Origin of the sequence: Luteimonas yindakuii (assembly GCF_004803715.2) — a bacterium.
GTDB classification, from domain to species: Bacteria; Pseudomonadota; Gammaproteobacteria; order Xanthomonadales; family Xanthomonadaceae; genus Luteimonas; species Luteimonas yindakuii.
Genome location: NZ_CP039383.2, coordinates 628,068 through 683,442 on the forward strand (window position 1 = coordinate 628,068; position 55,375 = coordinate 683,442).

56 protein-coding genes and 1 tRNA gene (2 of these 57 only partly in view) are annotated in these 55,375 nt (G+C 67.8%); 41 read left to right on the forward strand and 16 right to left on the reverse strand.

Annotation, left to right across the window (positions count from 1 at the left end; genetic code table 11):
* Positions 1–355 carry the final stretch of an MFS transporter gene (locus tag E5843_RS02800; protein ID WP_134674972.1) on the forward strand. 989 nt of this gene lie to the left of the window's left edge, so the window shows 355 of its 1,344 coding nt (coding positions 990–1,344); its start codon lies off the left edge, out of view; the stop codon is at positions 353–355.
* Between the two features lie 4 nt (positions 356–359).
* Here the strand turns inward: E5843_RS02800 and E5843_RS02805 are convergent, their stop codons facing one another.
* The gene (locus E5843_RS02805; protein WP_136411760.1) at positions 360–869 is read right to left on the reverse strand and encodes a MarR family winged helix-turn-helix transcriptional regulator; all 510 of its coding nucleotides are present in this window, start codon (positions 867–869) and stop codon (positions 360–362) included.
* 100 nt (positions 870–969) lie between these two features.
* Between E5843_RS02805 and hppD the strand changes: the two genes are divergently transcribed.
* The gene (gene hppD, locus E5843_RS02810; protein ID WP_166815862.1) at positions 970–2,073 is read left to right on the forward strand and encodes a 4-hydroxyphenylpyruvate dioxygenase; all 1,104 of its coding nucleotides are present in this window, start codon (positions 970–972) and stop codon (positions 2,071–2,073) included.
* Between the two features lie 183 nt (positions 2,074–2,256).
* A complete protein-coding gene (gene hmgA / locus E5843_RS02815; RefSeq protein ID WP_141066122.1) occupies positions 2,257–3,555 on the forward strand; it encodes a homogentisate 1,2-dioxygenase in 1,299 nt (432 codons plus the stop codon).
* 67 nt (positions 3,556–3,622) lie between these two features.
* Here the strand turns inward: hmgA and mnhG are convergent, their stop codons facing one another.
* Genes mnhG through E5843_RS02845 form a run of 6 tightly spaced genes read right to left on the reverse strand, consistent with a single transcriptional unit; the run spans position 3,623 to position 9,469 of the window.
* Complete coding sequence (gene mnhG, locus E5843_RS02820) at positions 3,623–4,030, reverse strand: monovalent cation/H(+) antiporter subunit G (RefSeq protein ID WP_134674969.1); 408 nt, start codon at positions 4,028–4,030, stop codon at positions 3,623–3,625.
* Positions 4,027–4,296: a K+/H+ antiporter subunit F gene (locus E5843_RS02825; RefSeq protein ID WP_134674968.1), complete on the reverse strand. Its 270-nt coding sequence runs from the start codon at positions 4,294–4,296 to the stop codon at positions 4,027–4,029. Before E5843_RS02825 ends, mnhG begins: the two co-directional genes overlap by 4 nt.
* Positions 4,293–4,781, reverse strand: a complete 489-nt coding sequence (locus E5843_RS02830) for a Na+/H+ antiporter subunit E (RefSeq protein WP_134674967.1) — start codon at positions 4,779–4,781, stop codon at positions 4,293–4,295. Before E5843_RS02830 ends, E5843_RS02825 begins: the two co-directional genes overlap by 4 nt.
* 1 nt (position 4,782) lies before the next feature.
* Positions 4,783–6,309: a monovalent cation/H+ antiporter subunit D gene (locus E5843_RS02835; protein ID WP_136411762.1), complete on the reverse strand. Its 1,527-nt coding sequence runs from the start codon at positions 6,307–6,309 to the stop codon at positions 4,783–4,785.
* Positions 6,306–6,668, reverse strand: a complete 363-nt coding sequence (locus tag E5843_RS02840) for a Na+/H+ antiporter subunit C (protein ID WP_134674965.1) — start codon at positions 6,666–6,668, stop codon at positions 6,306–6,308. Before E5843_RS02840 ends, E5843_RS02835 begins: the two co-directional genes overlap by 4 nt.
* Positions 6,668–9,469 carry a monovalent cation/H+ antiporter subunit A gene (locus E5843_RS02845; RefSeq protein WP_141065650.1) on the reverse strand — a complete coding sequence of 934 codons (2,802 nt, stop codon included), beginning with the start codon at positions 9,467–9,469 and terminating at the stop codon, positions 6,668–6,670. Before E5843_RS02845 ends, E5843_RS02840 begins: the two co-directional genes overlap by 1 nt.
* 327 nt (positions 9,470–9,796) lie before the next feature.
* Here E5843_RS02845 and E5843_RS02850 point away from each other — a divergent pair, with 327 nt between their 5' ends.
* The gene (locus E5843_RS02850; protein WP_136411763.1) at positions 9,797–10,675 is read left to right on the forward strand and encodes an NAD-dependent epimerase/dehydratase family protein; all 879 of its coding nucleotides are present in this window, start codon (positions 9,797–9,799) and stop codon (positions 10,673–10,675) included.
* A 51-nt stretch (positions 10,676–10,726) separates the two neighbouring features.
* Here the strand turns inward: E5843_RS02850 and E5843_RS02855 are convergent, their stop codons facing one another.
* The 3 genes from E5843_RS02855 to E5843_RS02865 form a co-directional block, all read right to left on the reverse strand.
* Positions 10,727–11,227: an Mpo1 family 2-hydroxy fatty acid dioxygenase gene (locus E5843_RS02855; protein ID WP_136411764.1), complete on the reverse strand. Its 501-nt coding sequence runs from the start codon at positions 11,225–11,227 to the stop codon at positions 10,727–10,729.
* 16 nt (positions 11,228–11,243) lie between these two features.
* On the reverse strand, positions 11,244–11,579 hold the full coding sequence (locus tag E5843_RS02860; RefSeq protein ID WP_136411765.1) for an SMR family transporter: 336 nt from the start codon (positions 11,577–11,579) through the stop codon (positions 11,244–11,246).
* Positions 11,580–11,648: 69 nt separating this feature from the next.
* The gene (locus E5843_RS02865; protein ID WP_141065651.1) at positions 11,649–12,578 is read right to left on the reverse strand and encodes a phosphoribosylaminoimidazolesuccinocarboxamide synthase; all 930 of its coding nucleotides are present in this window, start codon (positions 12,576–12,578) and stop codon (positions 11,649–11,651) included.
* Between the two features lie 144 nt (positions 12,579–12,722).
* Here E5843_RS02865 and E5843_RS02870 point away from each other — a divergent pair, with 144 nt between their 5' ends.
* From E5843_RS02870 to trpE, 4 genes are all read left to right on the forward strand, one after another.
* Positions 12,723–13,052, forward strand: coding sequence for a J domain-containing protein (locus E5843_RS02870; RefSeq protein ID WP_134674960.1), 330 nt, complete (start codon positions 12,723–12,725; stop codon positions 13,050–13,052).
* Positions 13,053–13,078: 26 nt separating this feature from the next.
* The gene (gene rpe, locus E5843_RS02875; RefSeq protein WP_136411767.1) at positions 13,079–13,765 is read left to right on the forward strand and encodes a ribulose-phosphate 3-epimerase; all 687 of its coding nucleotides are present in this window, start codon (positions 13,079–13,081) and stop codon (positions 13,763–13,765) included.
* 222 nt (positions 13,766–13,987) lie between these two features.
* Positions 13,988–14,926, forward strand: coding sequence for a lipid kinase YegS (yegS, locus tag E5843_RS02880; protein ID WP_136411768.1), 939 nt, complete (start codon positions 13,988–13,990; stop codon positions 14,924–14,926).
* Between the two features lie 136 nt (positions 14,927–15,062).
* Positions 15,063–16,550, forward strand: a complete 1,488-nt coding sequence (gene trpE / locus E5843_RS02885; protein WP_136411769.1) for an anthranilate synthase component I — start codon at positions 15,063–15,065, stop codon at positions 16,548–16,550.
* Between the two features lie 8 nt (positions 16,551–16,558).
* Here the strand turns inward: trpE and E5843_RS02890 are convergent, their stop codons facing one another.
* Complete coding sequence (locus E5843_RS02890; RefSeq protein ID WP_134674956.1) at positions 16,559–17,917, reverse strand: NTP/NDP exchange transporter; 1,359 nt, start codon at positions 17,915–17,917, stop codon at positions 16,559–16,561.
* Between the two features lie 220 nt (positions 17,918–18,137).
* Between E5843_RS02890 and E5843_RS02895 the strand changes: the two genes are divergently transcribed.
* The 4 genes from E5843_RS02895 to E5843_RS02910 all read left to right on the forward strand — a co-directional run bounded on the left by E5843_RS02895 (position 18,138) and on the right by E5843_RS02910 (position 21,454).
* Complete coding sequence (locus E5843_RS02895; protein ID WP_134674955.1) at positions 18,138–18,716, forward strand: aminodeoxychorismate/anthranilate synthase component II; 579 nt, start codon at positions 18,138–18,140, stop codon at positions 18,714–18,716.
* Between the two features lie 103 nt (positions 18,717–18,819).
* Positions 18,820–19,911 carry an anthranilate phosphoribosyltransferase gene (gene trpD, locus E5843_RS02900; RefSeq protein ID WP_141065652.1) on the forward strand — a complete coding sequence of 364 codons (1,092 nt, stop codon included), beginning with the start codon at positions 18,820–18,822 and terminating at the stop codon, positions 19,909–19,911.
* Positions 19,908–20,726, forward strand: a complete 819-nt coding sequence (gene trpC, locus E5843_RS02905) for an indole-3-glycerol phosphate synthase TrpC (RefSeq protein WP_141065653.1) — start codon at positions 19,908–19,910, stop codon at positions 20,724–20,726. The genes trpD and trpC overlap by 4 nt, the downstream gene beginning before the upstream one ends.
* The gene (locus E5843_RS02910; RefSeq protein ID WP_134674952.1) at positions 20,723–21,454 is read left to right on the forward strand and encodes a haloacid dehalogenase-like hydrolase; all 732 of its coding nucleotides are present in this window, start codon (positions 20,723–20,725) and stop codon (positions 21,452–21,454) included. The genes trpC and E5843_RS02910 overlap by 4 nt, the downstream gene beginning before the upstream one ends.
* A gap of 149 nt (positions 21,455–21,603) precedes the next feature.
* On the opposite strand, the gene E5843_RS02915 is transcribed toward E5843_RS02910, so the two are convergent.
* The 3 genes from E5843_RS02915 to crp form a co-directional block, all read right to left on the reverse strand.
* Positions 21,604–22,359 (reverse strand): sulfite exporter TauE/SafE family protein, encoded by a 756-nt coding sequence (locus E5843_RS02915; protein ID WP_134674951.1) that lies wholly within the window; start codon positions 22,357–22,359, stop codon positions 21,604–21,606.
* A 133-nt stretch (positions 22,360–22,492) separates the two neighbouring features.
* Positions 22,493–22,957 carry a GNAT family N-acetyltransferase gene (locus tag E5843_RS02920; protein ID WP_134674950.1) on the reverse strand — a complete coding sequence of 155 codons (465 nt, stop codon included), beginning with the start codon at positions 22,955–22,957 and terminating at the stop codon, positions 22,493–22,495.
* 5 nt (positions 22,958–22,962) lie between these two features.
* Positions 22,963–23,595 carry a cAMP-activated global transcriptional regulator CRP gene (gene crp, locus E5843_RS02925; RefSeq protein ID WP_136413010.1) on the reverse strand — a complete coding sequence of 211 codons (633 nt, stop codon included), beginning with the start codon at positions 23,593–23,595 and terminating at the stop codon, positions 22,963–22,965.
* Between the two features lie 184 nt (positions 23,596–23,779).
* Here crp and speD point away from each other — a divergent pair, with 184 nt between their 5' ends.
* The gene (gene speD, locus E5843_RS02930; RefSeq protein WP_134674948.1) at positions 23,780–24,571 is read left to right on the forward strand and encodes an adenosylmethionine decarboxylase; all 792 of its coding nucleotides are present in this window, start codon (positions 23,780–23,782) and stop codon (positions 24,569–24,571) included.
* Positions 24,572–24,679: 108 nt separating this feature from the next.
* Here speD and coq7 read toward each other — a convergent pair whose 3' ends face one another.
* Positions 24,680–25,321, reverse strand: coding sequence for a 2-polyprenyl-3-methyl-6-methoxy-1,4-benzoquinone monooxygenase (gene coq7, locus E5843_RS02935; RefSeq protein ID WP_136411771.1), 642 nt, complete (start codon positions 25,319–25,321; stop codon positions 24,680–24,682).
* A 218-nt stretch (positions 25,322–25,539) separates the two neighbouring features.
* On the opposite strand from coq7, the gene rplM reads away from it, so the two are divergent.
* The 6 genes from rplM to maiA all read left to right on the forward strand — a co-directional run bounded on the left by rplM (position 25,540) and on the right by maiA (position 29,419).
* Entirely contained in the window at positions 25,540–25,968 is a 429-nt protein-coding gene (gene rplM / locus E5843_RS02940; RefSeq protein WP_134674946.1) for a 50S ribosomal protein L13, read from the forward strand.
* Positions 25,969–25,971: 3 nt separating this feature from the next.
* The gene (gene rpsI / locus E5843_RS02945; RefSeq protein ID WP_134674945.1) at positions 25,972–26,364 is read left to right on the forward strand and encodes a 30S ribosomal protein S9; all 393 of its coding nucleotides are present in this window, start codon (positions 25,972–25,974) and stop codon (positions 26,362–26,364) included.
* Positions 26,365–26,433: 69 nt separating this feature from the next.
* Positions 26,434–26,508: transfer RNA gene (locus E5843_RS02950), tRNA-Gln, on the forward strand.
* A 199-nt stretch (positions 26,509–26,707) separates the two neighbouring features.
* Positions 26,708–27,451, forward strand: coding sequence for a 2OG-Fe dioxygenase family protein (locus tag E5843_RS02955; protein ID WP_136411773.1), 744 nt, complete (start codon positions 26,708–26,710; stop codon positions 27,449–27,451).
* Between the two features lie 238 nt (positions 27,452–27,689).
* The gene (locus tag E5843_RS02960) at positions 27,690–28,676 is read left to right on the forward strand and encodes a fumarylacetoacetate hydrolase family protein (protein ID WP_134674943.1); all 987 of its coding nucleotides are present in this window, start codon (positions 27,690–27,692) and stop codon (positions 28,674–28,676) included.
* An 86-nt stretch (positions 28,677–28,762) separates the two neighbouring features.
* On the forward strand, positions 28,763–29,419 hold the full coding sequence (maiA, locus tag E5843_RS02965) for a maleylacetoacetate isomerase (protein WP_134674942.1): 657 nt from the start codon (positions 28,763–28,765) through the stop codon (positions 29,417–29,419).
* A gap of 91 nt (positions 29,420–29,510) precedes the next feature.
* Here the strand turns inward: maiA and E5843_RS02970 are convergent, their stop codons facing one another.
* On the reverse strand, positions 29,511–30,629 hold the full coding sequence (locus E5843_RS02970; RefSeq protein WP_134674941.1) for a PilT/PilU family type 4a pilus ATPase: 1,119 nt from the start codon (positions 30,627–30,629) through the stop codon (positions 29,511–29,513).
* Positions 30,630–30,720: 91 nt separating this feature from the next.
* On the opposite strand from E5843_RS02970, the gene E5843_RS02975 reads away from it, so the two are divergent.
* The 22 genes from E5843_RS02975 to E5843_RS14215 form a co-directional block, all read left to right on the forward strand.
* Positions 30,721–31,101 carry a DUF4398 domain-containing protein gene (locus E5843_RS02975; protein WP_134674940.1) on the forward strand — a complete coding sequence of 127 codons (381 nt, stop codon included), beginning with the start codon at positions 30,721–30,723 and terminating at the stop codon, positions 31,099–31,101.
* Between the two features lie 2 nt (positions 31,102–31,103).
* Entirely contained in the window at positions 31,104–31,688 is a 585-nt protein-coding gene (locus E5843_RS02980; protein ID WP_141065654.1) for a hypothetical protein, read from the forward strand.
* Between the two features lie 384 nt (positions 31,689–32,072).
* Positions 32,073–32,294, forward strand: a complete 222-nt coding sequence (locus E5843_RS02985; protein WP_134674938.1) for an HP1242/YdcH family protein — start codon at positions 32,073–32,075, stop codon at positions 32,292–32,294.
* Positions 32,295–32,406: 112 nt separating this feature from the next.
* Positions 32,407–33,783 carry a pyridoxal-phosphate dependent enzyme gene (locus E5843_RS02990; RefSeq protein ID WP_136411777.1) on the forward strand — a complete coding sequence of 459 codons (1,377 nt, stop codon included), beginning with the start codon at positions 32,407–32,409 and terminating at the stop codon, positions 33,781–33,783.
* Positions 33,784–33,841: 58 nt separating this feature from the next.
* Positions 33,842–35,566 (forward strand): GspE/PulE family protein, encoded by a 1,725-nt coding sequence (locus E5843_RS02995; RefSeq protein WP_136411778.1) that lies wholly within the window; start codon positions 33,842–33,844, stop codon positions 35,564–35,566.
* A gap of 1 nt (position 35,567) precedes the next feature.
* Positions 35,568–36,767, forward strand: coding sequence for a type II secretion system F family protein (locus tag E5843_RS03000; RefSeq protein ID WP_141065655.1), 1,200 nt, complete (start codon positions 35,568–35,570; stop codon positions 36,765–36,767).
* A 22-nt stretch (positions 36,768–36,789) separates the two neighbouring features.
* On the forward strand, positions 36,790–37,227 hold the full coding sequence (gene gspG, locus E5843_RS03005; RefSeq protein ID WP_136411780.1) for a type II secretion system major pseudopilin GspG: 438 nt from the start codon (positions 36,790–36,792) through the stop codon (positions 37,225–37,227).
* Entirely contained in the window at positions 37,196–37,627 is a 432-nt protein-coding gene (locus tag E5843_RS03010) for a prepilin-type N-terminal cleavage/methylation domain-containing protein (protein ID WP_279631941.1), read from the forward strand. The genes gspG and E5843_RS03010 overlap by 32 nt, the downstream gene beginning before the upstream one ends.
* Positions 37,617–38,033, forward strand: coding sequence for a prepilin-type N-terminal cleavage/methylation domain-containing protein (locus E5843_RS03015; RefSeq protein WP_136411782.1), 417 nt, complete (start codon positions 37,617–37,619; stop codon positions 38,031–38,033). Before E5843_RS03010 ends, E5843_RS03015 begins: the two co-directional genes overlap by 11 nt.
* Positions 38,034–38,035: 2 nt before the next feature.
* Complete coding sequence (locus E5843_RS03020; RefSeq protein ID WP_136411783.1) at positions 38,036–38,662, forward strand: PulJ/GspJ family protein; 627 nt, start codon at positions 38,036–38,038, stop codon at positions 38,660–38,662.
* Positions 38,652–39,710 (forward strand): type II secretion system minor pseudopilin, encoded by a 1,059-nt coding sequence (locus E5843_RS03025; RefSeq protein ID WP_166815866.1) that lies wholly within the window; start codon positions 38,652–38,654, stop codon positions 39,708–39,710. The genes E5843_RS03020 and E5843_RS03025 overlap by 11 nt, the downstream gene beginning before the upstream one ends.
* The gene (locus E5843_RS03030; RefSeq protein ID WP_136411786.1) at positions 39,649–40,713 is read left to right on the forward strand and encodes a hypothetical protein; all 1,065 of its coding nucleotides are present in this window, start codon (positions 39,649–39,651) and stop codon (positions 40,711–40,713) included. The genes E5843_RS03025 and E5843_RS03030 overlap by 62 nt, the downstream gene beginning before the upstream one ends.
* Entirely contained in the window at positions 40,710–41,354 is a 645-nt protein-coding gene (locus E5843_RS03035) for a hypothetical protein (RefSeq protein WP_136411787.1), read from the forward strand. The genes E5843_RS03030 and E5843_RS03035 overlap by 4 nt, the downstream gene beginning before the upstream one ends.
* On the forward strand, positions 41,351–41,863 hold the full coding sequence (locus tag E5843_RS03040) for a hypothetical protein (protein WP_136411788.1): 513 nt from the start codon (positions 41,351–41,353) through the stop codon (positions 41,861–41,863). Before E5843_RS03035 ends, E5843_RS03040 begins: the two co-directional genes overlap by 4 nt.
* Before the next feature lie 61 nt (positions 41,864–41,924).
* Positions 41,925–44,087 (forward strand): secretin N-terminal domain-containing protein, encoded by a 2,163-nt coding sequence (locus tag E5843_RS03045; RefSeq protein WP_166815868.1) that lies wholly within the window; start codon positions 41,925–41,927, stop codon positions 44,085–44,087.
* Positions 44,088–44,372: 285 nt separating this feature from the next.
* Positions 44,373–45,794, forward strand: a complete 1,422-nt coding sequence (locus tag E5843_RS03050; RefSeq protein ID WP_136411790.1) for a hypothetical protein — start codon at positions 44,373–44,375, stop codon at positions 45,792–45,794.
* A gap of 120 nt (positions 45,795–45,914) precedes the next feature.
* The gene (locus E5843_RS03055) at positions 45,915–47,075 is read left to right on the forward strand and encodes an acyltransferase family protein (protein ID WP_136411791.1); all 1,161 of its coding nucleotides are present in this window, start codon (positions 45,915–45,917) and stop codon (positions 47,073–47,075) included.
* Between the two features lie 85 nt (positions 47,076–47,160).
* Complete coding sequence (locus E5843_RS03060) at positions 47,161–48,312, forward strand: cystathionine gamma-synthase (RefSeq protein WP_244240822.1); 1,152 nt, start codon at positions 47,161–47,163, stop codon at positions 48,310–48,312.
* A gap of 23 nt (positions 48,313–48,335) precedes the next feature.
* Positions 48,336–49,151 carry an ABC transporter permease gene (locus tag E5843_RS03065; protein ID WP_141065658.1) on the forward strand — a complete coding sequence of 272 codons (816 nt, stop codon included), beginning with the start codon at positions 48,336–48,338 and terminating at the stop codon, positions 49,149–49,151.
* Positions 49,141–50,463, forward strand: a complete 1,323-nt coding sequence (locus E5843_RS03070) for an ABC transporter ATP-binding protein (protein ID WP_141065659.1) — start codon at positions 49,141–49,143, stop codon at positions 50,461–50,463. The genes E5843_RS03065 and E5843_RS03070 overlap by 11 nt, the downstream gene beginning before the upstream one ends.
* Before the next feature lie 17 nt (positions 50,464–50,480).
* On the forward strand, positions 50,481–51,158 hold the full coding sequence (locus E5843_RS03075) for a class I SAM-dependent methyltransferase (RefSeq protein WP_141065660.1): 678 nt from the start codon (positions 50,481–50,483) through the stop codon (positions 51,156–51,158).
* Between the two features lie 104 nt (positions 51,159–51,262).
* Positions 51,263–55,375, forward strand: partial view of a glycosyltransferase gene (locus E5843_RS14215; RefSeq protein WP_208542768.1) — the 5' portion only. 225 nt of this gene lie beyond the right edge of the window; 4,113 of the gene's 4,338 nt are visible here — the first part of the coding sequence; its start codon is at positions 51,263–51,265; the stop codon falls past the right edge of the window.

Genomic DNA, 55,375 nt, shown 5'->3' on the forward strand with positions numbered 1-55,375 from the left:
GGTGCCGCTCACCCTGTTGCTGGTGATGCTGATGCTGGGCGGCGTGTTCTCGCTGATCCCGGCGGTGATGTGGCCGTCGGTGGCCTATATCGTGCGCGAGAGCCGGCTCGGCGCCGCGTATTCGATGATGACGCTGTGCCAGCAGGTCGGCGTCGCGCTGGTGCCGCTGGCGGTGGGGCGCTTCAACACCGCGTTCGCCGCCGGGCCGGAAAATCCTGCCGGCTACGCGCCGGGCATGTGGTTCTACACCGCGCTCGCCGCGCTCGGCCTGCTGTTCTCGTGGCTGCTGTGGCGCGCGGAATCCGGCCCGGGTGCACACGGGCTCGAATACAGCTCGGGGCGCAAGCCGGACTGACCGCCTAGCCCGTGGGCGACCCGCCCGCGGCATCGAGTTCCGCCTCCACCTCCAGCGCATCCAGGCGGTCGAGCAGGCCGAACAGCAGGTCGCGCTCGCCGTCGGACATGCCGCGCAGCAGCCGCTGCTCGAAGGCGAGCGCCAGGGGCGCGACCTCGCGATGGATGCGCTGGCCCTCCGCCGACAGCCGCAGCACCGAACGTCGGCGATCGTCATCGTGGATCTCGCGCTCGAGCCGGCCGGCCTCGAACAGTCGCGACACCGCGCGGCTGACCGCCACCTTGTCCATCGCGGTGCGCTGCGCGACCTCGTTGGCCGACAACCCGGGGAAACGTTCGAGCACCGCGATCACCCGCCACTCGGTGATCGCCAGGCCGAAGCGCTGCGAGTACACCTGGGCGATGGCGGTGCTGAGACGGTTCGACAGCACGCTCAGGCGGTAGGGCAGGAAGCGTTCCAGCTGCAGCGCGTCTGCGGCCGGGGTGGCGGAGGGGGTGGGGATGCTGGCTGCCATGCTGCGACGCACCTTGCATATGGTTACACGTGAAACTATAACGGCAATAACGTCCCCCACAAGGCCGCCTCGCGGCCGGCCACCGATCAAGGAGCCGCATATGAGCGCGCAACCGCAGACCTCCCAGGCACCCAACCTCGGCATGCAGGTCACCACCTTCGAAAACCCGATGGGCATCAACGGGTTCGAGTTCGTCGAGTTCGCGGCGCCGGCCGGGCGTGCCGAGTCGATGCGCACCTATCTCCAGCAGCTGGGCTTCACCGCGATCGCGAAGCACCGCACGCGCGCGATCACCCTGTTCCGCCAGGGCACGATCAACTTCCTGCTCAACGAGGAGCCGGGTTCGTTCGCCTCCGATTTCGCCGCCACGCACGGCCCATCGGCCTGCGGCTTCGCGATCCGCTTCCAGCGTCCGCCCGCCGAGGTGCTCGAGCACGTGCTCGCCCAGGGCGGCGAGAAGGCCGACCACAAACCGGAAACCGGCGCCGTCGACTTCCCGGCGATCAAGGGCATCGGCGACTGCATGCTGTACCTGATCGACGACAACAGCAGCGACGTCTATGCCGATTACGAGCCGCTGCCGGGCGTGGACCAGCATCCGCGCGGCTTCGGCCTGACCTTCATCGACCACCTCACCCACAACCTGTTCCTCGGGAACATGCAGAAGTGGTCGGACTACTACGAGAAGCTGTTCAACTTCCGCGAGATCCGCTACTTCGACATCAAGGGCTCGAAGACCGGCCTGCTGTCAAAGGCGATGACCGCGCCGGACGGCGTGGTGCGTATCCCGCTCAACGAGTCGTCGGACGAGAAGAGCCAGATCAACGAATACCTGCGCGACTACAAGGGCGAGGGCATCCAGCACATCGCGCTGTTCACCGACGACATCTACGAGTCGGTGGAGAAGATGCGCGAGGCCGGCATCGCCTTCCTCGACACGCCGGAGAGCTACTTCGACGTCATCGACCAGCGCATCCCCAACCATGGCGAGGACGTCGAGCGACTGCGCCGCAACGCGATCCTGATCGACGCCGATCCGGAGACCAAGCAACGCAAGCTGCTGCAGATCTTCGGCCAGAACGCGTTCGGTCCGATCTTCTTCGAGATCATCCAGCGCAAGGGCAACGAGGGCTTCGGCGAAGGCAACTTCCAGGCACTGTTCGAATCCATCGAGCGCGACCAGATGAAGCGCGGCGTGCTGTAAGCGCCCGTGTCCTTCTCCCGCAAGCGGGAGAAGGTGCCCCGACGGGGCGGCTGAGGGCGCGCACGCGTGTCCTGACCCCTGCCGCTCTCCCGCATGCGGGAGAGGGATCCAACACCAGGCGACGCCATGAACGCATCCACCGACGACAACGTGATCCCGATGCCGCACGCCGACGCCCGGGGCATGCAGCCGCGCGGCTACATGAGCGGGTTCGGCAACCATTTCGCGACCGAGGCCGAGGCCGGCACCCTGCCGGAAGGGCAGAACTCGCCGCAGCGGGTCGCCCATGGCCTGTATGCCGAGCAGCTGTCGGGCTCGGCCTTCACCGCGCCGCGCGCGGAGAACCGCCGCAGCTGGCTCTATCGCATCCGCCCGGCCGCCATGCACGGCCCGTTCGAGCGCTGCGTGCAGCCGCGCCTGCATGACGATTTCGGCGACGGCCCGGTGTCGCCCGACCAGATGCGCTGGAGCCCGATGCCGCTGCCGGAGACGCCGGTGGATTTCGTCGATGGCCTCTACACCGTGGCCGGCAACGGTTCGGCCGCGGCGCAGACCGGCATCGCCGTGCGCGTGTACGCGGCCAACACCTCGATGCAGGGGCGCTGGTACTACAGCGCCGACGGCGAGCAGCTGATCGTGCCGCAGCAGGGCCGGTTGCGCATCGCCACCGAAATGGGCGTGCTGGACGTGGAGCCGCAGGAGATCGCGGTGATCCCGCGTGGCGTGCGCTTCCGCGTGGAGCTGCCCGACGGGCCCGCGCGCGGCTACCTGTGCGAGAACTTCGGTGCCCACCTGCGGCTGCCCGACCTCGGGCCGATCGGCTCAAACGGACTGGCGAATCCGCGCGACTTCCTCAGCCCGCAGGCGGCCTACGAGGACCTCGAAGGCGATTTCGAACTTGTCGCCAAGTTCCAGGGCCACCTGTGGCGTGCCGACATCGGCCACTCACCGCTCGACGTGGTCGGCTGGCACGGCAACTACGCGCCGTACAAGTACGACCTGCGCCGCTTCAACACCATCGGCTCGATCAGCTTCGACCATCCCGACCCGAGCATCTTCCTGGTGCTGACCTCGCCCAGCGACACCGCCGGCGTGGGCAACCTCGATTTCGCGATCTTCCCGCCGCGCTGGCTGGTGCAGCAGCACACGTTCCGGCCGCCGTGGTTCCACCGCAACGTGGCCAGCGAGTTCATGGGCCTGGTGCACGGCGAATACGACGCCAAGGCCGAAGGGTTCGCGCCCGGTGGCTGCTCGTTGCACAACTGCATGACCGGCCACGGACCCGATGCGGCGACATTCGAGAAGGCGTCCAACGCCGACCTGTCGAAGCCCGACGTGATCCGCGACACCATGGCCTTCATGTTCGAGTCGCGGGCGGTGATCCGCCCGACGCAGCAGGCCGTGGATGCCGGTCATCGCCAGCGCGACTACCAGGCCTGCTGGGCCGGCCTGAAGCGCAACTTCAGCACACCGCGCGGCTGACCAACCGCGACCCCGTCGTACGCGGGGTCCGTTCAGCACGCCCCGGGGCCATGCCGGCCCCCCGCACTCATTCGACGTGCGGACGCTCGTGGTCGCGCGCGCGCTGTTCGGCGATCTCGTCGGCGTCGTCGCGGATATGGGCTTCCGGATCCGGCGTCACCGACGGGTCGTCGGGCCGCCCGTCCATCAGCGACAGTGCCGCGCGCGACATCAGGTGCGCCGACACCGGTGCGGTCATGAACAGGAACAGGGTGATCAGCAGCTCGCGCGGGTGCAGGCCGCTGCCGTAGGTGGTGTGGTAGATCACCGAGGCGAACAGGATGCTGCCCACGCCGAGCGTGCTGGCCTTGGTCGGGCCGTGGATGCGATGGAAGAAGCTCGACAGCTTCACCAGCGAGAAGCCGCCGAGGAACACGAAGAAGGCGCCGACCAGCAGCATGAAGATGATCAGGGCCGCGAGCAGGGTGGCGATCATTCGACGATGTCCCGGCGGATGACGTACTTCGACAGCACCACCGTGCCGAAGAAACCGAGCATAGCGATGACCAGCGCGATCTCGAAGTACAGCGACGAGTCGAGGAACATGCCGAACAGGATGAGTTCGGCGATCGTGCTCACGTACAGCGTGTCCAGCGCGAGGATGCGGTCCGGGGCGGAGGGGCCCTTGATCAGTCGCGTCAGCGAAAACAGCATGGCGGAACCGACCACGACCATCGCGAACAGGATGGCGGCGTTGATCATGGGAACACCCTGCGCAGCGGCGCTTCGTAGCGGGTCTTGATCTCGGCGATCGCGGCGTCCGGATCCTCGACGTCGAGGAAGTGCACCAGCAGGTGCTTGCGGTCTGCGGAGAGTTCGGTCGACACCGTGCCCGGCGTCAGCGTGATCACGCTGGTGAGCGCGGAGATGCCATGGATGTTGGTGAGCTCGAGCGGGATCCAGATGAAGGCCGAGCGCAGTTCCTTTTCCGGGCCCAGCACCTGGCGGGCGACGGTGATGTTGGCGACCACCACGTCCCATGCGAGCTTGGCCGCCAGCGGGATCAGCGCGCCGGCATTGCCGATCTGGGCGAACTCGCGCTCCAGGCGCGCGGAAAGCTGCGGCATCAGCAGCGCCAGCAGCAGGCCCATCAGCAGGGTCGCGGCGCTGTAGTTCTCCGCCATCAGCACCCAGAAGATGAAGACGGTGATGCTCTGCGGGATCGAGGGAAAGAGCTGGAATTTCATGTCAGGGCGCCCTCAGCTGGGGACCGGTCGAGCGCACCGATTCGATGTAGTCGTCGGGCGACAGCAGCTGGGTGGCGGTGGCCTGCGTGTAGCGCAGCACCGGCTCGGCGGCAACGCTCAGCGCGATGCCGTACGCCAGCAGCAGGGTGGTGGCGGCAAGCTCGAAGCCCGGGATCGTCGGCGGTGGCGGGCCGGGCAGGTCACTTTCCTCCACCCGCCAGAACAGCCGCGTGCCGGTGCGGGTCAGGCCGATGATGCCCAGCAGGCTGCTGCCGAGCACTGCCGTGTAGACCCAGCCGACGGCCGTGTCCGGGGTGGCGTCGAGCAGCACGAACTTGCCGATGAAGCCGGACAGCGGCGGCAGGCCGACGATCGACACCGCCGCGATGAGGTAGAGCGAGCCGGTCAGCTTCGGCAGCGGCGGCGCAGTCGGCAGCACGCGGTCGCCGAGCAGGCCGCGCTCGCGCTGCACGATGTGGGCGACCATGAACATCGCCGCGGCGGCAAAGCAGCTGTGTGGCAGGTAGTACAGGCCTGCGGAGATGGTGCCCGGCTCGGCCAGTGCGAACGCGACGAACAGCGTGCCCGCCGACAGCAGCACCAGATAGGCCGCGCCGATGCGCAGGCGCTGCGAACCGACCACGCCGACGCCGGCCAGCACCAGGGTCACCAGGCCGAACGCGAGCAGGGTGTCACGGCCGAAACCGGCGAGCAGGCCGGCCTCGTCGCCGAACATCAGCGTCGACACCCGCAGCAGCGCGTACAGGCCGACCTTGGTCATGATGGTGAACAGCGCCGCCACCGCCGCCGGCGCGCGCGAGTATGTTTCCGGCAGCCACAGGTACAGCGGCAGCAGCGCGGCCTTGGAACAGAACACCACCAGCAACAGGCCGCATGCCGCGCGCACGATCGCCAGGTCCTCGGGGGCGACCTCGCGCAGGCGCACCGCGAGTTCGGCCATGTTGAGCGTGCCGAGCAGTCCGTACAGCAGGCCCAGCGCGACCAGGAACAGGGTGGACGCGGCGATGTTGAACACCACGTAGTGCATGCCCGCCTTCATGCGGTCGCCGCGCCCGCCCGACAGCAGCAGCCCGAACGACGAGATCAACAGCACCTCGAAGAACACGAACAGGTTGAAGATGTCGCCGGTGAGGAAGGCGCCGTTGAGGCCGGCGAGCTGGATCTGGAACAGCGAATGGAAATGCAGCGCGCGCTTGTCCCAACCGGCACATGCGTACAGCAGGCAGGGAATGGCCAGCAGCGTGGTGGTCACCACCATCATCGCGCTGAGCCGGTCGACCATCAGCACGATGCCCAGGCGCGCCGGCCAGTCGCCCATCAGGTAGACGTCGATGCCGCCCTGCGAGGCACGCACCAGCAGCGCCAGCGCCGAGGCCAGCAGCAGCGCCATGCCGATCCATGCGCCGGTGCGCAGGACCTGGCTGTCGTGACGGCGTTCGAGCAGCAGCAGTGCCGCGCCGGTGATCAGCGGCACCAGGATCGGTGCGAGGACCAGGTGCTGCGTCATCGGTCACCCTTGCGCGCGCGGGCGGGCTCGCGGCCATCCACGTGATCGCTCTGCAGGTCGGCGTGGTTGCGCATCGCCACCACCACCACCACCGCGGTCATCGCGAAGGCGATCACGATCGCGGTCAGCACCAGGGCCTGCGGCAACGGGTCGGCGTAGTTGGCCAGCGTCGGCGCCACGTCGGCGGCGAGCACAGGCGGCTTGCCGATCACCAGCCGGCCGGACGAGAAGATCAGCAGGTTGGTCGCGTACGACAGCAGGGTCAGGCCCAGGATCACGTCGAACGTACGGGCGCGCAGCAGCAGGTACACACCCGAGGCGGTGAGCACGCCGATGGCGCTGGCAAGCGCGAATTCCATCAGTAATCCTCCTCTGCGGCACGCTGGCGGTGCTTGACCGTGCCCATCGTCGACAGCATGAGCAGCGCACCCGCGAACACCACCACGTACACGCCGGTATCGAACACCAGCGCACTGGCCAGCGGCAGCGTGCCCACGATGGGCAGCTCCAGGTCGTAATGCCCGCTGGTCAGGAACGGCAACCCGAACAGCAGCGAGCCCAGACCGCCGACGCAGGCGATCAGCAGGCCGATGCCGACACCGCGCAGGTAGTCGAAGCCGAACGTGGCCTCCACCGCGCGCGCGCCCTGCAGCACGTACTTGATCAGCACCGGCACGGCGATCGCCAGGCCGGCGATGAAGCCGCCACCGGGCGCGTTGTGGCCGCGCAGGAACAGGTAGATCGACACCGTCAGCGTCAGCGGGAAAAGCAACTGGGTGAGGTCGGCGGGGATCGGCAGCTGCACCGGTGGGCCCGGCATCACCTCGTCGGGCTTGAGCCGCGCCCAGCGCAGCAGCGCGTGCACGGTGAGCGCGGCGACCGCGAACACGGTGATCTCGCCGAACGTATCGAAGCCGCGGAAGTCCACCAGGATCACGTTGACCACGTTGGCGCCATAGGCCTCGGGCAGCGAGCGCGCGAGGAGTTCGGGGGCGATCGTCTGCGACGGCCGCAGCAGCATCCCGTAGACCAGCGCGAACACGCCCAGGCCCGCGGCCAGCGAAATGCCGGCATCGCGCCAGCGGCGGAACGGCGTACGCGACTGCTTCGACTGCTTGGGCAGGTAGTTGAGCGCCATCATCATCATCGCGATGGTGACCATCTCCACCAGCAGCTGGGTCAGGGCGAGGTCGGGCGCCGACAGCAGGGCGAAGATCGCACACAGCATCAGGCCCACCGCACCGATCACGATCAGCGCGGTCAGGCGGCGTCCGTGCGCGGCAACCGTGGCCACCGAGCTCACCACCAACACCGTCCAGATGATCCATCCCAGCACCGGCATCGGCTGCGAGCCCGGCAGCGAGGCGAGGCCGATCGCCTCGCCCACCGCGTCGCCCATGAACGGCACCGCGCCCACCACCAGCACCACCACGATCATCCAGAACAGGCTGCGGCGGATGCCGCCGGCGGCGACGCGTTCGGTGAACCTGCCGGCCGCGGCGAACAGCTTCTCGATGTTGACCTGGAACAGGTGGCGGCCCCAGGAACGCAGGATCGCGTCGTGCAGGGCGAACAGCCGGCGCAGGGTGAAGTACAGCACCACGCCGCCGACCAGGCCGATGATGCTCATCGCCAGCGGCAGGTTCCAGCCGTGCCAGACCGCGAGGCTGAACTCCGGTGCGGCATCGCCGAGCGTGCCCGCCACCGCGGTTTCGAGGATGCCGCTGACGGTCAGTGCCGGCAGGATGCCGACCGCCAGGCACATCACCACCAGCACCGCCACCGGCACGCGCATCCAGCGCACCGGCTCGTGCGGGTCGGTGTCGAGGTCGCGCGGGCCATCGCCGAAGAAGGTGTCGTGGACGAAGCGCAGGCTGTAGGCAACGCCCAGCACGCCGGCCAGGCCCGCGGCAACGGTGACGAACAGCTGCATCGCGCCCTGGGCCTCGACCTGCAGCGCCTCGGCGAAGAACATTTCCTTGGACAGGAAGCCGTTGAGCAGCGGTACGCCGGCCATCGCCAGCGAGGCGATGATCGCCAGGGCGGCGGTGTAGGGCATGAAGCGCCGCAGGTTGCCGAGCCGGCGCATGTCGCGGGTGCCGGTCTCGTGGTCGATGATGCCCGCGGCCATGAACAGCGAGGCCTTGAAGGTAGCGTGGTTGAGGATGTGGAACACGCCGGCCACCACCGCCATCGGCGTGGACAGCCCGAACAGCATGGTGATCAGGCCCAGATGGGAGATGGTCGAGTAGGCCAGCAGCCCTTTGATGTCGTGCTGGAAGATCGCATACCAGGCGCCGATCACCAGGGTGATCGCGCCGACGGTGGTGACCACGTAGAAGAACAGGTCGGTGCCGGCGAGCGCCGGATGCAGCCGGGCCAGCAGGAACACGCCGGCTTTCACCATCGTTGCCGAGTGCAGGTAGGCCGACACCGGCGTCGGCGCGGCCATCGCCTGCGGCAGCCAGAACTGGAACGGGAACTGCGCGCTCTTGGTGAAGACGCCGGCCAGCACCAGGCCGAGGATCGCCGGGTACCAGCTGCTGGCGCGGATCACGTCGCCGGCAGCGAGGACCGCGTCGAGTTCGAAGCTGCCCACCACGCGGCCGATCAGCAGCACGCCGCCGAGCAGCGCCAGGCCGCCAAGGCCGGTCACGGTGAGCGCCATGCGCGCGCCCTGGCGGGCGTCCTCGCGGTGGGTCCAGAAGCCGATCAGCAGGAACGAGCTGATCGAGGTGAGTTCCCAGAACACCACCAGCAGCAGCAGGTTGCCGGCCAGCACCATGCCGAGCATCGCGCCCATGAACAGCAGCAGGAACGAGTAGAAGCGCGGCGCGTTGTCGCGGCTGCTGAGGTAGTAGTGGGCGTACATCACGATCAGCACGCCGATGCCCAGCACCAGCCCGGTGAACATCCAGGCGAGGCCGTCGAGCCGCAGTGACAGGTCCAGCCCGGCCGAGGGAATCCAGGGCAGGCTCGCACGCAGGATCTCGCCGCCCATCACCGCGGGCGACATCAGCCCGAGCAGGACCAGGCCTGCCAGCGGCGCGGCCGCCGCGGCCCACGACACGGCGCCACGCGAGAGCGTGCGCGGCAGCGCAGCCACGACTGCCGCTGCCAGGAACGGAAGCGACAGCAGGATATGCAGGGTCAGGGGCATGCAGGGAATGCGTGATTCACGAGCGGCGCCCGATTCTAGCAGTGCCCTGCGACGGTCCTGTCCATAATCGCGCGCACGTGTAACTGGAATGGTGCGTCGCAGGAACCCCGTGCAACCGCATCGCGCGCGGTGCGGACACCACCATCCGCAGCGACGCTGCAGCGTGTTGTCAGTCGCGTCGGCGAACGGGACACTGGCGATCCCTGTCGGCCTGGCCAGACCTCTGCGCACGATCCTCGTCCACGCCAATGCGAACGCACCCGGGCCGCTGCCTGTCGGGGTGTCGGCAGTGCGCGGGGGTTCTGCAGTGCGCGGGGCGATGCAGCGATGACGCCCGCCGGGCCGCGCCGGGCCCTGGTGTTCGGTGCAAGCGGACAGATCGGCGACGCACTGCTGGGCCGGCTGGCCGCGACGGACTGGCGGGTGGACGCGGTGTCGCGCCGGCCCCCGGCTACCGAGCGCGCGATGCTGCGCTGGCATGCAGGCGGATTTCCCGACTTCGTCGCCCCCGACGAATGCTTCGATGCGGTGTTCAGCTGTGGCCCGCTGGATGCATTTTCGGAGTGGTACGCAAACGCGTCGCTGCAGGCTCCGCGGGTGATCGCGTTCGGTTCGACCAGCCTCGAGACCAAGCGGTCAGCGGGCGATCCGGGTGAGCGCGCGTTGGCGGCCACGCTGGCGGCGTCGGAGGCGCGGGTGTTCGCGACGGCGCACGCGCGTGGCGCGGCGGCCACGCTGCTGCGGCCGACCCTTGTCTATGGCGCCGCGCGCGACGCCAGCCTGAGCCGGGTCGCGGCACTGGCGCGGCGCACCGGCCTGTTCGTGCTTCCACGCGATGCGCGCGGCCTGCGCCAGCCGGTGCATGTCGACGATCTGGCCGCCGCAGCCATTGCCGCGCTGGATTCGCCCAGCGCCGCGGGACAGGCCTACGCGCTGCCGGGCGGTGAATCGCTGCCCTACGACGCGATGGTCGAGCGGGTACTGGCGGCGTTGCCGGAACGGCCGCGGCTGTTGCGCGTGCCCTCGCCACTGTTCCGCTTGGCACTCGCCGCCGCGCATGCGGGTGGGCGGCTGCACGGACTGCCGGCCGGTGCGGTGGCGCGGATGCGCGAGGATCTGGTGTTCGATGCCAGCCCGGCGATCCGCGACCTGGGTTACGCGCCGCGGGAATTCAGGCCGACGCGCGGAATGCTGGTGGCGGACTGAGAACAGTGGCCGTGCATGGCGGCGGCGCGCCCTCCAGCACGCGCCCGGGCTTCACCAGCGCAGTCCGAGCTTCCGGTAGAGCTTGGACAGCACCCAGGCCGGGCCGATCAGCAAGTAGCGCAGGTCGGTGAAGAAGCTGGGCTTCCTGCCTTCGTAGCGCTTGCTGTGGCCGACGAACTGCGCGATCCACGCCAGCACGAACACGATGATCGCGGTCACCAGCAGCCCGCGCGTGCCCAGCGACAGTTGCAGCGCATGGGTCAGGGTCGCCATCGCCAGGAACACCGCGGCCATGCCGATGCCCAGTGCGCGCGACGCGCGGAAGTAGAACAGCCATGCCGCGAACATCGCCATCGCCGCCCAGATGCCCGGGCGGAACAGGCCGCCGTCGGCAACCGGGATGCACCACAGCAGTGCGATCACGCTCCACAGGATCAACGGCACGGCCACCACGTGGATGTGCTGGTTGGTCTGGTTGCGGTGATCGTCGGAGTAGCTGGCGAACCAGCGGTCGATCGGGCGCGGGCCCGCCTGGTCGTGTGTCGCGTCCATCCTCCCCTCCCGAGGGTCAATGCGCGGCGGCCTTCGAGAATAGCTGCAAAACCGCCACCCCGCTGACGATCAGGCCGATGCCGATCACCGCCGGCAGATCCAGCGTCTGGCCCAGGACCAGCCAGCCGATCAGTGCGATCAGGGCAACGCCGACGCCGGACCAGATCGCGTAGGCAACGCCGACCGGCACCGTGCGCAGCACCAGCGACAGGCAGTAGAACGCGATCGCGTAACCGATCACCACGACCATTGAAGGCCAGAGTCGGGTGAAGCCTTCCGACGCCTTCAGCGCGCTGGTGGCGATCACTTCGGCAACGATGGCCGCGGCAAGGAGGAGATAGCCGGTGTGCATGCCTGCGCCTCGATCGGAGCCGGTGGCCATGCTCGCACGCGGCCACCGGGGCCGCATGCGCAGAGCCGCTCAGTCGATGCTGATGCCGGCCAGTTTCTGCAGGGCGTCGGCGTAGCGTGCGCGGGTGCGCTCGATCACCTCCGCCGGCAGCCGCGGCCCGGGCGGGGTCTTGTCCCAGTCCTGGGTCTCCAGCCAGTCGCGCACGATCTGCTTGTCGTAGCTCGGCGGGCTGCTGCCGACCTGGTACTCGTCGGCGGGCCAGTAGCGCGACGAATCCGGCGTGAGCATCTCGTCCATCACGTACAGGCGGCCGTCGGCATCGGTGCCGAACTCGAACTTGGTGTCGGCAAGCAGGATGCCGCGCGCGGACGCGTACTCGGCGGCATAGCGGTACAGGCGCAGGGTCGCATCGCGGATCTGCTCGGCGAGCTCCGCACCGACCGTGCGGACCATGGTGTCGAAGTCGATGTTCTCGTCGTGCTCGCCCACGGCGGCCTTGGTCGACGGGGTGAAGATCGGTTCGGCCAGCTGTTCGGCCTGGCGCAGGCCGTCAGGCAGGCGGATGCCGCTGATGCGGCCGGTACGCTGGTAATCCTTCCAGCCACTGCCGATGACGTAACCGCGGGCGATCGCCTCCACCGGCACCGGCTTCAGCCGCCGCGTCACCACCGCGCGCTGCTCGTAGGCGGCCGGGTCCACGCCTGCGGGCAGCACCGCCGCCACCGGAATGCCGGTGAGGTGGTTGGGCATCAGGTGCGCGGTCTTCTCGAACCAGAAATTGCTGATCTGGCAGAGCATCTCGCCCTTGCCGGGGATCGGATCGGGCAGCACCACGTCGAACGCGGAGAGGCGATCGGTGGCCACGATCAGCAGGTGGTCGCCGCTGCCGCGATCTTCGGCGGGCAGCAGTGCATCCGGCACGTCGAACACGTCGCGCACCTTGCCGCGGTGGCGCAATGGCAGGGTGGACAGCTCGGCTTGGGTCAGCGTCGTGGACAAGGGCGTGGGCCCCGTGCGTGAGGGGTCGGCCAGTGTAGTGCGGTTTATGTCGGCGGTGCATCGTCGCGGCAAGCGGTCCTGCACGGGGCCTGTTCACCGCTGCCGGCAGCGGCGGCAGGGCGTGCTGCGCTTACACTGGTCGCCATGAAACCCTGGTATGGAAAACTGCTCGGCTTCATCGCCGGCTGGCTGCTGCTCAGGCATCCGGTGGGTGGCCTCATCGGTCTGTTGATCGGCCATGCGTTCGACGCCGACTGGTTGCTGCCGCAGCGCGCGGCCCCGTACCGCGTGCTCGGCCTGGAGCGCGGCGCCAGCGACGAGGATGTCGACCGCACCTACCGCAAGCTGATGGCGCAGTACCACCCCGACCGCGTTGCCACCGCCGCGCCCGAACTGCAGGAGCAGGCCGCGCGCCGCGCCGCCGAAATCAACGCGGCGTATACCCGCATCCGCGGCAAGCGCCGTCGCCGCTGACCCCTTCTCCGAACCCGCGAGCCGCAATGCAACCGACCGTCATCGCCCCGTCCATCCTCTCCGCCAACTTCGCCCGCCTCGGCGAGGAAGTCGACGCCGTGCTCGCAGCCGGTGCGGACTGGGTCCACTTCGACGTGATGGACAACCATTACGTGCCCAACCTCACCATCGGGCCGCTGGTGTGCGAGGCGCTGCGCAAGCATGGCGTCACCGCGCCGATCGACGTGCACCTGATGGTCGAACCGGTGGACCGCATCGTGCCGGACTTCGCCAAAGCCGGTGCCAGCCTGATCAGCTTCCATCCCGAGGCCTCGAAGCATGTGCACCGCACGATCCAGCTGATCAAGGCCGAGGGCTGCCAGGCCGGGCTGGTGCTCAATCCGGCGACGCCGGTCGACGTGCTGGATTACGTGCTCGACGAGCTCGACCTGGTGCTGCTGATGTCGGTCAATCCGGGCTTCGGCGGGCAGGCCTTCATTCCGTCCACGCTGGACAAGCTGCGCCGCGTGCGCGAGCGCATCGACGCCAGCGGACGTTCCATCCGGCTGGAGATCGACGGCGGGGTGAAGCCGGACAACATCGGCGAGATCGCCGCCGCCGGTGCCGACACCTTCGTCGCCGGCTCGGCGATCTTCGGCCAGCCCGATTACGCGGCGGTCGTGGATCGCATGCGTGCCGGGGTGGATGCCGTGCGCGGGCAGCGCCGGGCCTGACCGCCCGCCGCGGTCGGGAGCGTCCCTGCTCCCGACCGAAGACATGGAGGCATTCCGGCCTCCGCCCGTCGTCCCTGCCCTGGACTCCCATGCTGGGCGCGTGCGATGACAGCCAGGCGACATCCCGGTGACGGCGATGCACCGCTTCGTCTTCATCCACGCCCTGCAGGCCCGCGATCTACACTCCGGTGCGGCACTTCCGCCGCGTCCTGCGCGCTCCCCATGACCGCACCGTGCTGGTACGTGATCCTCAATGCCAAGGCCGCCGGCAACGACGAAGTACGCGACGCGGTGCACGCCGCGCGCGAGGCGGGACACGCGATCGAAGTGCGGCTGACCTGGGAGGAAGGTGACGCCCTGCGTTACGTGCGCGAGGCACTGGCCGCCGGTGCGGTGCGGGTGATCGCCGGCGGTGGCGACGGCACGCTGCGCGATGTCGCCGCGGCGCTCGCCGATGCGCCGGGCGATGCCGACGTGCTGCCCGTACTCGGCCTGCTGCCGCTGGGCACGGCGAACGACTTCGCCACTGCCGCCGGCGTGCCGGATGCGATCGGCGAGGCCTTTGCGCTGGCGGCCGGCGGGAGCGTGCACGCGATCGACCTGCTGCGCATCGCCCATGATGACGGCGCGACCTGGTCGCTCAACCTGGTCAGCGGCGGCTTCGGGACCGAGATCACCGTGGAGACCCGCGAAGGCCTGAAGAAGATGCTTGGCGGCCTGGCCTACCTGGTCACCGGCATCGCGCGGATGGGCCGGATCGAACCCGTGCCGGTGTCGCTGCGGGGGCCCGGTTTCGCCTGGGAGGGCGACTTCATCGCCCTGGGAATCGGCAACGGGCGGCAGGCGGGCGGTGGCCAGGCGTTGTGTCCCGACGCGCAGGTCGACGACGGCCTGCTCGACGTCACCGTGGTGCCGCAGCTCGAAGGCGAAGTCGCCGCCACCGTCGGCACGCTGGTGGGTGCCGGCAAGGAGGCGGCGCTCGACCGCGTCGCCACGCGGGCACGCCTGCCGTGGATCGAGGTGTCGACGCCGCAACCGCTGATGCTCAACATCGATGGCGAACCGGTCACCGGGCAACGTTTCCGCATCGACTGCGTGCCGCGTCGCCTGCGGGTGGCGCTGCCGGTGGATTCGCCGCTGCTGTCGACCAGCACTGCATGAGCACGGCTCATCGCCGCCCGCAGGGCGAGCCGTTACAGTAGCGCCATGCCTTCTTTCGACCGCCCTGCCAGCGCCCACGCGTGGCGATGGTGACGCCACCGCGTCGCCATCCGTCCATCCATCGTGGAGCCAGCGCTTGATCACCCAGCAGCAGTTCGACCGTTTCGCCGCCGAAGGCCACACCCGCATCCCCGTCGCCCGTGAGGTTCTGTCCGACCTCGATACGCCGTTGTCGGTCTATCTGAAGCTTGCGGATGGTCCGTACACCTACCTGTTCGAATCGGTCGAGGGCGGCGAGCGCTTCGGCCGCTATTCGATCATCGGCCTGCCCGCCACGCAGGTGTTCGAGTTCCGCGGGCACGAGATGTCGGTGCGCGAGCACGGCGAGGTGGTCGATCGCCGTGTCGTCGAGGATCCGTTCGTCGAGGTCGAGCGCCTGCGCACGGCGGAATCGGTGCCGCGCATCGAAGGCCTGCCGGCCTTCACCGGTGGCCTGGTGGGCTGGTTCGGCTTCGAGTGCATCGGCTATATCGAGCCGCGCCTGGCCGATGCCGCCGACGCCCCTGCGCGCCGCGACGAGCTCGGCACCCCCGACATCCTGCTGATGCAGTCGGAGGAGGTCGCCGTTTTCGACAACCTGCGCGGCCGGCTGTATCTCGTCGTCCACGCCGACCCGCGCCAGCCGCAGGCCTGGGCGCGGGCCAACCGCCGCCTCGATGCACTGGCGCACCGGCTGCGCCATGGCGGTGCCGGCTACCCGGAAACCCTGCAACCCGCGGCGCTCGACGAGGCCGACTTCGTGTCGGGCTTCACCCGCGAAGGCTTCATCGAGGCGGTGGAGCGGTCGAAGGAATACATCCGCGCCGGCGACGTGTTCCAGGTGGTGCTGTCGCAGCGGATGTCGGTGCCGTTCAACGCGCGCCCGGTCGATGTCTACCGCGCGCTGCGTGCGTTGAATCCCTCGCCGTACATGTACTTCCTCGATGTCGGCGGCACCCAGGTGGTGGGTTCGTCGCCGGAAATCCTGGTGCGCCAGCAGGGCGGCACCGTCACCGTGCGGCCGATCGCGGGCACCCGCCCGCGCGGCGCGACGCCGGAAGAGGATGCCGCGCTCGAAGCCGAACTGCTGGCCGATCCCAAGGAACGCGCCGAACACCTGATGCTGATCGACCTCGGCCGCAACGATGTCGGCCGCGTGGCCGAAGCCGGCACCGTGGAGGTCGGCGAGCGCTTCGTCATCGAGCGCTACAGCCATGTCATGCATATCGTCAGCGAGGTCACCGGTCGCCTGCGCGATGGCCTCGACTATGTCGACGTGCTGCGCGCGACGTTCCCGGCCGGCACCGTCAGCGGCGCGCCGAAGATCCGGGCGCTGGAAGTGATCCGCGAGCTGGAGCCGGTGCGGCGCAACGTCTATTCCGGCGCGGTGGGCTATATCGGCTGGCATGGCGATGCCGATACCGCGATCGCGATCCGCACCGCGGTGATCCAGGACGGCCGCCTGCACGTGCAGGCCGGCGCCGGCATCGTCCACGACTCCGACCCGCAGAAGGAATGGGACGAGACGATGAACAAGGGCCGCGCGCTGTTCCGCGCGGTCGCGCAGGCCGCGAAGGGGTTGTAGCGGGGCGTTTACCCCTCTCCCGCCCGCGGGAGAGGGGCAGGGGTGAGGGCGCTCCCTTCATCGACCGCCGCCCGCCGCACCTGCGCGCGTCCCAGCCACAAAGCAAGCCCGGCCCACACCAGCGCCAGCGGGATCACCACGCTGACCAGTCCGCCCATCGCCAGGCCCAGTCGCCCCAGCGCCCCTTCGGTCTGCGCGCCGACGACGTCGCCGGCGCGGTAGACGAAGGTGTCGATAAAGGCTTTCGCCTTGTACTTGTCCTCGCGCGCGACCACGGTGAACAGCGCCTCGCGCGCGGGCCGGGTGATGCCGCGTTGCACCGCGCGGTTGGCGGCCTCCAGCAGCACCAGCACCACGAACGAGCCATAGATCGCCAGCCCGATGAAGCCGATGGCGGTGGCGATCGGCAGGATCGCCAGCGCGACGCCGAGGCCGAAGCGGCGGATGATCCGGCCGGTCAGCGTGACCTGCAGTACCAGCACCGCCACCTGCGTCCACATGTCGATGTTGCCGAGGATCGCCGCACGCGTATCCACGTCGTCCGCCACTGCGGCGACCATCTGCAGGCGGGTGAAGTAGATGAAGGTGGCCACCACCGTCATCAGCAGCACGTAGCCGGCAATGCCGGCGAGATAGGGCGAAGCGAACACGGCTCGGAAGCCCGCCCACGCACTGCCGCCGATGCGTTCGGGGTCGCGCGCCGTGGCGGGCGCCGTGTCGACCGTGCTTGCCCCGGGTTGGAGTCGCACCAGCAGCCACGCCGCACCCAGTGCCAGCAGCAGGAAGCCGCCGGCCACCAGCAGCAGCGCCGGGGTGCCCAGCGGCCGGGCGAGTTGCGAGGTCAGCCACGGGCCGAAGATCGCGCCCAGCGTGCCGCCCACCGAGACCAGCGCGAACACGCGCTTGCCCTGGTCGCTGCTGAAGCGGTCGGCCATCAGCGCCCAGAACACCATGGTCACGAACAGGTTGAACACGCTGAACCAGACGTAGAACACCTGTCCGCTGCGCGCGCCGATGGCGCCGGGCGCAAATATCAACAGCGCCCAGAAGCCGACCAGGCTGGCGACGAAGAACCCGTAGGTGGCACCGATGGCCTGCAGCCGCCGCAGCCGGCTCACCAGCCAGCCGAACACCGGGTTCACCGCCAGCGTCACCACCGCGGTGCCGATGAAGAGCCAGCGTACGCTGTCGATCCCGCGTTCCATGCCCAGCGCGTCGCGTGCCGGTCGCAGCAGCATCAGCGCGGTCAGGACGCAGAAGAAGAACAGCGCGGCGACCAGGACGGGCGCGCCTTCGCCATGTCGAAGATTGAAGAACTGCAGCAGGCGTGAACGGTTGTGCGGTGGTGCGTCGGCGGCAGTGGGCATCGAAGGCTCCGTCGATCGTGCTGGATGCGCCGCCTGGCGACGCATGGGCGAGTATGCCCGCGCCAGCGGCGCCGGTTGCGTGCCATCGGTCCTGCCGGCAGCGCGCGTGCCGATGGTCGTCGCGGCGCGGCGCCGGTGCATTTCTGTGGAACGTCCGGCGCCGGGCGGAGCGCATTCCGGCTGCTAAGCTGGCGCCCCTTTTCGGTCCGGCGTCGCCCCCATGCTGTTGATGATCGACAACTACGACAGCTTTACCTGGAACCTCGTGCAGTACCTCCAGGCGCTGGGGTCAGAGGTCCGCGTGGTGCGCAACGACGAGCTGTCGGTCGAGGAAATCGAGCGCCTGGCGCCGGAGCGCATCGTCATTTCGCCGGGACCGTGCACCCCGAACGAGGCGGGCGTGTCGCTGTCGGTGATCGAGCGCCTCGGCGCGACCACGCCGATCCTCGGCGTGTGCCTGGGGCACCAGTCCATCGGCCAGGCCTACGGCGGGCGGGTGGTCCGCGCGGGCCGGATCATGCATGGCAAGACCTCGTCGATCCACCATGCAGGGCAGGGCGTGTTCGCCGCGCTGCCCGACCAGTACCAGGCCACGCGCTACCACTCGCTGGTGGTCGAGCGCGACACGTTGCCGGATTGCCTGCAGATCACCGCGTGGACCGAACACGAGGATGGCGGCTTCGAGGAGATCATGGGCCTGCGCCATCGCGAGCATCCGGTGGAGGGCGTGCAGTTCCACCCGGAGTCGATCCTCACCGAGCACGGCCACGCGCTGCTGAAGAATTTCCTCGAGCGTTGAGCGTCGCCGGCACGCTGCGATCCGCCGGCCCGGGTTCACGACCGCGCGGCGCACGGGTAAGGTCATCGGCCCGCACACCGCGCCACGCCCCGACGGACCCCGCATGCCCATCACCCCCCAGGACGCGCTGCAGCGCACGATCGAACACCGCGAGATCTTCCACGACGAGATGGTCGATCTGATGCGGCAGATCATGCGCGGTGAGGTATCGCCGACGATGACCGCGGCGATCCTGACCGGCCTGCGGGTCAAGAAGGAGACCGTGGCGGAGATCGCCGGTGCCGCCGCGGTGATGCGCGAATTCGCCCGTCCGGTGGAGATCGCCGACCGCCGTCACCTGGTCGACGTGGTCGGTACCGGCGGCGACGGCGCACATACCTTCAACATCTCGACGTGCTCGGCGTTCGTCGCCGCCGCCGCCGGCGCGCGCGTGGCCAAGCACGGCAACCGCAGCGTGTCGTCGAAGTCCGGTGCCGCCGACGTGCTGGAAGCGCTGGGTGCGGCGATCGAGCTGCAGCCGGCGCAGGTGGCCGAATCGGTGGCGCGCACCGGCGTCGGCTTCATGTTCGCGCCGGTGCACCACCCGGCGATGAAGGTGGTCGCGCCGGTGCGCCGCGAGATGGGCGTGCGCACGATCTTCAACCTCCTCGGTCCGCTGACCAACCCGGCCGATGCACCGGCGATCCTGATGGGCGTGTTCCATCCCGACCTCGTCGGCATCCAGGCCCGCGTGCTGCAGCGCCTCGGCGCCGAACGCGCGCTGGTGGTGTGGGGGCGCGACGGCATGGACGAGCTGTCGCTGGGCGCAGGCACCCTGGTCGGCGAGCTGCGTGACGGCGAGGTGCGCGAGTACGAAGTGCATCCGGAGGACTTCGGCATCGCGATGTCGGCCAGCCGCAACCTCAAGGTGGCCGACGCCGGGGAGTCGAAGACGATCCTGCTGTCGGTGCTGGACGGCGCGGAAGGGCCGGCGCGCGACATCGTCCTGCTCAATGCCGGGGCGACGCTGTACGTGGCCGGCGTGGTCGAGTCGATCGCCGAGGGCATCGCGCGGGCGCGCGTGGTGCTCGCCGATGGCAGCGCACGCGCCAGGCTCGACGCGTTCGTGGCGACCACGGTGGAACTGGCGCAGGCGAAAGGGGACGCGAACACGGACAATGGCGGCGGTCCTTCCGTCGCAACAGCAAGCCCATGACCGACATCCTCGAACGCATCCTCCAGCGCAAGCACGAAGAGGTCGCCGAACGCCGCCAGGTCCGCCCGATGGACGAACTGCGCGAACGCGCACCGGGCGCGCCAGCACCGCGCGGATTCGCGCAGGCGATCGAACGCACGATTGCCGCGGGCCGGCCGGCGGTAATCGCCGAGGTCAAGAAGGCGAGTCCGTCGAAGGGCGTGATCCGCGCGGATTTCCAGCCGGCGGCGATCGCGCGCAGCTACGCCGAGGCCGGTGCGACCGGTCTGTCGGTGCTGACCGACCGCGACTTCTTCCAGGGCGCCGACGAGTACCTGGTCACCGCGCGCGCGAACTGCGACCTGCCGGTGCTGCGCAAGGATTTCGTGATCGACCCGTACCAGGTGTACGAGGCCCGGGTACTCGGTGCCGATTGCGTGCTGCTGATCGTCGCCGCGCTCGATGACGCGGCGCTGGCATCGCTTTCGGTGCTGGCGCAGTCGCTGGGGATGGACGTGCTGGTCGAGGCGCACGACGGCGAGGAGCTGGCGCGCGCACTGCGGCTTCCCGCCCACGACGGCCGGTTGCCGCTGATCGGCATCAACAACCGCAGCCTGCGCAGCTTCGAGGTCTCGCTCGACACCACCCTGTCGCTGCGCGACCGCGTCAGCGGCGGACACCGCCTGGTCACCGAAAGCGGCGTGCACAACCGCGCCGATGTCGAGCGCCTGCGTGCGGCCGATGTCCATGCCTTCCTCGTCGGCGAGGCCTTCATGCGCGAGCCCGACCCGGGCGCCGCGCTGCGCCGGCTGTTCTTCGCGGACGCCGCCGCATGAGCGCGCCCACCGCATTCCCGATGGAGCGCGCCGGTGCGCCGACGGTGGTGTTCGACTTCGACCACACCCTCTATGACGGCGATTCCGGCAGCCACCTGTTCGCCTGGCTGATCAAACGCAGCGCGTGGCGGATGGCGCTGGCGCTGCTTGCCACGCCGGTGCTGGGGCCGATGATCGCGTTCCTGCCCACGCGCCGCCGCGGTATTTCCGGTTTCGTCTGGATCGGCACCGTCGGTCTGCACCGGCCGCGCACGCTCGACCTGTTGATCGACCGCTACGTGGCACAGCACACCGAAGAGCTGCGCAGCCGCCTGCTGCCGATCGCGCTGGACGTGCTGCACGGCCATCGCATGGCGGGCGACCGGGTCGTGGTCGCCACCGGCGCACCACCGGAACTCGCCCGCGCGATCCTCGGCTTCGTCGCCCATGAAACCGTACCGGTGATCGGCAGCCTCACCGGGCCGCGCGCCGGCGCGATCCTGGTGACGCGCCACTGTCACGCCGAGGAGAAGATGCGGATGCTGCGGGACGCCGGCTACGACGGCGTCGACATCGCCTATTCCGACAGCACCGCCGACATGCCGCTGCTGCGCGCAGCGCGCGCGCCGGTGGTGGTCAATCCCAAGCACGGTGCGGTCGACCTGTTCCGGCGCGTGCTGCCCGCCGGCACGCCGATCCTCAACTGGGGCTGTGCAAGCCGCGGCGGCGATCCGGTGGCCGCGGCCTGACCGTCCGGGCAAGGCCGCGGCGTGGATGGGCGTCCGTCCACAGCCTGTGTGGATGACGCCCCGCGAAAGCTGTGCACAAGTGGTGCAAGTGGCTGACCTGCAAGCTGTGCTGCCTGCACTGGCCAATAAATCACCGCTGCCCCGCAGGTTCAGAACATGCCGAGCCCGGCGCGCACGATGTTGTAGCCGCTGATCGCCGCGACCAGCGCACCGACCGCGCCCAGCACCCAGCGTTCCCTGACGTGCTTGACCAGCACCGCCGCCAGCGGCGCGGCCACCATGCCGCCCACCAGCAGGCCGAGCACGATCTCCAGATGGTCCAGGCCCATGCTCAGGAAGAACGTCAGCGAGATGGCCAGCGTGACCAGGAATTCCGACGCATTGACCGTGCCGATGGTGGTACGGGCAAGGCCACCACGGGCGAGCAGGGTGGAGGTCGCCATCGGCCCCCAGCCGCCACCGCCACTGGCATCCAGCAGGCCGGCGACGAAGCCCAGCACCGGGATGCGCCGCACCTCGCGCGGTGGGCGCGTGCGGCCGAACGCACGCAGCAGGATCAGCACCGCCAGCACCAGCAGGTAGGCGTGGACGAACGGCCGGATGGTGTCGCCGGGCAGCTGCGTCAGCAGCCACGCGCCGATCACGCCACCGACCATGCCCGGCAAGGCCAGGCGCAGGAACAGCCGCCGGTCGACGTTGCCGAACGCGAGGTGCGACACCCCCGACGCGCCCGTGGTGAAGATCTCGGCGGTGTGCACGCTGGCACTGACCGCCGCGGGGGGCAGGCCCATGCCGAGCAGGATCGACGACGACACCAGTCCGAACGCCATACCCAGCGCGCCGTCGACGAGCTGCGCGCCGAGGCCGATCAGGACGAACCACCAGAAGGCGTCGGTCAGTTCCATGGAGCTTCCAGTGGCCGGAGTAGCCGAGCGCGCAGAGTAATGATCGGCCGTGAAGCCGGTGGCGTCATCGCAGTCGCGCGATCAGCAAGTGGTGGCGTGCCGGCAGCGTGGGCGCCCGGCGGCGCGGTGAAGCTCAGGCGTCGCCGAGGTGCTTGATGAAACGCAGCGTGCCGTCGCTGTAGCCGCAGGCCTTGTAGAAGGCGTGGGCGTCGCTGCGCTGCGAGCCGCTGGTGATCTCCAGCCGCGCCGCGCCGCCGAAGCGCGCGCGGCGCTCGGCTTCCTTGAGCAGCCTGCGGCCGAGCCCGCGACCCTGCGCATCGTTGCGCACCACCAGCGCGGTGATGCGGCAGGTGGTCGTGCCCAGCGGCAGGTAGTACATGAAGTCCAGCGCGAGCAGGCCACAGACCACGCCGTCGCAGCGCGCGACCACCAGCGCCTGGCGGTCGTTGTCGATGATGGCGCTGATCCGACGCGCGGCATCGTCGACGTCGCAGGGATAGCCCATCTCCGACAGCAGCGCCGCCACGTCGTCGGCGTCGACCAGCGACGCGCTGCGCAGGTCGGCATCCGACAACACGCCGTGGCCGGCCGTGATCATCCGGGTCAGCGCGTCCCGTACAGCACGATGGTCTTGCCGCGGGCGTGCAGCTTGCCGTCGATCTGCAGCTTCTTCAGGACGCGCCCGGCCATCTCGCGCGAACAGCCGACCAGCCGCGCCAGCTCCTGGCGCGACACCCGCAGCTGCGTGCCCTGCGGATGGCTCATCGCCTCGGGCTCGCGGGTGAGGTCGTGCAGGGTGCGGGTGATGCGGTCGGTCACGTCGAGGAAGGCAAGCCGCCCGGCCTTGCGGCTGGTGTCGATCAGGCGCCGCGACAGCTGCGCACCGATGGCATAGAGGATCCGCGTGGCGTCGTTGGACAGCGGCCCTTCCAGCAGGGCCTGCAGGCGCTCGTAGCTGATCTCCGCCAGCTCGCAGGGCATGCGCGTGCGCAGGATCACCTCGCGGCGGTTGGAGTCGATGAACAGACCCATTTCGCCAACGAACTCGCCGTTGCCGAAATAGCCGAGCACCAGCTCACGACCGTCGTCCTCCTCGGCGATGATGCTGACCGAGCCGCTGACGACGTAATAGAGCGTGCCGGCGGGGTCGCCGGGGCGGAAGACATCGGTGCGCGCCGGGTAACGGCGGCGGTGACAATGGGCGAGGAATCGTTCGATAGTCGCCGGCGTGGGCATAAGGGGATGCACCGGTCGTTGGAGGAGGGGGATGACGGCCACAGCGCGTACGCTCATTGCCTGAACAGTCGGGGAAGCACCGGAGAGTAGGCGGTCCCGGCGCGCCGGGCAAACTCCGGTACAGCGAAGTCTGCCCGATTGCCCCATAATTCGCCTTTCGCCGTCTCAGCCAGAGGTCGACCGAGTGGTCAAGCCGCTGCCCCGCCTGAAGCTCCAGGGGTTCAACAATCTTACGAAGGCCCTGTCCTTCAACATCTACGACGTGTGTTACGCGTCGTCCGAGGACGAGCGTCGTCGCTACATCGAGTACATCGACGAGGCGTACAACGCGGACCGGTTGACGCAGATCCTCACCGACGTGGCCGAGATCATCGGCGCCAACATCCTCAACATCGCCCGCCAGGACTACGACCCGCAGGGCGCGTCGGTGACCATCCTCATTTCCGAGGAGCCGGTGATCGACCGCAAGGATGCCAAGGGCGTGATCTCGGATGCGGTGGTCGCGCACCTGGACAAGTCGCACATCACCGTGCACACCTATCCGGAGACCCATCCGGACAACGGCATCGCGACCTTCCGCGCCGATATCGACGTCGCCACCTGCGGCGTGATCTCGCCGCTGAAGGCGTTGAACTACCTGATCGAAAGCCTCGAGTCCGACATCGTGGTGATGGACTACCGGGTGCGCGGCTTCACCCGCGACATCAAGGGCAAGAAGCACTTCATCGACCACAAGATCAACTCGATCCAGGACTACCTGGCCAAGAACATCAAGTCGCGCTACGACGCGCTTGACGTGAACGTCTACCAGGAAAACATCTTCCACACGAAGATGCACCTGAAGGAGTTCGACCTCGACCAGTACCTGTTCGAGGAGAAGGCGCGCAACCTCTCCTTCAAGGAGCGGATGAAGATCGAGGCACGGTTGAAGCGCGAGATCGAGGAGCTCTACCACGGCCGCAATCTGGCCGATTGATCGAGTGCCGTGATTCGTGATTGGTAATTCGTGAAAGCAAAGGCCCCGCTTCGGCGGGGCCTTTGCTTCGTGAGTCGCTCTTACGAATCACCAATCACGAATCACCAATCACAGCCTGTAAGCCACCGTCTTCATCGCCTTCGAAGCCAGGCGCATCACCGCCGGGATCGGCTGCGGCAGTACGCGGGCGCCGGCGCGCTCGGCCTCGTCCGCGTGGCGGGCCTCGTCGGCCTTCATGGTTTCGAGGATCGCGCGGCTGCGCAGGTCGGCGGGCGGCAGCGTCTGCAGGTGCTCGTCCAGATGGGCCTCGACCTGGCGTTCGGTCTCGACCACGAAGCCCAGGTTCCAGCCATCGCCACGCAGCCCCGCAGCCAGGCCGATGGCATAGCTGCCGGCGTACCACAGCGGGTTGAACAGGCTCGGGCGGTCGTCGAGCTCGCGCAGGCGCTCGGCGCACCAGGCGAGATGGTCGGTTTCCTCCTGCGCGGCCGCCATGAGGTGCTCGCGGGTATGTGCATCCCGCGCCACCGCGGCCTGGCCCACGTACAGCGCCTGCGCACAGACCTCGCCGACATGGTTGATGCGCATGAGGCCGGCCGCGTGCCGGCGTTCGGCCGGCTCCAGCGCGACATCCGGGGTGCCTGCGGCGGGGTTGGGGCGCGTGGCGGGCGGGTCGCCGAGCACGGTATCCATGGCGTGCTGGGCCTGGGCGAGGATGCGGTCGAGGAAGGTCAGCTGTCGGGCGTGCATGGCGGCGTCGGGCGTGGGGAGCTGGCATCATGTTCGCCCCGGGTGGCCGCCGCGCCAATCCCCGTGTGGGAAAACCCGCCGCCGCTTGCGAGGCGGGCCGCGGCCGGCTATCATTCCGCTTCTTTGTTGCACCGAAAACGCGAGGCGACGTTCCGCCGGCCGCAACGGCCCGCCCGGAACCAGCCCGACCATCGACCTTCGAGTACCAGTATTCCGTCATGAAGACTTTCACCGCCAAGTCCGAGACCGTCCAGCGTGACTGGTACGTCGTCGATGCCTCCGGCAAGACGCTCGGCCGCCTCAGCAGCGAAATCGCCCGCCGCCTCCGTGGCAAGCACAAGCCCGTCTACACCCCGCACGTCGACACCGGTGATTACATCATCGTGATCAACGCCGAGAAGGTGGCCGTGACCGGCAAGAAGCTCACCGACAAGCTCTACCACCGGTTCACCGGCTATATCGGCAACCTCAAGACCGAGACGCTGGCGCAGGCGCTCGAGCGCCATCCGGAGCGCGTGATCGAAACCGCGGTGAAGGGCATGCTGCCGAAGAACACGCTGGGCCGCGCGATGTACCGCAAGCTCAAGGTCTACAAGGGTACGGAGCATCCGCACACCGCCCAGCAGCCGCAGCCCCTGGAACTCTAAGTCATGGCTATTTCGCAGAATTACGGCACTGGCCGTCGCAAGTCCTCCGTCGCCCGCGTGTTCCTGCGCAAGGGCAGCGGCAACATCAACGTCAACGGCCGTCCGCTCGACGAGTTCTTCGGCCGCGAGACCGCGCGCATGATCGTGCGCCAGCCGCTCGAGCTGACCCAGAACACCGACAAGTTCGATGTGCTGGTCACCGCGTCCGGCGGCGGCACCACCGGCCAGGCCGGTGCGATCCGCCTCGGCATCGCCCGCGCGCTGGTCGAGTACGACGAGTCGCTGAAGACCGAGCTGCGCAAGGCCGGCTTCATGACCCGCGACGCCCGCGAGGTCGAGCGCAAGAAGGTCGGTCTGCACAAGGCCCGCCGCGCGACCCAGTTCTCCAAGCGTTAATCGCATCGCGCCGGGCCTGCGTACCCTCTGTACGCATCCGGCCGGTCGACGCTACAATCCGCTTCCCACAGCCCCGTCGCCAAGCGGTAAGGCACCTGACTCTGACTCAGGCATTCGGAGGTTCGAATCCTTCCGGGGCTGCCAGATCCAACTCCCGCCGCGTGCGGGGGTGCGAAGAACCCGCCGCGAGGCGGGTTTTTCCGTTGTGGGCCGTGGGTCCGGCGCGGGGATGCCGGCAGCGGTGCGCGGCAGCCCGCTGCGTAGCGCCATCGCACGCTGGTTCCTGCCGTGGCCTGGCAGGACAATGTGCGGGCGGCCACCCGCGACCTTCCAGGACCCTCGCATGACGCCCGACCTCGCTCCCTCCTGCACCCCGCTTGCCGATGTCGTCGCGACGATGCGCGCGCGAGGCTACGCGGTGCTGACGGCCGCCGACGTGGCCGCACTGGCCGGCGTGGGCGCAGGCGCGTTCGAGGACATGCGCGGGAGCTGGGAGCGCCTGCCACCCGATACCTACCTGCTGGATGGTGGTCGCTACCGCCATCGCCGCCACTCCTGTTTCGTCGTCGATCACGCGGCCGGTTCGATCCAGCTCGCGCCGCACCGCGCGCACTGGCAGCCGCGCGACTACAACGCGTTGCACGGCGGCATGCGCCGCTGGTTCGAACCGGTCGAGGAGCCCGTTGTGGCGGCGCCGGCGTGGAACGGGCTGCTGCAGGGCCTTGCTGGAATCGGTGACGCGCTGCATGGGGCGCAGCCGTGGTACGTCGAGGCGCACCAGTTCCGCATCGACACCAGCGACGGCATCGGACGCCCCACGCCCGAGGGCGCGCACCGTGATGGCGTGGATCTCGTCGCCGTGTGCATGGTGGGCCGCCATGCCATCAAGGGCGGCGAAACCCGCGTGTTCGACGCGGACGGCCCCGACGGGCAGCGCTTCACCCTGTCCGAGCCGTGGTCGCTGCTGCTGCTTGACGACGCGCGGGTGATCCACGAATCCACGCCGATCCAGCCGGTGGACGGGCACGGGCATCGCGACACGCTGGTCATCACCCTGCGGGCGGGCAATTTCCAGGGCGACGACTGAGGGCGCTTCGGCGGTCATCAACGCGGGCCGGTGGCGCAGCGGAGTTCACGCCTGCCACGCCGTGCATTCCGCCACGCGGAAGGCGCGCCACGCAGGGCTTCACCGGTGACTACCGGATCCGGAGCCGCGAAGCGCCGTGGATCCGCACTCCTCCGCGTTTGCGTCGATCCGCGGCTGGAACCACGACTTCAGGCCGCGCCGCTACAATTCCCGCTTTGCACTGTTTTGCGGAGCGGCAATGAAGCTTGGTTCCCTGAAGGAGGGCGGCCGCGACGGCACCCTCGTCGTCGTCTCGCGTGACCTGGCCCGCGCCGTGCGCGCCGATGGCATCGCGCCGACCCTGCAGCGCGCACTCGAGGACTGGTCGAACATCGCGCCGCGGCTCAACGCGCTTGCGCAGCAACTCGAAGCCGGCGACGTCGATGGCGTGTTCGAGCTCGACATCGCCGCGCTGGCGTCGCCGCTGCCACGCGCCTACGAATTCGTCGATGGCAGCGCCTACCTTCCGCACGTCGAGCGCGTGCGCCGCGCGCGGGGTGCCGAGGTGCCGGAGAGCTTCTACACCGACCCGCTGATGTACCAGGCCACCAGCGCCGGTTTCCTCGGCCCGCGCGACCCGGTGCGCGTGGTCAGCGAGGACTACGGCATCGACCTCGAGGCCGAGATCGTGGTGATCACCGACGACGTGCCGATGGCGGCGACGCCGGAGCAGGCCGCGGGCCACATCCAGCTGGTCGGCCTGGTCAACGACGTGTCGCTGCGCAACCTGATCCCCGGCGAGCTGGCCAAGGGCTTCGGCTTCCTGCAGTCCAAGCCGCGCTCGGCGCTGAGCCCGGTGTTCGTCACTCCCGACGAACTGGGCGACGCCTGGCGCGACAACAAGCTGCACCTGCCGCTGCTCACCCACGTCAACGGCGAGTGGTTCGGCGCGCCCGAGGCCGGCGTGGACATGCAGTTCGACTTCGCGCAACTGGTCGCGCACGTGGCGAAGACCCGCCCGTTGTCGGCCGGCACCATCGTCGGCTCGGGCACGATCGCCAACCAGGACACCGGCAAGGGTGCGTCGTGCTTCGCCGAGAAGCGCACCGTGGAGACGCTCGAACACGGCAAGCCGCTGACCCCGTTCCTCGCCTTTGGCGATACGGTGCGCATCGAGATGCTGGATGCGCGCGGCGATTCGATCTTCGGTGCCATCGAACAGCGCATCGAACGACAGGCGGTCTGAGCATCCGCGCGCGCGGCATTCCCCGCGCGCGCTGAACGCGTTAACGTGCACGGCTGGCACGGGGGTGCCGAAGGGGACGGGGACAGATGAGCGAGCGCCTGGCGCTGTATTCCTACTGGCGATCGAGCGCCGCCTACCGCGTGCGCATCGGCCTGAACCTCAAGCGCCTTCCCTACGACATCATGCCGGTGCACCTGGTGCGCAACGGCGGCGAGCAGCTCGCGCCCGCGTACGCCGAACACGCCCCGCAGAAGCTGGTGCCGATGCTCGTGCACGGGCAGCGTCGCATGCGGCAGTCGCTCTCGATCCTGGAGTACCTCGACGAGGTCTGGCCGGAGCCACCGCTGCTGCCGTCGACCGCGCGTGGCCGGCAGCGCGTGCGCGAACTCGCGCAGCTGGTGGCCTGCGAAATCCATCCGCTCAACAACCTGCGGGTGATGCGCTTCTTTGAGCACGAGTGGAACGTGCCGCAGCCCGAGCGCGAGGTATGGATGCAGCACTGGATGGTGGAAGGGCTGGGCGCGTTCGAGGCACTGCTCGACGGCCACCCGTCCACCGACGCGTTCTGCGAAGGCACGAGCCCCGGCCTGGCCGACTGCTGCCTGGTGCCGCAGCTCTACAACGCGCGCCGCTTCGGCGTGGATCTGTCGCCGTTCCCGACCTTGCTGCGCATCGAGCAGGCCTGCCTGGCGTTGCCCGCGTTCGATGCCGCGCGCCCGGAAAAACAGCCCGACGCGCCCTGAGGCGCGACTGCATCGGTGTCGTGGGAGCCCCGCTGCGGGTGCAGGGTGGTGGAGCGGGCAGGGCGCCGGAGGCTGTCCGGCGCGCATGCAGTCAGCGGATCAGTTCCTCGCCCGGCGAGTAGACGTCGGCATAGGGATCGTGCACGTCGCCGCCCTCCGACAGGCGGAACTTCAGCGCCAGGCCGTCGCGCGAGTCGGCGGCCTTCAGCGCCTCCTCCATCTCGATGCGGCCTTCCTTGTACAGGCGGAACAGGCACTGGTCGAAGCTCTCCATGCCTTCTTCCAGCGAGTCCTCCATCGCCTGCTTGATCTCGTGCACCTGCCCGCGTCGCAGCAGGTCGCGGATCATCGGCGTATTGATCAGCACTTCCGCCGCCGGCATGCGGCGGCCGTCGCGGCCGACCACCAGGCGCTGGCTGACCACCGCCTTGAGGTTCAGCGCGAGGTTCATCAGCACGTTCTTGTGCGCGGCCTCGTTGAAGAAGTTGAGGATGCGTTCGATGGTCTGGTCGGCATTGTTGGAGTGCAGCGTCGCCAGGCACAGATGGCCGGTCTCGGCGAAGGCGATCGCTGCCTCCATCGTCGTCGCGTCGAGGATCTCGCCGATCAGGATGACATCCGGCGCCTCGCGCATCGCGTTCTTGAGCGCGTTGTGGAAGGTGTGGGTGTCGAGCCCCACCTCGCGCTGGTTGACGATCGACTTCTTGTGCCGGTGCAGGTACTCGATCGGATCCTCGATAGTGAGGATGTGGCCCGAGGTGCTCGAGTTGCGGTAGTCGATCATCGACGCCAGCGTGGTCGACTTGCCGGAGCCGGTCGAGCCCACGATCAGCACCAGCCCGCGTGGAGCCATCACGATCTGCTTGAGCACCTGCGGCAGCTGCAGTTCCTCGATCGACGGAATGGTGCTGCGGATGGAGCGGATCACCATGCCCATCTCGCCGCGCTGTTTGAACACGTTGACGCGGAAGCGCCCGGCGTCCTGCAGCGACAGCGCCATGTTGAGCTCGAGCTCGCGCTCGAACACCGGCACCTGTCCCTCATCCATCAACGAGTAGGCGATCTTCTTGACCATCCCTGCCGGCAGGCCGGTATTGCCGAGGGGGTACAGCTTGCCCTCGACCTTGATGTACACCGGCGCGCCGGTGGTCAGGAACATGTCCGACGCGTTCTTTTCCGTCATCAGCTTCAGGAAATAGCCGATGTCCATGTGCGATCCCCTTGGTCTGGCCAGCCGGTCATTGCGCGGCGGGCACATGCTGCAGACAATTGGCCGCAGGTTCCCCACCCGGCGCGGCCCGATGTCCACTTTCGCACACTTCCCACGGTTCCTGCAGGCCTGCGCACTGGCAAGCGTGCTGGCGCTCACAGCTTGCGCTACCGTTCCGCCGCCGACGTCCGAGGTCGCGACCGCGCAACAGGCCGTCACCCGCGCCGCCAGCGCCGATGCCGACCAGTACGCCTTCCAGGACATCGAACAGGCACGCGCGCTGCTGGCACAGGCGCAATCGGCCCTTGCCGCGGGCCGCGATGCCGAGGCCCGTTCGGCCGCGCTGTCGGCGGCGGCGCTCGCCGACCTCGCCGCAGCCCGCAGCCGCGAGGCAGTCGCGCAGGCGGAACTCGCCCGTCACCGCGCCCAGATCACCGACCTGCGCCGCCAGTTGCAGATCGACGAGGAATGAACATGAAAGCCATTTCAGTGCTGCCCTTCCTCCTGCTGGCCGCTGTCGCAGGCTCCGCTGCGGCGCAGGCCATCGACGAGACCGACATGCTGGGCCGGCGCCTGCAGGCCCTCGAGATGGATCCCGCCACCAGCGGTTTCGCCCAGCTCGAACGGTTGCAGGCCCGCCAGGCCATCGATGCCTACGTCAATGCGCGCGCGCGCGACCGCGACGCGCTGCGGCAGGTGGCCGGCTGGCGCGTGGATACCGCCGAAACCGCCGCGCGTAGCGAGGCGCTGCGTCGCGAGATCGATCGCCTGGACCGCACCCGTGCGGACCTGCTGGTCGAGGCCAGTCGCCAGGAGGCCGCGCGGGCACGCGCCGAGGCCGAGCGCCTGCGCATCCAGGCGCAGATCCAGGCGGAGGAGACGGCCCGCCTGCGTGCTGCCGCCGATTCCGAGCTGACCGCCCGCCAGCAGGCCGAGACCGTGCTTGAGGGCGTGGCGAGCGACCAGGCGGCGAAGCTGCGGGCCGCACGTGCGCGTGATGCCGAGCTCGCCCGTCGCGAAGCCGAGCTGCTGCGCCAGGCCGAGCAGGACGGCGACTGAGCTGGAGCCGGGGCGCTCAGGCCGGGTTCAATAAAATCAAGAGGTTGGGTGAATGGGGTCGCGCCGCGCGATGGCGCCGCGATTACCCTCAAAGACCGCCGAAGTGGAAGTTGCCCGCGGTCGCAAAGTGATGACGCACACCCTTGCCCGGGTTGTGGCCGAGGAGTAGGGTCGATTCGAAGCGGTGCCACTGCGGTACCGCCGTCCAGGCCACTGCATATGTCGTACGTGCCCATCGCCCCAGCCGCCCCAGCCCGCCCAACGGCGACGCTGCGGTACGGGGCGGCTGGGCGTACGCGGTGTGGTCTGACCCCCAGGAACGCCCCGGTCTTCGCCGGGGCGTTCCTGTCTGTGCAACAGAGCTGCTGACAGGAGGCTTCCATCATGTTCGAAGGGCAACCCCAGGCCGAAATCGAAGCGGTGTTCCAGGCCAACCCGGAGTTCCGGCGCCTGTACCACCATCACAAGGAACTGGACAAGAAAGTCATGGATGCCGAACTCGGCGTGCTGCCGATCGATGAAACGACCCTGGCGCAGATGAAGCGCGAAAAGCTCCACGCCAAGGACCGACTGGTCCGCATGTACGACACCTTGCAGAACCACTGAGCGCGTCCCTACCCGCGGGCGGCACCGGTTCCCTCGTCGGCCGGTGCCGCCCGCGGGGTATCCGCGGGACGGGAGTGCGATAATCGCGGGTCCGCATCACGGCCGCGATCCCATGCCCATCCACGCTTCCGTTCTCGACCTCATCGCCGACACGCCCATCGTCAAGGCCCAGCGCCTCGATACCGGCGTGTGCGAGCTCTACTTCAAGCTCGAGAACCAGAACCCGGGCGGCTCCATCAAGGACCGCATCGGCATGAGCATGATCGAAGCCGCCGAGGCGCGTGGCGATATCCGGCCCGGCGACACCCTGGTCGAGGGCACGGCGGGCAATACCGGCATTGGCCTGGCGCTGGTGGCGCAGCAGAAGGGCTACCGGCTGGTGCTCGTCGTCCCCGACAAGATGAGCCGCGAGAAGATCTTCAACCTCAAGGCGATGGGCGCGGAGGTCGTGCTGACCCGTTCCGACGTCGCCAAGGGCCATCCGGAGTACTACCAGGACCTCGCCGCGCGCATCGCCGCCGAGACCCCCGGCGCCTACTTCATCAACCAGTTCGGCAACCCCGACAACCCCGCCGCGCACGAGCACGGCACCGGCCCCGAGATCCTCCGGCAGATGGCTGACGTCGGCGGGCTGGACGCGATCGTGTTTGGCTGCGGCAGCTCCGGCACCATGACCGGCCTGTCGCGCTGCTTTGCCGAGCAGGCGCCCCATGTCGAGATGATCCTCGCCGACCCGGTCGGATCGATCCTCACCGAGTACATCAACGAGGGCACGCTCAGCGACAAGTCCGCCAGCTGGATGGTCGAGGGGATCGGCGAGGACTTCCTGCCGTCGATCTCGGACTTCTCGCGGGTGAAGAAGGCCTATGCGATCGGCGACAAGGAGAGCTTCCTCACCGCGCGCGAGCTGCTGGAGAAGGAGGGCATCCTCGGTGGCTCGTCCACCGGCACCCTGCTGGCCGCGGCGCTGAAGTACTGCCGCGAGCAGACCACGCCGAAGAAGGTGCTGGTGTTCGTCTGCGACACCGGCAACAAGTACCTGTCGAAGATGTACAACGACTACTGGATGCTGGACAACGGCTTCCTCGAGCGCGAGCAGCACGGCGACCTGCGCGACCTGATCCTGCGCCCGTACGCCCAGCGCGACACCGTGGTGGTGGCGCCGACCGACCTCCTCATCACCGCCTACCAGCGGATGAAGCTCTACGACGTGTCGCAGCTGCCGGTGATGGAGGGCGACCGCCTGGTCGGTATCGTCGACGAATCCGACGTGCTGCTGCACGTCTACGGCGACGAGGCGCGGTTCCGCGACCCGGTGTCCACCGCGATGGTCAGCAAGCTCGACCGCCTCGACGTGAAGTCGCCGATCGAGGCACTGCTGCCGGTCTTCGATCGCGGCCAGGTGGCGATCGTCGTCGACGGCGAGCGCTTCCTCGGCCTGATCACCCGCATCGACCTGCTGAACTATCTGCGGCGGCGGGTGCAGTAGGCACTGGTGCGTTCGTAGCGCCTGCTATCCTGCGCGACCCAAAGTTCCCCGAATCGCAATGCACTCGGCTACCCCATTTGCAGCGGAACTACCCGTACCGCCGGCCCCGCGTCGTTTGGGGGAGCTTCTGGTTGCGGAGGGGCTCGTTACCCACGCCGATGTTGCGAAGGCACTGACGTTCCAGCAGCAGTTTGGCGGGCGCATTGGCAGCATTCTGGTGCGCCTGGGCGCCGTCTCGGAAGAGTCGCTCCTTCCCGTCCTGGGCCGTCAGCTGGATATGCCGTTACTGGACTCGGCGGACTGGCCGGCAGAGCCCGAGATGTTCATGGCTGCGCTGTCGGCCACTGGGATGCCGCCCGAGTGGTGGGTTGATCACGGCGTGGTGGCCTGGAAGACGAATGACGGCCGATTGTTGGCGGTGGCACGCGATCCACTGTCGCCACTGCTGAACGAAGTACTTGAGCGCGAGCTGGGCGAGCAGGGCTGGGGTTGGTGCCTGGCTCGTGCCCAGGATGTGGATCGCCTGGTGGAACAACTGTCGCGTCGTCGTGGCGACCAAGATGTCGACAACGACGATGTCAGCCATCTGCGCGAATTGGCCGAGGAAGCCCCGGTCATCGAGCTGGTCAACAATATGTTGGCGCAGGCGATGGACCAGCGTGCATCCGACGTGCACGTCGAACCCGAAGAGCAGCAGTTCAACGTCAGATTGCGCATCGACGGCATTCTGCACACGCGCATGACATTGCCAGCCAGCCGTTATCCGGCAGTGGCATCACGCATCAAGCTGATCTCCGGCATGGACATCGCCGAGCGACGTCTTCCGCAGGATGGGCGGCTTTCGGCTCGCGTAAGCGGCCGCGAGGTGGACATCCGCGTCTCGGCGGTCCCGGCTGTGCATGGGGAATCGCTGGTCATGCGCCTGCTGCCCAAGGAGCGTCAGGACCTCAGCCTTGAGCGCCTTGGCCTGTCGCCGCGTGACTTGCGCATGTTCCGCGGCTGGGCACGTGAGCCCCACGGCATCGTGCTGGTGACCGGTCCGACCGGCTCCGGCAAGTCGACCACCTTGTACGCAGTGCTGGAAGAAATGAACCAGCGCGACCGCAAGATGATCACGGTCGAGGATCCAGTCGAATACCAGGTGGGCGGTGTGACCCAGATCCAGGCAAATGCCGAGATCGGCTACACATTCGCGCGCGCCCTGCGCGCGATCCTGCGGCAGGATCCCGACGTCATCATGATCGGCGAGATCCGCGATCTGGAAACCGCCGAGATCGCAGTGCAATCGGCGCTCACGGGTCATCTGGTGCTCTCCACGCTTCATACCAACGACGCTGTCAGCGCATTCACGCGCCTTGTCGATATGGGGGTGGAACCCTTCCTGGTTGCGTCCAGCGTGCGCGCGGTGCAGGCGCAGCGCCTGGTGCGCCGCCTGTGTCCCGCGTGCAGCGCCGTCGACAACCCGTCGCTTGCCTCCGTTGAACAATCCATCGCCCCCTGGGTCGAGGACAAGAGTGCCGCAAACTGGCGCCGCGCAGTCGGGTGTTCCGCGTGCCAAGGCACGGGGTATCGCGGGCGGCTGGGCATTTATGAACTCGTTGACGTGACGCCGGCCATGCAGGAGCTGGTCATGCAACAGGCCACTACCGAGCGCATGCGCGAGCAGGCCGACAGTGAAGGTGCGCGCACACTGCGCGTGGACGGCCTGCTGAAAGCGCGCCAGGGCCTGACGACGGTTGAGGAAGTCGCGCGCGTCACCGGCGGCATGCCGGCGGACGCCTGACGTGCTGTTCCGCTACGAAGCCGTCGATCGCAGCGGCGCCAACGCCTCGGGCACCATCGAGGAGACCGGGGAACGCGAGGCCATGCGCCGGCTGACGACGTCCGGATTGACCGTCTTCTCACTCGTGCCGCAGCGGGAGGGTTGGTGGGCCGGCCGGCGGCGTGGTAAGCCGGGCAATCGCGAACTGCAACTGATACTTCAGGAATTCACCACACTGCTTGAGGCGGGAGTGGCCCTGGTAACAGCGCTGTCTTCGCTTGCACGCTCCAGCCACCATCCGGGCCTGACGGGTGCCTTCTCCAGCATGGAAAAGCAGGTGCGTCGTGGCGAGAGCTTCTCAACCGCGATGCGAGCTTCGGCGCTGGAGGTGCCGGAGTATTTCCATCAGCTGGTACAGGCAGGCGAGGCAACCGGCCGCCTGCCCGAATCCCTGCGTAGCGGTGTAGAGCAATTCGAATACGACCAGCGTGTGCGACAGGAGATGCGGGGAGCGCTGATCTACCCCAGCGTCCTGGTGGGCTCGGGCTTCGCGGCGGTGGGCATCATCTTCATGTGGGTGGTGCCACGGTTTGGCGGCATGCTCGCGCAGCACGGCGACCAGATGCCGACGATGTCGCGTTGGACCATCGCCACCGGAGTCTGGTTGAGCGAGCACGCGAGCCTGGTGGGAGTTGTGTTGCTCGCACTGGCACTGGCCGTGCGCGCGATCGTGCGGAGACCTGCCGTACGCGAGGCCTTCCAGGAGAACGCCGCGCGCCTGCCCGTGCTCGGTGATTGGCTGGTCGAGGCGGAAGTGGGGCGATGGGCCGGCACATTGTCGGCGCTGCTCGTGGGCAGGGTCGAGTTGATTCGCGCGCTCGGATTGGCTGCCGGATCCGTGCGTCTTGGCTTCCTGCGGTCACGCCTCACGCGCGTAGCGCAGGCGGTGAAGAGCGGTAGCAGTCTCTCTGCGGCGCTGCGCGAACACCGTGCCCTCAATCCCACCGGATACGACCTTGTGGCCGTGGGCGAAACCAGTGGCGAGCTACCAAAACTGCTTGCCGCGCTTGCACGGCTCTACGAAACAACAGGCCGTGACCGCATGAAGCGCGCGCTACAATTGATCGAACCGCTCGCGATCATTGTCATCGGCGCCGTGATCGGCACCATCGTTACGGCCATCATTCTGGCGATCACCAGCGTCAACGACGTCCCCCTCTGAACAGATTTACCGGAGTTCCCGCATGCGCGCCCCGTCCCGATCTGCTGGCTTCACCCTGCTGGAAATGCTGGTGGTGCTGGTCCTTATCGGCCTGATCGCCAGCCTGGTCGGCCCGCGGCTGTTCAGCCGTGTCGACGCATCCAAGGTGCAGGTGGCCGAGACCCAGATCCGCATGCTGCGCGGTGCGGTCGAGACCTACAGGCTCGAGGTCGGACGGCTGCCTACGGATGAAGAGGGGCTGTCGGTCCTGTTCAGGGCGCCGTCGGACGAGCGCGCTCGCGCCCGCTGGCGCGGCCCTTATCTCGACGAGGCGGTCCCCGAGGACCCATGGAACCGCCCGTACCTGTACTCCATTCCCGGCCCCGATGGCATGGGTTTCGCGCTGTACTCCCTGGGTGCCGATGGCGAACCGGGCGGCGAGGGCAACGATGCCGACGTGGGTTTCCTGCCCCCGCGCTGACCGCGGCCGCCCCGTTGCCGGGTTCAGCCTGCTGGAGTTGCTGGTTGTCCTGTTCCTGATCAGCGTGATGGCCGCCATGGTCGCGCCTCGCCTGCAGCGCACCTACCAGGCAATCGCCAGCAGTGGCGACCGCGCCGAGGTGCTGCGCAGCATCGAGCAACTTCCCTTCATCGCGCGGGCGCAGACACAGGCGTTGTCACTCCGGCCGGGGAATGCCTCGGAGGCGGAACTCACGGAGCTGCTTGCGCTGCCGGAGGGCTGGTTGGTTGCGCCGGTCACTGCGCTGCGCGTGGAGATCAATGGTTTTTGCCACCCGGCCGTGCTGCGCGTGAGTGGTGCGGGCACGGTCGAGGACTGGGCGCTTGCAGCGCCCGACTGTGGGGTGAGCGATGCGCCCTGACCAGCGGGGATTCTCGCTGCTGGAAGCCGTGGTCGCGCTGGCGATCCTGGCTGCTGCCGGCCTGGCGCTGTTCGCGGCAATGAGCCAGTCGATGCAGATGGTCGGTCGCGCCGAGGACTCGCGCACAGCCGACGCCGCCATGCGCAACGCCCTGGCCTGGGTGGAACAGCTCAATCCCACCGAGTCACCGAAGGGCGAACTGCAGTTTCCGCCGTACACGGTGTCGTGGACCTCGACCTTGCTGGAACCGGCTCGTCCCTCCGCCACTGGCTACCTCGCGCCCGGCCTGCACGACGTCGGGCTCCACCGGCTGCAATTGACGCTACGCCGCGATGGCGCCCTGATCCGCGAGTTCGACGTGCGCAAGGTCGGCTACCGCCAGGTCCGGGCGCCGGCGGAGCTGTGACCATGCCGTCGAGATCACCACCGCTGCTGCGCCGGAACATGCGCGGTTTCTCCCTGCTCGAGGCCATCGTCACCCTGGTGGTGGTGTCGCTGATCGTGACCGTGCTGATGCAGGCACTCGCACAGGCGTTGGACATGCGTGAGCGGCTGCTGCGCCACCAGCGTCAGTCGCGCACCGCGGCGCTGCAGGAGCAGTGGTTCCGGGACAGCGTGTCCAGCGCGCTGTCCGACCTTCCGGACGCGCTCGGTCACCTGGAAGGCGAGGCCGGTGTGCTCAACGTCCTCACCTCTGCGCCGCTTGTGGGCCAAGGTTTATCACGGGTGCGCTGGGAGGTGGTCGAGGCCAGCGAAGGTCTGGCCCTTGCTTACGATGGCCCGGGTTGGGCCGGTGTGGTCGTGCCGTCGCCCTTGCGCGAGGCACGCTTCAGCTACATGGATCGCGAAGGCGGATGGCACAGTGACTGGGCGCCCGAGGTTCCGGCCGACGCAGCTCCCGGAACCGTGCCAATGCTGCCTCGCATGGTGCGCTTCCAGGCCGAGACCACGCGCGGCGAAATGACCTGGCTGGTGCCGGTACGAAGCGAGCCCTATGTGCCGCAGCGAATGCGCGTGGGCAGCGATGGCATCTGAACCGCGCCGCCAGCAGGGTTTCATCCTGGCCATCACTCTCTGGCTGCTGGCCGGCATCGCGGTGGTCGTGGGGTTGATGACCTGGTGGGCGCAGGAGCAGGTGCGTGGCGCTACCGTCGAGCGCGACCGGATCGAGGCCGAGGCCGCCATGCTGTCAACCGCCCAGACCGTGATCTACCTCGCGGTCACCCGCGATATGACTCGCGCCGGCATTCCCACCACGGCACTCGCCGATGACGAGCGCTCCATGCGCCTGCTTGACGAAATGGGTGGGCTGATGCGCGACCCCATCGGCGGCGAACTCTCGGTAGACGGTTCGGTGTACCTCGGTCTGGGCGACACCCGTTTCACGATCCAGGACGAGTCCGGCCTGTTCCCGCTGGTGTTTCCAAGCGACCAGCGCCTGGACGCCTTCCTCGTCAGCCAGGGCGTTCAGCGCGAGCTGATCCCGCGGCTGCGCGACACGCTGCTTGACTACATCGATGCCGACGACCTGCGGCGACTCAACGGCGCCGAGTCGCGGGAGTACCGCCAAGCGCGCCAGCCGGAGCCGCTCAACCGCCGACTGCTGCTCCCGGTGGAGCTTGACCGCGTGCTGGGTTGGGACGAACTGCCCGAAGCAGTGCGTCGCCGCCTGCCGGACCTGGTGACCACTTATTACGGCGGTGCCGTCAACCTCAATACTTCGCCGCCAGAGCTGCTGCCGATCCATCTGGGCGGCTGCCCCGAGACCTGCCAGCTGCTGGCCGAGCAGCGTACCCGCCGGCCTTTCGCCAACAGCGTGGAAGTGCTGTCCGCGGTGGGCGCGCGGCTGGAGGGCGACCCCGCCGTCGACTATCGCTACATGCCTGCCCAGGAGCTGCGTCTGACGGTGTGGGGCGGAACGGGCGCCGCTTTGCGCATGCATGTACGATTGTCGCCCCTTGCCGATCAACGTGCGCCCTGGGCGGTCCTCGCGGCCTACCCGGTGCCCAGACCTGCCTCCGATGACCCTGCGCGAACGCCTGAGGGCGCTCTTTTTTCCGACCCGCAGACTGCTGACCGCTGACGCCACCCAGGTGTTGGCCGGCGGCGCGTTGGGTGGGGTGGAATGGGTGGTTCCCAGGGCACGTTGCCAATATCACCGGGCCGAGTTCTCCGGTCTTACACCGCGGCGGCGACAGGCGGCTGCCGCGCTTGCAGCGCGGCAGCACGAAACCGGTCCTGCCGCTCGCTCGCAGGTGGCCTGGAGCGGCGCTGTCGCGCATATCTGGGTCTGGAGCGAAAACGCGGACGAAGCCGCGCCGCCCGGGGCGGAGTTCGCCTGGACTCCCGAAAGCCTGCTGCGTCCGGCACCTGCGCTCGACGGTGTACGCCTTCTGCGGCTGGTCGACGGCTTCGAGGGCCAGTACTGGCGGGACGGTGTCCTGCGTGCGAGCCGCTGGTGGGGCGAGCCGCCACGGGCGGACGCCTGGGGCCGGTTCCTGCGTGGGTGCGGGCTTCCCGCTGGAACCGATGTGGCAGTGCCTGAGGATCCGGGCTGGGCACGACAGCCCTGGGCAAGCCGCGGCTGGAGGCTGCCAGCCTCGCCGGCGCGCCTGGAACGCATCGCCTGGCAGGGCGTATTCGGGCTGCTGGTGCTTCTGGCTGGCTGGCAGTTGGCCGCTGCCCTGACCTGGGCGGTGGCACGCGAACGCCTCGACAGCTCGCTCGCCAGCCTGCGCGCGCAGGCCACGCCCCTGCTGGAAGCGCGCGAACGCGCCGAGACTGCGCGCGGCACGCTGGAAGGCTACCGTCGCCTGGCCGAGGACGGCCTCAGCGACTACGCCTTGATGGCCGACGTCGCCACGGGCCTGCCTGAGGACGGGCAACTCAGGGCATGGCAGCGCGACCGCGAACGGCTGCAGGTCCAGGTGGCTTCCGCCGAGGCCGACCCGCGACGCTTCGTCTCCGCCTATCAGAGCAGCGACACCCTCGGCGAAACCAGTGCCACCCCCGGGCGCGACGGCGCCATGCAGATCGACTTCGTCCTGACCACCACGAGCGGTCCCGGCGCCGGTGACCTGCCTTGATCGCAACGCAGCGGGACCGCGTGCTCAGCGAGTGGCGGGCCAACCGGCGCCTGCGCCTGGCCGTGCTGGTGATCGTGCTGGTGGCTGGCGTGCATCTGGCGCTGTCTGCTTCCGAGCGGCGCGCGCCGAAGATCGAGGAATACCGTCGCGATGCCGAGCTCGTGGAGCGCCTGCGCGAGGCCAGCGCCGAGTCCGCGTGGCCCGCACGCGCTGAAGAGGCGGCGCAGCGTTTGGCCGAAGTACACGAGGGCCTGCCCCAGGTCGCCAGTACTGGCCTGGCCCAGGCCGAGATCCAGGCCTGGCTGGCGCAGCAGGCCCAGGCCGCCGGCCTCGGCGAGCCGAGAGTGCGAGTGGAAACCACGCTCGATGTTCCTGACCACCCGGAACTCTGGCAGGTGCTCGCGCGCCTGGATGCCACCGTCTCCCCGGGTGGCCTCGGGTCCTTTCTGCAGGCGGTGGCCGGTGGCCTGCCGTGGATCCAGGTCGAGCGCCTGGACATCTCCACCACCGCGGAAGGCCAGCGCCTGGTGCTGACCGCGCGCGGCTATTACCGCAAACCTGCCGGCGACGCGGAGGCTGCAGGCGATACCGATGCCGATGGCGCTGTCGATGCGGGTGTGCAGCTGGAGGACGATGCATGAGGCCGCTGCCCCGCTGGGCCGCGGTCGGCTCTACGCTTTACCCGACACTTCGCCGCATCGCGCCGTGGCTGCTGCCGGCCGTGGCGGGCGCGCTGCTGTTTGCGGTGTTTGGCACCGTGCCCTCGCGCCTCGATCGCACTGGCACCGGCGGCTCCGAGTGGGTCCTGCCAGATCTCCCGGACCGGGCGGCAACCGCGGCCGAAGCTGCAGCCGTCTGGGTCCAGCGTCACCCGTGGGGTGGGGCGCCGCCCGCCGAGGATCCGGCAGCCGCGGCGGCGGCTGCCGCGCCTGTGCCGGTCGCGATCGTGTCCACCGCATCGGGCCACGAGGCCGTATTCGTGATTCCTGGTGCGGGCGAAGTGCGCACCCGCGCCGGCGACACCCTGCCCGACGGCGGCCGCGTGGAACAGGTCGACGCGCTGTCTGTGGCCTGGATTGATGGCCAGGGCCAACGGCAGGAGCAGCAGATGCTCGCCGACCCGCCCAGGCAGCTCCAGCCCATCCCGTGAGTGCCAGGGCACTTCCCAGACCCGAGCCTTTGCCGTGCCATATTTTTCGAGTGCAGACCCGATGATTCAGAGCTCCCAGCGTTTCGATTCGGCCAGCAAGACTGCGAGCCGCATGCCGGTTCCGCGGCTGCATTGGCGCGGCCTGTGGGCGGGAATGCTGCTGGCCCTTCTGGCTGCCGGTTGCGCCACCGAGCCGTTGCGCATCCCCGAGCCGTTGCGTGCGCCCAAGCCGGTGCCGGCCTCTTCGGCTGAGGTGCTCGAGGAAACAGGTGGCACTGCGGCGCCGTCTCGTCCGCTGGTGGAGGCGGGGCCCGCGACCGACGTGCCGGCGGTCGTTGCCGCGGGCCAGGCTGGCCCCGCTGTTCCGGCCATTCCCAATACCGAGCCGGTCTCACTGGTGCTCGACGGCGTGCCCCTCGCCACGTTCATCAACGTGGTGTTCGGCAGCGAGCTCGGCTTCGCAATCGAGATCGAACAGTCGGTCCGGGAGCGCCAGGAGCTGGTGACGCTGCGCGTGGCTGCGGCCCAGCGTCCCCGTGCGCTGTATCTCACCGCGGTGGAAGTGCTACGCAACTACGGCGTGTCGGTGAGCGAGCACAACGGACTGCTGCGTTTTTCCCCCGGGGGCGACGCCGCACAGCCTCCATTGCTGGTCACCGCCCGCAGCCTGCCGGATATCCCCGCCGGCCAGCGCACGGTGTTCGCCGCGATGCCCCTCAATGCCAGCACACCGGGGCGCGTGGCCGCACAGGTGCGCAGCATGTTCCCCAACAACACCGTCACGCTGTCGGAGATGGTCGAAAGCAACGCCATCCTGATCAGCGGTCCTGGAGACAGCGTCCGCGCCGCTGCCGAGGCAGTGCAGGCGCTTGATCGCACGTCCCTTCGCGACAAGCGATCGGTGCGGATCAATCCCATGTACCAGGCCGCCGAAGTGCTGGCCACTGAAATCGGCCGTCTGTTGTCGGCCCAGGGCTATTCCGTCGCGGTAGGTGCGGGGCAGGGCGGCGTGATTGCGCTGGTCCCTGTCAGCAGCGCCAACGCGGTCATGATCTTCAGTGAATCGGAGGCAGCGCTGGCCGCAGCGGTGGAATGGGCGCGGCAACTCGATCTGCCGGGCGAGGCCGGCGCAGGCGGCGGCGTGTACCTGTATGCCGCGCGCCACACCACGGTGGAGAGCCTTCGCCCCGTCCTTGAAGCGATGGTAGGTGCAGCGCCAAGCGCGGCGGTCGCAGCCGCGCCCGCGCCGGCCGCTGCATCGCCGGATGGCATGCGCGAAGGCTCCCGGAATGCTGCCGGAGGCACAACTACGGGCGCTGCCGGTGCCATCGCCGGCGCCGATGGCCAGATCGCGGTGGACCCGGTGCGCAACGTCATCGTGTTCCAGGGCGATGCGCAGCGTTGGCAGGCGATCCAGGGCGTGCTGGCACGCCTCGACCAGCCCGCGCGCCAGGTGCTGATCGAGGTCACGGTGGCCGAGGTCACGCTGACCGACGAGTTCAGCCATGGCGTGGAATGGGCGCTGCAACGGGTCAGCGTGCAGCACATGAGTGGCCCCCTGACCGCCTTGGGTGGCAGCACGCCAAATGCGGGGGGGCTGATCTGGCGGGGCCTGTCTTCCTCCGGCCAGACGCGCGCGGTGCTCAACCTGTTTGCCCGCGACAGTCGGGTCCGGATCCTCTCCACACCGCGCCTTCTGGTGAAGAGCGGCGAAAGCGCCAGCATCGATGTGGGCACCGAAGTGCCGATCATCACCAGCCAGGCCACTGCGCCGGATCTCCCGGTGGGCAACACGCCTTCCGTCCTGCAGTCGATCCAGTACCGCAAGACCGGCGTACTGCTCGAGCTGGAGGCTCTGGTGCATTCCGGACAGCGCGTGGACCTCAACATCACCCAGGAAGTCAGCGAGGCCGCGCAGACGGATACGAGCGACATCTCGTCGCCGAGCATCTTCAGCCGCCGCCTGCAGACCGCGCTGACGCTCTCCGATGGCGAGAGCATGCTCCTGGGCGGGCTGATCTCCTCCACCGCGTCCGACGGCAAGACCAAGGTCCCGCTGCTCGGTGACATTCCGGGCCTGGGCCGGCTGTTCCAGAACCGGCAGCGCGAAGGTGTTCGCACCGAACTGCTGATGCTGATCACCCCGTACGTCATTGAGGATTCCATTCAGGCAAGGGAGATTACTGAAGCCGTTCAGGCGCGTTTTCGTGACGTGGAGCCATAAGCGGCTGCGACATCGGTCGAGCCATCCGTCGGGTTAGAAATATGTTGTTCAGTCCCCATTGACCTACCCAAACGCCGGCTCTACCATCCATGCCGTATCTGGATGCTGCGCGGTGCTGATGCATGCGCAGGGAAGGGGGAGACGAATGGAGGCATGGGTCCGTGTCAGGACAACACCTCGGCGGCTCGCCCGGATGCCGGCGCCGGCATATGCGTGCAGGCGGTGGGCGGTGTCCCGATGCGTAAGTTGTCCCGAATAAAACCTAAGCTTAGGAGTTCCAACAACATGTCTTTGAACAAGAAGGTTCTTGCCGCCGCCATCGTCGGTGGTCTGTTCGCCGGCTCGGCGCACGCTGCTGTCGACATCAGTGCACCTGCCAGTGCCCCGAGCCCTGCGGTTCGAATCGCCGCTGAGTCGGTGGTCCCTGCAAACGGTCTGGTCGTCGCTAACACCGGCAATGCGCTGGATCTCGTCAGCCGTCTGGGTTATTCCTTCTCGAACGGCGAGGTTCGTTATGCACGTGTCGAGTGCTCCGACAATATGGAGTTCACGTCGGGTGCGGTTGCCCTCTCGGGCGCGGGCACCCCAGGTGCCATCAACGGCCTTAACACGAACGCCATCTATTTCTCGATCACTGCAACCGGCGCCACGCTGACTGCTGACAGCACGCTTACGATCAACGGCGCGCGCACGGTCGACTCGAAGGACAATGTGTCGTGCACCTATGGCCTCTACGACGAGCCGTCGCAGGCGCAGGCTGGCGGTACCAACGGTCGCATTGCCACCTTCACCGGTAACTACCTGACCTTTGCCCAGAGCTATGACATCGTGACCACCCCGGGCACGAGCATTGCCGACGTGGAAGCAAACCCGTCGTTCAGCCTTTTCGATACCGATGAGCTGTACACCTCCATCGGCGCGTTCCGCTATGGTCTGGTCGGTAACCTGGGTACCACCCCGGCCCGGACCACGCCGATCGATCCGGCCGACGGTGTGGCTGTGACGCTGACCGATATGATGGGTACGGGCACTGCACTCGTGTTCACGGGTGATTTCTCGGCCGCAGCGAACGCCACCGGTAATGCGTGGACTGGCGAAGCGCTGAACCGCGTATTCATTGCGCCGACCGCTGCAGGTTGCGATAGCTTCACCGCGGGCACTGATTTTGCTGCGAATTCGCTCAGCGCCACCACTGCGCGTTTCACGGTGAACAATAATTCCCGCAGCGGCGTTCTTTGCCTCGTGTCGCGTGGCGGTGGGTATGCGATCCCGGCGTCCGATTACACGGTCGCGCTGGACGCCGTCGCCACGGGTACCGCGTTCGTCGCCACGGACATCGCCGCCAAGGACCTCGGTAGTATCGAGCGTAACGGCACCGAACTGCAGGCTCCGCTGGCGCAGATCCCGAACGACTGGTTCAGCCGCGTTGTGCTGACCAATACCAGCGGCACTGCACGATCGTATTCGATCAACGTGCTGACCGAGGAAGGCGTTACCGTCACCACGGGCACCCTGACCGGCATGGTGCCGGCCAACGGCACCAAGGTGATCGAGAACGTGCGTGAGATCTTCACCGGCGCGAACCGCGCGACGCTCGTCGTCAACGTTGCGGGCCCCGACAAGTCCATCCAGGGCCTGTACCAGATCGTCAACCCGTCGCAGGGTTCGATCAGCAACCACGTGATGGTGCGTCCGGGCACCAACTGATCCCTGATCGGTTGACCTGAAACACCTGTAGTACCCGAAGGGCCCGCGCAAGCGGGCCCTTCTCTTTGTGCGGCCGTCGCAGCCGGCTGGCTTGCGCCGGGTGCGGGTTATCCTTCCGCAATGAACGGGGAAAGCGTGGATATGCAAAGGGGCGCAACAGCGCATGCGGACAGAACCCGCTTCCGCGAGTTGTTCCTGGGTCGCCCCCGCGCGCGCCTGAACCACCTCGACGCCCTCGATGGCCTTCGTGGTGTGGCGGTGCTGATGGTGATCGCGTCGCACCTCTCCAACGTGGGCCTGCTGCCACAGCCGGGCCTGTCCGGTACCGGCAAGCAAGGGGTCTACCTGTTCTTCGTGCTCAGCGCCTTCCTGCTGGCGCGCATCCTGATGTCGCGGCCATTGTCGGCCCTGGGGAGCGTGCGGCTCTGGGCCGATTACGCGTTGCGCCGGGTGCTGCGGATCTGGCCGCTCTACCTTTTCGTCCTGCTGCTGTCCTGGATGCTGACCCGATCGGGCCTGCCCTGGCACTTCCGGCTGGACGATGCATCCCTGCTGCGCCATCTCACCCTGGCCGAGGGCCAGAGCGTGCTGTGGAGCATCCCGGTGGAGTTCACCTTCTATCTCTGGCTGCCGCCGCTGGTGCTGGCCATGCTCTGGCTGCGTGGGCACTGCCCGGCGTGGCTGGAGGCTCTGGCGGCCGGAGCGCTGATGGCGGCGGTGCTATGGCACTGGCCGGCCTCGGAAATGGCGGTCAACGACGTCCGCCTCGGGCCCTATCTGCCGGTGTTCCTGTGCGGAGCGTTTGCAGCGCGGATCGACCTCGTGCTGGATTCCAGATTTGCGGGCCGTCCCGGGTCCTGGCCATGGGCGATGCTGGCGCTGGTCATGGCGACAGGTTGCGTGCTGATGGTGCCATCGGTCTGGGCACGGGTGACGGGCACCGGTTTCAATCCGGCCCTCAACCACGGCTGGTTCCTGGCCCACGGGCTGGCCTGGTCCGGCCTGCTGCTGGCCCTGTTGCACGGTCCGTCCTGGCTGAGGCGGCCCTTCGCCTGGGCGCCGCTGCGTCTGGTCGGCGTGGTCAGCTTCAGTGCCTACCTCTGGCACATGCCGGTGCTCGACCTGGTGGCGGCGTCGGGCGTCGGGCGCTTGCCCGGGCTAGCCCCGGCGCTGGTCCTGGTGCTGACGCTGATTCTCTCGATGCTGTCCTTCCTGCTCCTGGAGCGCCCCTGGCGGGAACTCCGGCTGGCGCCGGTACGGTCGGCCCCCGCGACGCGCTGAATCCGGACTGGTGCTTCCCCGCCGGGCAGAAGGACGCCCGGGTGCTTCCGCTATCATGGCGGCCCCTCGCATCCGTCGGTACGCCATGAAGCATCGTCCGGGAACCCTCGCCATCCACGCCGGGCAGGCGCACGATCCGTCCACCGGGGCGGTGATGACGCCGATCTATGCCACCTCCACCTACGCCCAGTCCAGCCCTGGCGTGCATCAGGGTTTCGAGTACTCGCGCACACACAACCCGACCCGCTTCGCCTGGGAGCGCAGCGTGGCGGGGCTTGAAGGCGGCACGCGCGGCTTTGCCTTCGCCTCCGGCATGGCAGCGACCTCGACGATGCTCGAACTGCTCGATAGCGGCGACCACGTCATCGCGATGGACGACCTGTACGGCGGCAGCTATCGGCTGTTCGAGCGCGTGCGCCGGCGCAGCGCGGGACTGGACTTCAGCTTCGTCGACCTTGCGGACCGTGCGGCGTTCGACGCTGCCATCACCCCGAAGACGCGGATGGTCTGGATCGAGACCCCGACCAACCCGATGCTCAAGATCGTGGACATCGCAGCGGTCGCCGAGCTTGCGCGGAAGCGCGGGTTGTGGGTAGTGGTCGACAACACGTTCGCTTCGCCCATCGTGCAGCGCCCGCTGGACCTTGGCGCGCACATGGTGGTGCATTCCGCCACCAAGTACCTCAATGGCCATTCCGACATGGTCGGTGGCATCACCGTGGTCGGCGAAGACGCGGAGCTGGCAGAGCAGATGGCCTTCCTGCAGAACTCGGTGGGCGCGGTGCAGGGGCCGTTCGACAGCTTCCTGGCGCTGCGTGGGGTCAAGACCCTGGCCCTGCGAATGAAGGCGCACTGCGACAACGCGCTGGCGCTGGCGCAGTGGCTGGAAGGCCGGCCGGGCGTCGAAAAGGTGATCTATCCGGGTCTGGCGTCGCATCCGCAGCACGCATTGGCGACGCAGCAGATGCAGGGCTTCGGCGGCATCGTGTCGGTGGTGCTCGACGGTGGGTTCGAGGCGGCCAAGCGTTTCTGCGAGCGGACGACGCTGTTCACGCTCGCCGAATCGCTCGGCGGGGTGGAAAGCCTGATCAATCACCCGGCGGTGATGACCCATGCCTCGGTGCCGTCCGAGCGCCGCGCGCAGCTTGGCATGGGTGATGGCCTGGTGCGGTTGAGCGTTGGCATCGAGGATGTGGCCGACCTGCGTGACGATCTGCAGCAGGCACTCGACGCGTGATGCCATCGACCAGGACAGCCGCGATGCCGGCCGCCTTCAGTCTGGTCGGGCCGCTCGACGCGTGGCTGCGGCACCGCAGCCTGACATGGGAAATGACCAAGCGCGACGTGCTGGGCCGCTACCGTGGAGCCAATTTCGGGCTGCTGTGGTCGCTGATCAGCCCGTTCTTCATGCTGCTGATCTATACGCTCGCCTTCGGTTACCTGCTCAAGGCGCGTTGGCCAGGGACCAGCGGCAACATGGCCGATTTCGCCATGCTGCTGTCGATTGGGTTGATCGTGCATGGCTTCTTTGCCGAGTGCCTTACGCGCGCGCCCATGCTTATCGTGGCAAATGCCAACCTGGTCAAGCGCATCGTATTCCCGCTGCAGGTGTTGCCGTGGACCATGGTGCTGTCCGCCCTGTTCCATGCCTTGGCGAACTCGCTTGTGTACGTCGTGCTGAATCTGGCACTGCGCGGCGAGATGGTGCCGACCCTGCCGCTACTTCCACTGGTGCTGTTGCCGTTGCTTATCGCCGCACTGGGCGTAGGTTGGCTGCTGGCGGCCCTGAGCGTGTTCCTGCGTGACATCGCGCAGGTCACTGGCGTACTGGCAACGGCCATGTTGTTCCTGTCGTCGGCCATCGTACCCGTCGAAACCCTCCCCGAAAGCTACCAATGGGTGTTCCGGCTCAACCCGCTGACATTCATCATCGACCAGGCGCGCGAAGTGGCGTTCTGGGGCCGGATGCCCGATTGGAACGGGCTGGTCGTGTTCGCGGCGGGCGCGCTGGTGTTTGCCTACCTGTCCTATGCCGTGTTCCAGAAGCTGCGTCGAGGCTTCGCCGATGTCCTTTGACCCGGTGCCGCATGAAGCCGGCGCGTGCTTAGCGATCGATGTGCGCGGGCTTGGCAAGAGCTATCACGTCTACGAGCGCCCTTCGCATCGCCTGATGCAGGGGCTGATGCGCGGCCGGAAGCGGTATTACCGCGAGTTCTGGGCACTGCGTGGGGTCGATCTGCAGGTGCGACCCGGAGAAACGGTAGGCGTGGTGGGTCGGAACGGTTCCGGCAAATCAACGTTGCTGCAGATGCTCGCCGGCACCTTGACGCCCACCGAGGGAAGCGTGCGCGTTCAAGGGCGTGTCGCGGCGTTGCTGGAATTGGGCAGTGGCTTCAACCCTGACTTCACCGGTCGGGAGAACGTTTACCTGAACGCCTCCATTCTGGGTCTTTCCCGGGGGGAAGTGGAGGAACGTCTCGACGCCATCCTCGGTTTCGCCGACATTGGCGACTTCATCGACCAGCCTGTCCGCAACTATTCCAGCGGAATGGCCCTACGCTTGGCGTTCGCTGTGCAGGCGCAGGTCCAGCCCCAGATACTGATCGTCGATGAGGCGCTCGCAGTGGGCGATGCGAAGTTCCAGGCCAAATGCTTTGCGCGCCTCAAACAACTGAAAGAGGATGGTGCCGCGATCCTGCTGGTCAGCCATGCGAGTGATCAGATCGTCCAACACTGTGATCATGCGCTGCTGCTCGACGGCGGGACGCCCGTCTGTAAAGGCAAGCCACGCGATGTGGTCAACCGCTACCTTGATCTGCTGTTCGGCAAGGATAATCCTCAGTCGAGCGCACCAGATGCGGATGAACCCGAACCGATACCGGTCTTGTCGTTCACCGGGACCGATGGCAACTTCGAGACACGCCCAAGCTACAACCCGCACGAATATCGCTGGGGCGATGGTGCCGCGAGGATCGTCGATTTTCGTTTGCAGTCGGATACGAAGCTCTATCCGGCAGTGCTTGAATCGGGCGCCAGGCTCCAACTGATGCTGCGGATCGTGTTCGAACGTGATGTCGTCCGCCCCATCCTTGGATTCTTCATAAAGACGAAGGAAGGCGTGGTGGTCTATGCGAGCAACACCGAATACAAAGCAATGCCGGATTTCACCCGGCGCGGCTTGGCAGGTGACTTGGTGGACGTTGCGCTCGCATTCGAGTGTCGGCTGTCCGACGGCGACTACTTCATCTCGGTGGGTGTTGCCAGCCGCAACGAAACGGAGGTCGTGCCCCACGACCGTCGTTACGACTCCATCCACTTCCAGGTCATGGGAGCGGACTTTTTCGGTATGGCGGATGTCTCGCTCGAGATGGCACTGGCAGAGGAGTGATTCCTGTGGGTCGACCTATGGATAGCAGCTACGACGATCCGGACTTCGTGGCCGGGCAGGTTGAGGCCGGTCAGCATCGTGCGGTGATCGGCGGACTATGGGACGAGATGGGTCACTTGCAGTTCGATTTCATGCGCGCTCGTGGACTGCAACCCAGCGATTGCCTGCTTGATCTAGGCTGCGGTTCATTGCGCGGCGGCGTTCATTTCGTGCGCTACCTTGACCCCGGCAACTACTACGGGTTGGATCACAACCAGAGTCTGCTTGATGCGGGGTACGACACCGAGTTGGCTGCAGCAGGACTGCAGGACCGCTTACCGCGCGCAAATCTCTTCTGTAACGCGGATTTCTCGCTGCCAGTGGAGGACGGCTTTTTCAGTGTGGGTATCGCACAGTCGGTGTTTTCGCATCTCAACTTCAATTCGATCCGCCGCTGTCTGGAAGAGGTAGCTCCGAAGTTCCGGGTCGGCGCAATTCTCTTTGCGACCTACTTCGAGCTCCCCGTGAACCGGTTGGCGAGTGACGACCTCTTGCACGATCCCGGTGGCGTAGTGACACATGGCCACATGGACCCCTACCACTATCGTCCTGGCGACCTGTCCCAGGCTGCCGTCGGCGCGCCCTGGAGGGTTCGCAATATCGGCCAGTGGGGACACCCGCGTGCTCAGTCGATGATGGCATTCGAGCGGATCTGACTGGCGAGGATGGAAAGGCATCCTGCGCGACACAACCCCCGCGTCAGACCACGATATTTTAGCTCGGTCGTATACTTCGCCCCTCCATTGAGTTGCCGTATCCCTTGAATACCAGTTCAGTCGAGACCGCTTCTGTCCTTCAGCCGGAAGGCTTGGAGACCCCAGTCAAGTCGAATGGTCCCGCCAACGACAGGCTGTTGTTGGTGCTTGGTATGCACCGCAGCGGCACTTCGGCATTGACGGGCGTATTGCAGAAGCTCGGCGCCGAACTGGGTGAAGAGCTACTGCCGCCGACGCGGGACAACCCGAAAGGCTACTTCGAAAACACTCGTGTCGTTGCGGTGCATGAGACGCTATTCACCGCATTGCAACGGGGGTGGCAGGATCCAAGGCCATTGCCAGCGCAATGGCGCGGCACCACGTTCGGCGATGAGGCGCATCAGGCGCTGGTCGGCGTGCTTGCGGACCTGCTGAAGCATTCGACGCTGGTGGTGGTGAAAGATCCACGTACCAGCCGGGTGCTTCCCTTGTGGAAGGACGTTGCGCGCGCGTCGGGTGTCGAGGTGGGCGCGGCGTTGATGGTCAGGCATCCTGATGAAGTTGCTGGATCGTTGCGCAAGCGCGATGGGCTATCGCGGGCCCGTGCACACCTGCTGTGGATGGTGTACCTGCTCGATGCGGAGCGCGACAGCCGTGCCATGCCGCGCGCATTTGTGTCTTACGGGGCGCTGCTCGCTGGTTGGCGCGATACGCTGGCACGTGCACGCGACAGCGGGCTGCGCGACATGGTGCCAGAACCCACGTCGTCGGCAGCCAGCGAGATCGACGTGTTTCTGGATGCGTCGCTGCGTCGGCAGGAGGCAGCCGTCGTCGAGGGCGACGTTTCGCCGTTCGAATCCCTGGCGGTCGAGTTGTTTGGACTCGCGCTGCGCTGCGCGGCCAATGAGGTACGGGATGTGCCGGCTGCCTTCGACGACATCGCGCGACGGTTGACGCCACTGGCGGCACGTTACCTGCAGGCGCCGTTGCAGTTGGAGCAGGAGCTCGAGCGCCAGCGCGAAGACCAAGCGCGCATCGACACGTCCTTGCATCTCGCCGCCCTGCGTGAACTGTGGCGGCCTGCACTACCAGGCCGGGCGCCGGGCGCGGCGCGATTGTATTACCGCGACGACGATGGCGATTTCGTCGAAACCGAGGCGGTGTCCGCTGAGCCGGAGGTTGCGGGCGCGCGCCGTCGAGCGGTGTTCTCGTTGCCGGCCGATGTGCGGTTCGACTATTTGCGGGTGGATCCGGACAGTGCGTCCGGGGTGTATGCGGTCGAATCCATGTCGATCGGTGGTGCGCCGGTGGCCGACCTTGCGGAGCGGTTGCGTGGTGTCAACGAACTTGCGCTGCCAGTGACCCGGCCCGGCGACGTGGCGCGCTTCGCGGCGCTGCGGGAGGACCCGTACTTCGTCATCGAAACGCGCGGACTCCCGCGTGCAGCCGGCAAGGGAACATCGCTGAAGGTGGAGGTCCGCTTCCGTTCCGAGACCGTGCTGTCGGAAGTGGGCGACTATCTGGAGGATTACCGGCAGGCGCTGCAGGCACATGGCCGGGACCTGTCGCAGTGGCAGGCGGGGGTGGCTGCGGGTGTCCGCGCGCTCGGTGACCAGCAGGCGCGGATCGAGGAGGGCGTGCGCGCGCTTCCGGATCTGCTGGAGCGGGAGCGGGAACTCGAAGCGGCCGTGGCGGCGTTGGCGAACGTGCAGGCGGGGATCGACGCCCATGTGCAGGCGCTGCCAGGGCTTTCGGAGCACCAGCAGCAGCTCGGCGAGGCTATCGACGCACTGCGCCTGCAGGGTGACGTGCAGTCGCGTGCCCTCATGGAGCGGCTGGAGGTTTGGACGCGTGAGCAGGGTCAGCGCACGAAGAGCGGTTTCGATGAAGTGCATGCGCGAGTTGGCGTGATCCATGGGGCACTGGCGGCAATCGGAGCAGAGGTCGCGGTGACCCGCCAGCAGCAGGCGTTGCTGCTGGCATGGGCGCAGCGCCGCTCGCCACGCTATTGGTGGCAGCGACTTGTGGGCGGTGCACGCCGCCCGGACATGCCGGCGCAGGTGCAATGGCCGCTCGTACCGCTGGCGAACGTCCAACAGCAACCACGCGACGGACACGAGGCCACGTGGCTCTCGGCCAGCGACGATCCGCAGTTCCTGATCGGCGGCGAAAATCTGGCCCTGCCGGCAGGCTGGTACCTGTTCGAAGCGCGATTCCTGGGCGTGGAGGGCTCGCTGATGGCGCCTTGCCTGTACCCGGATTACGGCGAAGGCGTAACGGAGAGTGGCCGCATCGTGCTCCCGGAGCCCGACGCACAGGGCTGCATAGCCGCCGTAGTGCTGCTGACGCACGCGACACGGGGTCTGCGTTTCGATCCGAGCACCGCGGCGGTGTCGTTCAGGCTGCCGCACGTGACCCTGCGGCGGCTGGGGCGCCTCGGCGCATTGGCGGCCATGACGCGTCTCGCCAGCCGGGCTGGAGCGGGCTGGCGCAGCGGACTTGGCGTCATGCGCGCATTCGCGGGCCCGGCAAGTACCGGACGGTTACGTGCCGGCGGCGACGCGGCCTTCGAGGCCTACCGGCAGCAGACACGGCCGGTGGTGGACGAGTACGCCGGCTGGGTCAAAAGCTATGACTTGCTTTCGGAGGCCGATCTTGCCGACATGCGGCGACGTGCCGAATGGTTGGAGTACCGGCCGCTGGTCTCGATCCTGCTGCCGGTCTACAACACGCCGCGCGTCTGGCTGGAACATTGCCTGGACAGCGTGCTCGCGCAGACCTACCCGCACTGGGAGCTGTGCGTCGCTGACGACGCGTCGACGTCGGCGCACGTCAGGCAGGTGTTGCAGGACTACGCCCGCAGGGATTCCCGCATCCGCGTCCAGTACCGGCCGGTCAACGGCCATATTTCCGAGTCGACCAACACGGCGTTGGAGGCGGCGCGTGGGGAATATGTTGCGCTGCTCGACCATGACGATGAGCTGCGTCCCCATTCGTTGCTGGAAATGGTGGCGGCGTTGAACGCCAACCGCCGCTGGCGGCTGGTGTATTCCGACGAGGACAAGATCGACGAGCGCGGGCGGCGTTTCGACCCCTACTTCAAGCCCGACTGGAACTACGAGTTGTTCCTCGGACAGAACTGCATCAGCCATTTCGGCCTGTATCACGCCGAGCTCGTGCGCGAAGTGGGCGGTTTCCGGAAAGGCTTCGAAGGTGCACAGGACTGGGACCTCGCGCTGCGCTGCATTGAGCGGCTCGCACCGGACCAGATCGGCCATGTGCCTCGGGTGCTCTATCACTGGCGTGCGATCAGCGGCTCCACCGCCCTCGGCGTGCAGCACAAGGACTATGCCGGCAGCGCTGGCGTGCGCGCAGTGGAAGAACATCTGCTGCGGACGGGGCAGAAGGCGACGGTAGAACCGACGGCCGCCGGTCACCTGCGCGTGTTGCGCGAACTCCCCTCGGTTCCGCGTGTCAGCCTCATCATCCCAACCCGCAACAGGGTCGAACTGCTGCGTATGTGCGTGCAGAGCATCCTGGAACGGACCGACTATCCCGATTACGAAATCCTCATCGTCGACAACCAGTCGGACGAGCAGGCCACGTTCGACTATTTCCGTGAACTGGAATCCGAGCCGCGCGTGCGCGTGTTGCGCTACGACGCGCCGTTCAATTACTCGCTGATCAATAATTTCGCGGCTGCGCAGGCGACCGGGACGGTCATCGGGCTGGTCAACAACGACATCGAGGTCATCACCCCGGCCTGGTTGACCACCATGACCGCGCAGGCGCTGCGGCCTGAGATCGGAGCGGTGGGCGCGATGCTCTACTACCCCGACGACACCATCCAGCACGCGGGTGTGGTGCTGGGGATCGGGGGCGTCGCCGGCCACGTCTACACCGGCCGACGGGCAGGAACTGAAGGCCAGTGCGGCCGTGCGCTGCTGGCACAGGAGCTGTCGGCGGTTACGGCGGCCTGCCTGCTCGTGCGCAAGGAAGTGTTCGACGAGGTGGGCGGGCTCGATCCGAAGCTCGTCGTGGCGTTTAACGACGTCGACTTCTGCATCCGTGTACTCGATGCGGGCTACCGCAACATCTGGACGCCGTATGCGGAGCTCTATCATCACGAGTCCGCGTCGCGCGGATACGAGGACACGCCTGAGAAGATCGCCCGATTC

What these genes read in the sequence shown, in the direction of transcription:
- E5843_RS02855 (WP_136411764.1), bottom strand. Translation starts at nt 11,227, where the DNA reads ATGGACGCGACACACGACCAGGCGGGCCCGCGCCCGATCGACCGCTGG.
- hppD (WP_166815862.1), top strand. Translation starts at nt 970, where the DNA reads ATGAGCGCGCAACCGCAGACCTCCCAGGCACCCAACCTCGGCATGCAG.
- mnhG (WP_134674969.1), bottom strand. Translation starts at nt 4,030, where the DNA reads ATGATCGCCACCCTGCTCGCGGCCCTGATCATCTTCATGCTGCTGGTC.
- E5843_RS02990 (WP_136411777.1), top strand. Translation starts at nt 32,407, where the DNA reads ATGCCCATCCACGCTTCCGTTCTCGACCTCATCGCCGACACGCCCATC.
- E5843_RS03060 (WP_244240822.1), top strand. Translation starts at nt 47,161, where the DNA reads ATGAAGCATCGTCCGGGAACCCTCGCCATCCACGCCGGGCAGGCGCAC.
- E5843_RS02845 (WP_141065650.1), bottom strand. Translation starts at nt 9,469, where the DNA reads ATGCCCCTGACCCTGCATATCCTGCTGTCGCTTCCGTTCCTGGCAGCG.
- rpsI (WP_134674945.1), top strand. Translation starts at nt 25,972, where the DNA reads ATGGCTATTTCGCAGAATTACGGCACTGGCCGTCGCAAGTCCTCCGTC.
- E5843_RS03020 (WP_136411783.1), top strand. Translation starts at nt 38,036, where the DNA reads ATGCCGTCGAGATCACCACCGCTGCTGCGCCGGAACATGCGCGGTTTC.
- E5843_RS02955 (WP_136411773.1), top strand. Translation starts at nt 26,708, where the DNA reads ATGACGCCCGACCTCGCTCCCTCCTGCACCCCGCTTGCCGATGTCGTC.
- E5843_RS02970 (WP_134674941.1), bottom strand. Translation starts at nt 30,629, where the DNA reads ATGGACATCGGCTATTTCCTGAAGCTGATGACGGAAAAGAACGCGTCG.
- E5843_RS02850 (WP_136411763.1), top strand. Translation starts at nt 9,797, where the DNA reads ATGACGCCCGCCGGGCCGCGCCGGGCCCTGGTGTTCGGTGCAAGCGGA.
- gspG (WP_136411780.1), top strand. Translation starts at nt 36,790, where the DNA reads ATGCGCGCCCCGTCCCGATCTGCTGGCTTCACCCTGCTGGAAATGCTG.
- E5843_RS02825 (WP_134674968.1), bottom strand. Translation starts at nt 4,296, where the DNA reads ATGATCAACGCCGCCATCCTGTTCGCGATGGTCGTGGTCGGTTCCGCC.
- trpD (WP_141065652.1), top strand. Translation starts at nt 18,820, where the DNA reads ATGCCCATCACCCCCCAGGACGCGCTGCAGCGCACGATCGAACACCGC.
- E5843_RS02835 (WP_136411762.1), bottom strand. Translation starts at nt 6,309, where the DNA reads ATGACGCAGCACCTGGTCCTCGCACCGATCCTGGTGCCGCTGATCACC.
- maiA (WP_134674942.1), top strand. Translation starts at nt 28,763, where the DNA reads ATGAGCGAGCGCCTGGCGCTGTATTCCTACTGGCGATCGAGCGCCGCC.
- E5843_RS02870 (WP_134674960.1), top strand. Translation starts at nt 12,723, where the DNA reads ATGAAACCCTGGTATGGAAAACTGCTCGGCTTCATCGCCGGCTGGCTG.
- E5843_RS02920 (WP_134674950.1), bottom strand. Translation starts at nt 22,957, where the DNA reads ATGATCACGGCCGGCCACGGCGTGTTGTCGGATGCCGACCTGCGCAGC.
- rpe (WP_136411767.1), top strand. Translation starts at nt 13,079, where the DNA reads ATGCAACCGACCGTCATCGCCCCGTCCATCCTCTCCGCCAACTTCGCC.
- E5843_RS03040 (WP_136411788.1), top strand. Translation starts at nt 41,351, where the DNA reads ATGAGGCCGCTGCCCCGCTGGGCCGCGGTCGGCTCTACGCTTTACCCG.
- E5843_RS02995 (WP_136411778.1), top strand. Translation starts at nt 33,842, where the DNA reads ATGCACTCGGCTACCCCATTTGCAGCGGAACTACCCGTACCGCCGGCC.
- trpC (WP_141065653.1), top strand. Translation starts at nt 19,908, where the DNA reads ATGACCGACATCCTCGAACGCATCCTCCAGCGCAAGCACGAAGAGGTC.
- E5843_RS02860 (WP_136411765.1), bottom strand. Translation starts at nt 11,579, where the DNA reads ATGCACACCGGCTATCTCCTCCTTGCCGCGGCCATCGTTGCCGAAGTG.
- E5843_RS02960 (WP_134674943.1), top strand. Translation starts at nt 27,690, where the DNA reads ATGAAGCTTGGTTCCCTGAAGGAGGGCGGCCGCGACGGCACCCTCGTC.
- rplM (WP_134674946.1), top strand. Translation starts at nt 25,540, where the DNA reads ATGAAGACTTTCACCGCCAAGTCCGAGACCGTCCAGCGTGACTGGTAC.
- crp (WP_136413010.1), bottom strand. Translation starts at nt 23,595, where the DNA reads ATGCCCACGCCGGCGACTATCGAACGATTCCTCGCCCATTGTCACCGC.
- E5843_RS02910 (WP_134674952.1), top strand. Translation starts at nt 20,723, where the DNA reads ATGAGCGCGCCCACCGCATTCCCGATGGAGCGCGCCGGTGCGCCGACG.
- hmgA (WP_141066122.1), top strand. Translation starts at nt 2,257, where the DNA reads ATGCAGCCGCGCGGCTACATGAGCGGGTTCGGCAACCATTTCGCGACC.
- E5843_RS02985 (WP_134674938.1), top strand. Translation starts at nt 32,073, where the DNA reads ATGTTCGAAGGGCAACCCCAGGCCGAAATCGAAGCGGTGTTCCAGGCC.
- E5843_RS02890 (WP_134674956.1), bottom strand. Translation starts at nt 17,917, where the DNA reads ATGCCCACTGCCGCCGACGCACCACCGCACAACCGTTCACGCCTGCTG.
- E5843_RS02895 (WP_134674955.1), top strand. Translation starts at nt 18,138, where the DNA reads ATGCTGTTGATGATCGACAACTACGACAGCTTTACCTGGAACCTCGTG.
- E5843_RS02840 (WP_134674965.1), bottom strand. Translation starts at nt 6,668, where the DNA reads ATGGAATTCGCGCTTGCCAGCGCCATCGGCGTGCTCACCGCCTCGGGT.
- E5843_RS02805 (WP_136411760.1), bottom strand. Translation starts at nt 869, where the DNA reads ATGGCAGCCAGCATCCCCACCCCCTCCGCCACCCCGGCCGCAGACGCG.
- E5843_RS03070 (WP_141065659.1), top strand. Translation starts at nt 49,141, where the DNA reads ATGTCCTTTGACCCGGTGCCGCATGAAGCCGGCGCGTGCTTAGCGATC.
- E5843_RS02980 (WP_141065654.1), top strand. Translation starts at nt 31,104, where the DNA reads ATGAAAGCCATTTCAGTGCTGCCCTTCCTCCTGCTGGCCGCTGTCGCA.
- E5843_RS03055 (WP_136411791.1), top strand. Translation starts at nt 45,915, where the DNA reads ATGAACGGGGAAAGCGTGGATATGCAAAGGGGCGCAACAGCGCATGCG.
- E5843_RS02975 (WP_134674940.1), top strand. Translation starts at nt 30,721, where the DNA reads ATGTCCACTTTCGCACACTTCCCACGGTTCCTGCAGGCCTGCGCACTG.
- E5843_RS03025 (WP_166815866.1), top strand. Translation starts at nt 38,652, where the DNA reads ATGGCATCTGAACCGCGCCGCCAGCAGGGTTTCATCCTGGCCATCACT.
- E5843_RS03045 (WP_166815868.1), top strand. Translation starts at nt 41,925, where the DNA reads ATGATTCAGAGCTCCCAGCGTTTCGATTCGGCCAGCAAGACTGCGAGC.
- E5843_RS03010 (WP_279631941.1), top strand. Translation starts at nt 37,196, where the DNA reads ATGCCGACGTGGGTTTCCTGCCCCCGCGCTGACCGCGGCCGCCCCGTT.
- E5843_RS03065 (WP_141065658.1), top strand. Translation starts at nt 48,336, where the DNA reads ATGCCGGCCGCCTTCAGTCTGGTCGGGCCGCTCGACGCGTGGCTGCGG.
- coq7 (WP_136411771.1), bottom strand. Translation starts at nt 25,321, where the DNA reads ATGCACGCCCGACAGCTGACCTTCCTCGACCGCATCCTCGCCCAGGCC.
- E5843_RS03050 (WP_136411790.1), top strand. Translation starts at nt 44,373, where the DNA reads ATGTCTTTGAACAAGAAGGTTCTTGCCGCCGCCATCGTCGGTGGTCTG.
- E5843_RS03030 (WP_136411786.1), top strand. Translation starts at nt 39,649, where the DNA reads ATGACCCTGCGCGAACGCCTGAGGGCGCTCTTTTTTCCGACCCGCAGA.
- E5843_RS02830 (WP_134674967.1), bottom strand. Translation starts at nt 4,781, where the DNA reads ATGAAATTCCAGCTCTTTCCCTCGATCCCGCAGAGCATCACCGTCTTC.
- E5843_RS03015 (WP_136411782.1), top strand. Translation starts at nt 37,617, where the DNA reads ATGCGCCCTGACCAGCGGGGATTCTCGCTGCTGGAAGCCGTGGTCGCG.
- E5843_RS03075 (WP_141065660.1), top strand. Translation starts at nt 50,481, where the DNA reads ATGGATAGCAGCTACGACGATCCGGACTTCGTGGCCGGGCAGGTTGAG.
- E5843_RS02915 (WP_134674951.1), bottom strand. Translation starts at nt 22,359, where the DNA reads ATGGAACTGACCGACGCCTTCTGGTGGTTCGTCCTGATCGGCCTCGGC.
- yegS (WP_136411768.1), top strand. Translation starts at nt 13,988, where the DNA reads ATGACCGCACCGTGCTGGTACGTGATCCTCAATGCCAAGGCCGCCGGC.